The organism is Palleronia aestuarii (assembly GCF_003253995.1).
GTDB classification, from domain to species: domain Bacteria; phylum Pseudomonadota; class Alphaproteobacteria; order Rhodobacterales; family Rhodobacteraceae; genus Palleronia; species Palleronia aestuarii.
On the sequence record NZ_QKZL01000004.1, the window covers coordinates 225,235 to 280,622 of the forward strand.

Sequence of the window (55,388 nt, forward strand, 5' to 3'; positions counted from 1 at the left end):
GAACCGGAACGTCGAGAGGTTCGGGGCGGTAGATGCGGTCGAACACCTCCTCCTCCGCGGCCGACTGCGCGTCGAGCGGGCCCGTCGCCTGCGCGGCGTTCAGCGGATCGATATCGGCCACCACCTCCGGCGCCTGGTCGACCGGCGTGATCCGCACCTGCTGGATCTCGGTCAGGACCGCGTAGCCGCCATAGGCGATCGCCCCGATCAGACCCAGAAGGACGAGGAGGGAGCCGATCGCGCCCGGCTCGATCCGCGAGAGGAACCCGTCTCGCGGCGGGGCGTAGCCCAGCGCGGGCTCGGCCAGCGGGTCGCGCTCTGCGCGGTCGGTCTGCGGCTCGGCGCGCCGGACCGATGCGGCCTTCGACATGCCGTGGGCGGTCTCGAAATCGCTTTCCGCGCAGAACGCCCGGTAGGCCCAGTCGGGATCGAGGTCGAGATAGCGCGCATAGGAGCGGACATAGCCCGCGATGAAGCCGGGCGTCTCGAAGGCGGCGGGATCGGAATTCTCGATGGCCGCGATGTAAGTGGCGCGGATCTTCAGTTCGCGCTGCACGTCGAGAAGGGATTTTCCGAGCGTGGCGCGTTCGCCCCGCATCACATCACCAAGGCGCAGGTCGAAATCGTCGAAGCCGCGTGGCGTTTCGTCGCCGACCCGCGTTTCCCCCATGTGGAAACGACCCGTCATACCCTATGCCCCTTGATCCTGCTCCGCGCCCTTTTGGCAACGGTTCCGAACCTTCCAGATCGATTCCGCTACAGAACGCTTGTTCGCTTTTCCCGTAGCTTATGCATCCTAGGGCCGTTTGTGTAAACGAAGCGTTTACGCAATCTGTTGAGACCGATTTAGCGCACAATGCGACCAGAGCGTGTCGAGCGCACCGACGAGCGCGTCGATTTCCCGCGGCCCATGCACGGGAGACGGGGTGAAGCGAAGCCGTTCGGTGCCGCGCGGGACGGTGGGGAAATTGATCGGCTGCACGTAGATGCCGTGATCCTGCAGCAGAAGGTCCGACAGCGCCTTGCAATGCACCGGATCGCCGACATGGACAGGCACGATGTGGCTGCCGTGATCGATGAGCGGGAGACCCAGACCCTTTAGCCGCATCTTCAGGATCCGCGCCTGCGTTTGATGCGCATCCCGGCGCGCCTGATCACCCTTGAGGTGTGCCACGCTCGCCGCGGCGCCCGCGGCGACGGAGGGCGGCAGGGACGTGGTGAAGATGAAGCCCGGCGCATAGGACCGGACCGCGTCGCACATCCGCGCGCTCGCAGCGATGTAGCCGCCCATCACGCCATAGGCCTTGGCGAGCGTCCCGTTGATGATGTCGATCCGCCCCATCAACCCGTCGCGCTCGCAGACCCCGCCACCGCGGGGGCCGTACATGCCCACGGCGTGGACCTCGTCGATATAGGTCAGCGCACCGAACTCCTCCGCGAGGTCGCAGATCGCCTCGACGGGGCCGAAATCGCCGTCCATCGAATAGACGCTCTCGAACGCAATGAGCTTCGGAAGGGCGGGATCGTCGGCCGCCATCAATTCGCGAAGATGGTCCACGTCGTTGTGGCGGAAGACGCGCTTGGCCCCGCCGTTGCGGCGCACGCCCTCGATCATGGAGGCGTGGTTCAGCGCGTCGGAATAGATGACGAGGCCGGGAAAGAGTTTCGGGAGGGTCGAGAGCGTGGCGTCGTTGGCGATGTAGGCGGAGGTGAAGAGGAGCGCCGCCTCCTTGCCGTGAAGATCGGCGAGTTCCGCCTCCAGCCGCTTGTGATAGACGGTCGTGCCGGAGATGTTGCGCGTCCCGCCGGACCCGGCCCCGGTCGCGTCGAGCGCCTCGTGCATCGCGGAGAGTACCGCCGGGTGCTGCCCCATCCCGAGGTAATCGTTGCCGCACCAGACCGTCACCGGCCGCTCCGTCCCGTCCTCCCGGCGCCAGACCGCCTGCGGAAAGGCACCGCGTCGCCGCTCGATGTCGATGAAGGTCCGGTAGCGTCCCTCGTCGTGCAGCCTCTGCAGGGCGGCGTCGATGCTGGCGTCGTAGTTCACCCGGGCTCTCCTCTCGCAGCTTCCCCGGATTCATAATGGTTCCAGCGCCGAAAACACAGGGACGTTTTGTCCGCCCCCGCCGCCGGGCCGCTTTACGGCGCCGCCGGAGGGGCTAGTCTTCGCTCCGTAACAAGGCCGAAGGAGCCGTCCATGAGCCTCGATGCCGTCCTTTCCCGGATCGACGATGATCTGCCGCAATCGCTCGAGCGGCTCATGGCGTTTCTCGCCATCCCGTCGATCTCCACCGATCCCGCCTATGCGCCGGAGGTCCGGCGGGCGGCGGACTGGCTCGTGGAGGATTTGCGCGGCCTGGGCTTCACGGCCGAGGCGCGACCGACGCAGGGTCATCCGATGGTCGTGGCGCATGGCGGAGAGGGTGGCCGTCCGCTCCTCTTCTACGGACATTACGACGTGCAGCCGGTCGATCCGCTCGACCTCTGGGAGCGTGATCCGTTCGATCCGCAGATCGAGGATACGCCGGAGGGCCAGGTGATTCGCGGTCGCGGCGCCTGCGACGACAAGGGCCAGCTCATGACCTTCGTGGAGGCCTGCCGCGCTTGGGTGGCCGTTCACGGCGCGCTTCCGACCCGCCTTACTCTCCTCTTCGAGGGGGAGGAGGAATCGGGCTCGCCCTCCATGGTGCCGTTCCTGGAGGCCAATGCGGACGAACTTCGCGCGGAGCTCGCGCTCATCTGCGACACGTCCCTCTACGATACGGAAACGCCGGCGATCACCACCTCGCTGCGCGGCCTCCTGGGGCAGGAGGTGACGATCAGGGGCGCCGAGCGCGATCTCCATTCCGGCAGCTTCGGCGGGCTCGCGATGAACCCGATCCGGGTTCTCTCGGGCATCATCGCCGATCTTCACGACCAGGCGGGAAGGGTGACGATCCCGGGCTTCTACGACGGCATCCCGGAGACGCCCGCCGAGGTTCTCGCCCAGTGGGAACGGCTCGATTTCGACGCGACCGCGTTCCTCGGCGATGTCGGCCTGTCGACGCCCGCGGGAGAGACGGATCGCACCCCGCTCGAGCAGCTCTGGGCGCGGCCGACGGCGGAGGTGAACGGCATCCGGGGCGGCTATGCGGGGGCGGGCTTCAAGACCGTGCTGCCGGCGGAGGCGTCGGCCAAGATCAGCTTCCGCCTCGTGGACGGGCAGGATCCGCAGGCCATCCGGACGGCCTTCCGGCACTTCGTGGAGACGCGTCTACCGCCCGATTGCGAGGCCGTCTTCCACGATCACGGCGCCGCCCCGGCAAGCCGCATGGACATTTCCGATCCCGCGTTCGAGGCCGCGCGGCAGGCCTTGTCGCAGGAATGGCCGAAGCCTGCCGCCTATATCGGCGCCGGCGGGTCGATCCCGATCGCCGGGCAGATGCAGCAGACGCTCGGGATGGATTCGATGCTGATCGGCTTCGGGCGGTCGGACGACCAGATCCACTCGCCGAACGAGAAGTACCACCTGTCGTCCTTCCATCGCGGCATCCGCTCCTGGGCGCGGATCCTCGACGCCATCGCCTGAAGATCAGGTGCCGTAGCGCTCGGCGGTCAGGCCGTCGAGTTCGATCTCCGGATCGCGGCCCAGGACGCAATCGGCCACGACGCGCGCCGATCCCGCGGCCATCGTCCAGCCGAGCGTGCCGTGGCCAGTGTTGAGATAGAGGTTCGGATAGCTCGAGGGTCCCAGGACCGGCGTCCCGTCAGGCGTCATCGGTCGCAGACCGGTCCAGCCTTCCGCCTTGCTCAGATCCCCGCCCTTCGGGAAGAGATCGCCGATCACGTGGCGGACGGTGTCGGTGGCATGCGGGCCCAGCCGGTTCGAATAGCCCGCGATTTCCGCCGTGCCCGCGACCCGGATCCGGTCGCCCAGACGGGTGATCGCGACCTTGTGCGTCTCGTCCATGATCGTCGATTGCGGTGCGAACGCATCCTCCGTGACGGGCAGCGTCACCGAATAGCCCTTGATCGGATAGACCGGGACCCGGACCCCGATCTTCTTGAGAAGCCGCGCCCCGTAGGAGCCCAGCGCGCAGACATAGGTGTCGCCCGTGATGAGCCCCGCCATCTCCGTCTCCACGCCCGCGATCTCGCCGTTTTCCACCACGATGTCCGAGATCGCCTGTCCGTAGAGGAATTCCACGCCCATCTCCGCGCACTTCTCGGCGAGCGCGAGGGTGAACATGCGGCAATCGCCCGTGCGGTCCGCGGTCAGCCTCAGCCCGCCCACGAACTTGTCGCGCACCTCCGCGAGCGCGGGCTCCGCCGCGATGCAGGCGTCCTGATCCAGAACCTCGTACGGCGAGCCGTATTCCGCGAGGACCTCCTGATCGGCCTTCGAGCCCTTAAGCTGCTTCTGGGTCCGGAAGAGCTGCAACGTGCCCTGCGCCCGGCCGTCATAGTCGATCCCCGTTTCCTCAATGAGATCGGGCATCACGTCGCGCGAGTAGTTGGAGACCCGGACCATCCGCCCCTTGTTGACCCGGTAGGCGTCCGGCGTGCAGTTCTTCAGCATCTGCGCACCCCAGGCCCACATGGTGGGCGAGATCAGCGGCCAGATGAAGAGCGGACGGCGCTTCATGAAGAGCCAGCGCAGGGCTTTCTGCGGAACGCCCGGCGCGGCCCAGGGTGACGTCATGCCGTAGCTGAGCTCGCCCGCATTGGCATAGCTCGTCTCGAGACCCGGGCCCGGCTGGCGGTCGATCACCACGACCTCCGCCCCCGCGCGGGCGAGATACCATGCCGTCGTCACCCCGATGACGCCCGCCCCCATCACGATGACCTTCATGCCGTACCCTTTCACCCTGAGACCGGCGGCATCATGGTGAGGGAATGCGGTGGCCTCAAGCCCCACGCCCGTCGTCAAACGCGAGGGGCCTGCGGATGATGCAGAATTCGGCGCCGGCGCCTCTTCGGGCGCCGATCCGCAAGGCGGGCCCGAAAGTATCGCCAAACACAGGACCCCGCAGGGAGCGGTCCGGCCGACGCAACCGGGCGCGACCTCGTCCTAGGCCCCGTTTTGCTTCTTCCGGATGGCGGTATCTCGCAAGCTGCAAGGTGGGAAGAAAGGCACGCGATCGACGGGCGACTGGACGCGGCAGCTTGCGCTCGTGTAGCCCTCGGGCGCCTGAGCCACGCCGAGGAGACGCCGTGAAGATCATTATCGATACTGATCCGGGGCAGGACGATGCCGTGGCGATCCTTCTCGCGCTCGCCTCGCCGGAGATCGAGGTGCTGGGCCTCACCGCCGTCGCCGGCAACGTGCCGCTGGAACTTACGGCCAAAAACGCCCGCATCGTGCTCGAACTCGCGCGGCGGACGGACATCCCGGTCTTCGCGGGCTGCGACCGGCCGCTCCTGCGCCCGCTCGTCACGGCGGAGCACGTGCATGGCCGGACCGGGCTCGACGGGCCGGACCTGCCCGATCCCTCCATGGCGCTGCAGGATACGCATGCCGTCGATTTCCTCGTCGAGACGCTGCGACGCGAACCGCCGGGCAGCGTCACGCTCTGCGCCCTCGGGCCGCTCACGAACCTCGCCATGGCGCTAAGACGCGCCCCCGACATCGCGGAACGGATCGCGCGCATCGTCCTGATGGGCGGGGCCTATTTCGAGGTGGGCAACATCACTCCCGCCGCCGAGTTCAACATCTACGTCGATCCCGACGCCGCCGACATCGTCTTCCGCGCGGGCGTGCCGCTCACCGTCCTGCCGCTCGACGTCACGCACAAGGCGCTCGTCACCTCCGCGCGCAACGACGCGTTCCGCGCCCTCGGCACGCCGGTGGGCCGCGCCGTGGCGGAGATGACCGATTTCTTCGAACGCTTCGATAAGGAGAAATACGGATCCGACGGCGCGCCGCTCCACGATCCCTGCGTGACCGCCTGGCTGCTTGCGCCCGATCTCTTTACGGGACGCGAGATCAACGTGGAGATCGAGACCCGCTCCGATCTCACGCGCGGCATGACCGTCGCCGATTGGTGGCGGATCACCGATCGGCCGCGCAACGCGCTCTTCGTGGGCGGCGTGGATGCCGACGGCTTCTTCGCCCTGCTCACCGAACGGCTCGGGCGCCTCTGACCGCAATCCGGGTTCCGCCCCACCTTGGGTTGCGTTAAGACTTTCGCGTCCCCCGCCGCGGCTGGTCCGCGACCATTGGAGAGAGAGATGAGCGCCAAGCTCCGCATCGCGACGACCGAGGATTCCGAGCGGCTCCTGAAACTCGTCCTCGCCTGTCACGCCGAGACCGACCTGCCGCAGGACGAGGCCGCCATCGCCGAGGCGCTGAGGCCGCTCCTCGAGGGGGGGCCGAACGGCGTCGTCTACCTCATCGGTCCGCCCTCGAGCCCGGTGGGCTATCTCGCGATCTCTTTCGGCTACTCGATCTCCATCGGCGGGCTCGAGGGGCATATCGACGAGATCTACATCCGCCCGCCCGTGCGCAACCGCGGCATGGCGAGCGAGGCGCTGCATTCCCTGGCCGCGTCGCTGAGTTCGCACGGCGTCCGCGCGCTCCACTTCACGCAGCGGGGCGACGATTCCCCGCGCGTCTTCGGACGTCAGCATTTCCGGCCCTCGAAGCGCGGCGCGGTGCTCACGCGGATGCTCTGAGGGCTTCCATTCGCGCCCGGACGCCATAGGTGCGGGGTCAAGGAGGATCGTTCCATGTCCCTCGCCCTGCCCTTCGACAACAGCTACGCGCGGCTGCCCCCGCGCTTCTTCACGCCGCAGGCCCCGACGCCGGTGACGGCGCCGCGTCTGCTCGCGCTCAACCGCGACCTTGCCGCGGAACTCGGCCTCGACGCCGATGCGCTCGCCTCACCCGCGGGCGTGGAGATGCTCGCGGGCAACCGCATCCCCGACGGCGCGCTGCCCCTTTCGCAGGCCTATGCCGGGCACCAGTTCGGCGGCTGGAACCCGCAGCTCGGCGACGGCCGTGCCGTCCTTCTGGGAGAGATCGTGGCCGGGGGCAGGCGGGTCGACCTGCAGCTCAAGGGCTCGGGTCCCACGCCCTACAGCCGGATGGGCGATGGCCGCGCCTGGATGGGTCCGGTCCTGCGCGAATACCTCGTCTCCGAGGCGATGCACGCGATGGGCATTCCCACGACGCGCGCGCTCGCCGCCGTCGCGACCGGGGAGCGGGTGCTGCGCGAACGCCCCCTGCCCGGCGCCGTCCTCGCCCGCGTGGCGAGCTCGCATATCCGCGTGGGCACCTTCCAGTATTTTGCTGCGCGCCAGGACACCGACGCGGTGGAGGCGCTGGCCCATCACGTCATTGCCCGCCATTACCCCGAGGCGGAAGATGCCTTCGGCCTCCTCGACGCGGTGATCGGCGCGCAGGCCCGGCTTGTCGCCGAATGGATGGGCGTGGGCTTCATCCACGGCGTGATGAACACCGACAACATGTCGGTCGCGGGGGAGACCATCGATTACGGCCCCTGCGCGTTCATCGATGCCTATCACCCCGACCGGGTCTTCTCCTCGATCGACCAGTTCGGCCGCTACGCCTATGCGCGCCAGCCCGACATCGCGGTCTGGAACCTCGCGCAACTCGCCTCCTGCCTGCTGCCGCTCATGGGCGAGCGGGACGCGGCGATCGCGCGGGCGACGGAGATGGTGCACACCTTTCCCGCCCGGTTCGGCGACGAATGGCTCCGGGTGTTCCGCGCCAAGCTCGGGCTCGTCTCGACGGAGGACGGCGATGCCGACCTCGTCGGCGGCCTTCTCGACCGGATGGCCGCGACCGGCGCCGATTTCACGTTGACCTTCCGGGGGCTAGCGGACGGCTCCGCCCGCGCGGCCTTCGCCGAGCCCGCGGCGTACGACGGCTGGGCGGAGGTCTATGCCGCACGTCGCGATCGCGACACGGCGAGCGAGGAAGAACGGGCCGCGCTGATGGCCCGGACCAATCCGGGCGTCATCCCGCGCAACCACCGGATCGAGGGGGTGATCGCCGCCGCCGTCGCAGGCGACCTCGCGCCCTTCGAGGCGCTTCACGGCGCCCTCTCCCGCCCGTTCGAGGACCAGCCGGACTACGCCTTGCCGCCGGAGCCCAGTGAGGTGGTGGAGGCGACCTTCTGCGGCACCTGAACCCGCGCCGCCTCGCCGCGAGTGGGCTCACGTTCGCCGATGGTGCCGGAAATGGCGTGCGGGGCCGTCAGGCCCCGCTCCGCCGGATCACTCGGTGACGGTGACCCGTTCCATGAGATCGGGCTCCGCGACCGCGCCCGACGGGCCGTCGCCACGGGCCACGGTGTCGATCACGTCCATGCCCGAGGTCACCTCACCCACGACGGTGTACTGGCCGTCGAGATGCGGGGCGGGCGCGAACATGATGAAGAACTGCGAATTCGCGCTGTCGGGATCGGATGCGCGCGCCATGCCGACCGTGCCACGGTCGAAGGGCAGTTCGCTGAACTCCGCGGGCAGGTCCGGAAGGTCCGATCCGCCGGTCCCGGCCTGCGACAGGTCGCCCTCCGCCACGCCGAATTCCACGTCGCCCGTCTGCGCCATGAAGCCGTCGATCACCCGGTGGAAGACGACGCCGTCATAGGCGCCCTCCTCGGCGAGCGTGGTGATCCGCTCGACATGCTGCGGCGCCACGTCCTCGAAGAGGTCGATCACGACGGTGCCGCTCACCCCGCCGCCCATCTCGATCTCGAGGCCGGTGGCGAGGGCCGGTCCTGCGGCAAGGGTCGCCGCGGCGACAAGGAGGAGCTTACGCATCGGCGGCCACCTTCACGCTCTGCATCCGGTCGGGGTTCGCGGGCGGCTCGCCGCGGGTGATCTTGTCGACCAAATCCATTCCCTCGATCACGCGGCCGTAGACCGTGTACTGCCCGTTCAGGAAATGGTTGTCCGCGAAGTTGATGAAGAACTGCGAATTGGCGGAGTTCGGGCTCGACGAGCGTGCCGCGCCGATCGTGCCGCGATCATGCGGGAGCTTGGAGAATTCCGCCGGAAGATCGGGATGCTCCGATCCGCCCGTCCCGGCGAGGCGGATATTGAAATCCTTCTCCGCATTGCCGTTCGACACGTCGCCCGTCTGCGCCATGAAGCCGTCGATCACGCGGTGGAAGACGACGTTGTCGTAGGCCCCCGCGCGGGCGAGCGTCTTCATCCGCTCGACATGCTTCGGCGCCACGTCGGGCAGGAGCGCGATCGTCACGGGCCCGTCCTTCAGCTCGATGATGATCGTGTTCTCCGGATCCTTGATCTCGGCCATGCTGCGGTCCTTTCTGGAAAAAGTCGCCGCGAACATAGGTGCACGCCGCAAGGAGGAAAAGGGCTCATGCGGGTCTCAGGGCGGTTGCACGCCCGTCCGGATCGGGCGAAGAGGAAGCGTCACGCGGATGGGAGACGAAGATGGGCTGGAAATCGCTCGACGACATGGATCTCGACGGCAAGGTCGTGCTGACCCGTGTCGATCTCAACGTGCCGGTCGAGGCCGGCCGCGTCACCGACACGACGCGGATCGACCGCATCGTCCCGACGATCCGCGATATCCTCGACAAGGGCGGCAAGCCGGTCCTCCTCGCGCATTTCGGACGCCCGAAGGGCAAGCGCGTGCCGGAGATGTCGCTGGGCCAGATCACCGATGAACTGTCCAAGGCGCTGGGACGCCCCGTCACTTTCGCCGAGGATTGCGCGGGTGATGACGCGACATCGGCCATCGCGGCCATGGGCGCCGGCGATGTGGTCCTCCTCGAGAACACCCGCTTCCATGCGGGCGAGGAGAAGAACGATCCCGACTTCGCGACGGCGCTTGCCGCGCTGGGCGACGTCTATTGCAACGACGCCTTCTCCGCCGCGCACCGCGCGCATGGCTCGACCGAAGGGATTGCCCATCACCTGCCCTCCTGCGCGGGGCGGCTGATGGCCGAAGAACTCTCCGCGCTCGAAGCGGCCCTGACCTCGCCCGAACGCCCGGTCATGGCGGTAGTGGGCGGCGCCAAGGTCTCCACCAAACTGGACCTCCTCGGCAATCTGGTGCGCAAGGTGAACCACCTCGTGATCGGCGGCGGCATGGCCAACACCTTCCTCGCCGCGCAGGGGATCGACGTGGGCAAGTCGCTCGCGGAACACGAGATGACCGGGACCGCGAAGGATATCCTCGGGAAGGCCGACGAGGCGGGTTGCGAGATCATCCTGCCCGAGGACGTCGTCGTGGCGAGGAAGTTCGAGGCAGGTGCCGAGAACGAGACCGTCGCTGCGGATGCCTGCCCCGACGACGCGATGATCCTCGATGCGGGGCCTGCCACGGTCGAACGGATCGATCGCGCGATGTCGAACTGCCGGACGCTGATCTGGAACGGGCCGCTCGGCGCCTTCGAAATCGCGCCCTTCGACGCGGCGACGAACGCGGCGGCGCGGCGTGCGGCGGAGCTCACCCGGGACGGCAAACTCGTCTCCGTGGCAGGGGGCGGCGACACGGTCTCCGCTCTCAACCGCGCCGGTGCGGCGGAGGGGTTCAGCTACATCTCGTCGGCGGGCGGCGCCTTTCTCGAATGGATGGAGGGCAAGACCCTGCCGGGCGTCGCCGCGCTCGAAAGCTGAGGCCGTCGCGCGAATGCGTGCCATGTTAGCGCCCGAGCGTTGCGCCCGGCGGGGTCAGACCCTACTGGAAGACGCAAAGTCCATTCGCTGAGAGGAGATGACGATGAAGGTTTCGCGCAAGGTCCAGAAAATTCTCGCCAATTACGAAGGCGAGACGCCCGGTGTGAAGGGCAAGCTTTGCCAGATGCTGATGCACGGTCGCCTCGGCGGTACGGGCAAGATGATCATCCTGCCCGTCGATCAGGGCTTCGAGCACGGACCGGCCCGGTCCTTCGCGCCGAACCCGGCCGGCTACGATCCCCATTACCACTACCAGCTTGCGATCGATGCCGGGCTCAACGCCTATGCCGCGCCCTTGGGAATGCTGGAAGCGGGTGCAGACACCTTCGCGGGCGCGATCCCGACGATCCTGAAGCTCAACTCCGCCAACTCGCTGATGAGCGGGACGGCCGGCAAGAACCAGGCCGTGACGGGCTCCGTCGACGACGCGCTGCGCCTCGGCTGCTCCGCCATCGGCTTCACCATCTATCCCGGCTCCGACATGGCGCTCGACATGTTCGAGGAGATCGTGGAACTGCGCCGGGAAGCGGCGTCGGTCGGAATTCCCACGGTGATCTGGTCCTATCCCCGCGGCGAGGCGATCTCCAAGGACGGCGAAACGGCCATCGACATCGCCGCCTACGCCGCGCAGATCGCGGCGCTTCTGGGCGCGCATATCATCAAGATCAAGCTCTCCACCGACCATCTCGAGCTGCCCGAGGCCAAGAAGGTCTTCGAGGACCAGGGCATCGACGTCGCGAGCCAGGCGGCACGCGTCGCCGAATGCATGCGCTCGTCCTTCGACGGACGCCGCATCGTCGTCTTCTCGGGCGGCGCGAAGAAAGGTGAAGAAGGCATCTACGACGATGCCCGCGCGATCCGCGACGGCGGCGGCAACGGCTCGATCATCGGGCGCAACTCGTTCCAGCGGGAACGCTCCGAGGCGCTGGCGCTGTTCGACAAGCTCGTGAACATCTACAAGGGCAACGAATAAGCCGCAGCGGGCGGAGGGGCATTCCCAAATTCCTCCGCCCGTGTCATCCTCGTTCCAGGCGCCCGGTTCGAGGCGCGACGAGCGAGGCGGCAGATGACACGTCCCTACCGGCGCCCGGCCATCGGGCTTCTAACCTATTTCGCACTCACCTTCGTGCTGGGCCTCTATTTCACCTTCGCGAGCGTGCAGGGCGATTACGGGCTCTTCCGCCGGATCGAGATCGACGCGCAGGCCGACGCCCTTGCAGCCGAGCTTGCACGGGTCGAGGCCGAGGTCGCGGCGCTCGAGAACAAGACGCGGCGCCTTTCGGACGCCTATCTCGATCTCGATCTGCTCGACGAACAGGCACGGTCGGTTCTCGGCATGGTCCGCGCCGACGAGATCATTCTGCGCTGACCGCTCAGATCGCCCCGTTGAGGAGCTGATCCATCGTGATCGAGGGCTGCGCGCAGCCCGCCTCGCCCACGATGCGCGCGGGCACGCCCGCGACCGTCTTCATCGGCGGCACTTCCTCGAGCACCACCGATCCCGCCGCGATCCGTGCGCAATGGCCGACCTTGATCGCGCCGAGGATCTTCGCCCCCGCCCCGATCAGGACGCCGTCGCCGATCTTCGGATGACGGTCGTCGTCCTCCTTGCCCGTGCCGCCGAGCGTGACGGAATGGAGCATGGAGACGTTGTCCCCCACGGTCGCCGTCTCGCCGATGACGATGGAATGGGCATGATCGATCATGATCCCGCGCCCGATCCGGGCGGCCGGGTGGATGTCGATCCCGAAGACCTCGCTGATCCGCATCTGGAAGAAATAGGCGAGGTCGTAACGCCCCTGCTGCCAGAGCCAATGACCCACGCGATAGGCCTGGAGCGCTTGGTAGCCCTTGAAGTAGAGGAGCGGCTGCAGGAAGCGATGGCAGACCGGATCGCGCTCGTAGGTCGCGACGAGGTCGGCCCGCGCGGCTTCCCCGATCGCGGGATCGGCCGCATGCGCCTCGTCGGCGAGCTCCCGCACGATCTGCTCGGACATCTCGCCCGAGGCGAGCTTGAGCGAGATCCGGTAGCTCAACGCCCGCTCGAGGCTGTCGTGATGCAAGATCGACGCGTGGATCAGGCCGCAGAGGATGGGCTCGTCGGCCGCCGCCTGCTCGCCTTCATGACGGATCCGGTTCCAGACCGGATCGACCGTCGCGATTTTCTGGGCTGTCATGCTCACGGGATCGGATCCTCGTCTGGTACAGGTGACCCGTACATAGGTCGCCTATGCGATGGGGGAAATACCCATGGCGACGATCGACCCGGCCCGTTTCAGCCGAGGTCCAGTTCCCGGAACGGACCGGGCCCATAGCTTTCCGAAACCTGCGCCACCGCGGCCCTGAGCGGCCCCCCTGCTGACGCCGCGGCCAGCTCTGCCAGGCTGCAGGTCCAGGAGGATCGCGTCACCACCTCCTCCCGGAGCACTCGCTCGCCCTGGAGGATACGGACGAGATAAAGCTCGCGCTCCTCGGCGAGCGGAACGTCGAGACCCTGCCAGGCATCGCCGTCGCGCCGCGTTCGACGGATCCAGTCAAGCTCGATGGCACCCTCCCGGCGACGGGCCGTCAGGTGAACCGGCGCATAGGGCCGCAGGCCCACGCCCTCGAAGGCGCGATGGGCATGGACATAGGAGGGATCGCTCACGGGCCGCGTCGCCGGTCCGATCCGGTAATGGCGCGCGACGCCGCGCTGCGATACCGCCATGTCGAGCTGCCTCGGCGCGCCGTTGAGAAGGACGACGGTACTGCCCGCGGGCCAGCGCTCCGGCGTGACCGCATCGGTGCCCGCCTGCCCCCGAAGAAGCAGCCGCAGATCGTAGGTACGCGGCGCGACGAGCGTGGCCTCTCGGAATTGCAGGACTTCCCAGATGTCGTTCGTCCCGGACCCGATGGCGAGCGCGTTGGCGCCGGAGAGCAACGCCTCCTCGGAAACCGACGCGAGCGTCCCGCGCACGAGTTCGACGCGAAGCACCGCGCTGCGATCGTAGAGACCCGGTTCGGCGCGACGCAGGAAGGTCTTCGTATGACCGATGGTCGCGGCACGGGCGATCCGTGTCTGAAGCGCGTAGCCCGCGTCCTCGGACGAGGACAGGACGGAGACGGGCCCCGGCCAGGGGCGCGCCGCAATCGCGAGATAAGGGGCGTGCGGAACCTCGTCTCCGGTCAGAAGCGGCAGATCGAGAAAGACCGGCAGAACCGGGGACGGGGCGCGGTAGCGGCCGAGACGGACGATCCCGTCCGACGCCTCGCCGGGCTCGTAGAGTTCCGGCTCGATCCGCACCGCCTCGACCTGCAGGTAACCCGATTGCTCCACGTGATCGAGCCGGTAGCGCCCGTCTTTCAGTTCCACCACGTCGCCCGCCCCGAGCGCGCTTTGCGAAAGCGGCAATGCGAAGCGCGCCGTGTCGCGGGCGACGCGCGTTTCCGAAAGCCATCGCTCCGTGATCGCCCGTCCCTCCGCCTGGGTGAGAAGGATGGGAAGTTCCGATTGAGACACGCCGATGCTGCGCTCGTCGGGAAAGATCGCCTCTGCCGAACGCGTCTCGAAATCCGCATCCGCACCGATGAATGTAAGCTTGATCCGCCCTACCTGTTCGGCCTCCGGATTGCGCGTGGCCTGCAGCGCACCGCGCTCCGGATCGGTCGAGACGAGACCGCCCTGATCGAGCCGCCGCGTCACGCGCCCGTCGCGGCTACGGAAAAGAAGTGTCCCCTCCCGTTCCACGGCGTCGAAGCCGAATGCCAGCATCAGCGGCTGCAACGCCGCGCGGGCATCGCCGAGCTCCGCAACCCCGTATCCGCGGACCACCCCCCAGAGGGCATCCACGTCGATCTCCGTCACGCCCGAAGCCGCGCAGATCTCGCGCACGACGGAAGCCAGCGCGCGGGAGGCCGACCGACCCGTGATCCAGTGCCCCCGTCCGTAATTCTCCGCGTCCGACCAGAGCTCTGCGTTGCCCGGGAAATACGGATAGGGACGCGCATCCCACGCCCAGACATAGGCTTTATCCATGTCGAGCATGCGGCCGCCGTAGACGTCCGAGGCAGGATTGTTCTCCGCCTCCGCCCAGAACTCGTGGACCGCGCGCAGATACTGAAGCTGCATGAAATCGTCACGCCGCCCGTTCGAGAAGTAGGGGATCGCGGATTCCGAGCTTTTGGGGTCGAGGAACTTGTTGGGCTGGTTGGTCCCCTTGTCGATCGCGGCGCAACCGAGCTCGGTGAACCGGATGGGTTTCATCCGAGGCACCCACGCTGACGGAGCGCTTGATCTGACGCCTCCGATCCGATCGTGATGACGCTTCGACCACCACGAGGGCAGGTCCTTGTAACGGTAGACCCACGCCTCGTCATGCGTCCCGTCGGTGATCGCGTGGCGCGCCTGCAGCTTGCGGACCTCGGGAGTGGGATAATACCAGTTGAACCCCTCCCCCCCGAGGATGTTCGCCTTGAGATAATCGAGGTTGTAGATCGAGCCGTAGGGCGCGTCGGCATGATCCTCGTCATCGCGCCAGTCGGAGATCGGCATGTAATTGTCGATCCCGATGAAATCGATGTTCTCGTCCGCCCAGAGCGGATCGAGGTGGAAATAGACGTCCCCCGATCCGTCCTGCGGATGGTAACCGAAATATTCCGACCAGTCGGCGGCATAGCTGATCTTGCAATCGGGCCCGAGGATCGCCCGCAGCTCTCCGGCGAGCCGCCTTAGCTCCGCTACTGCGGGGAACCCGGCCGTACCCCGGATTTGCGTGAGACCCCGCATCTCCGATCCGATGCAGAAGGATTCGACCCCGCCGGCGAGACGGCAGAGAAAGGCATAGTGCAGGATGAAGCGGCGGTAGCGCCATTCGGGCGGGCCGGAATACCGAACTTCTCCCCCTGATATAGAGAAATCGCCCGGCGCGGCGGTTCCGAAGAACGCCGCCACGTCATCGTCCGCCCGTGCCGTGCCGTCGGCGGAGCCCTCGCGCCCCGGCGCGACATCGAGCGTGATCCGACCGCGCCAGGGCAAGGACGGTTGCGATCCTTCGGCACCGTAGGGGTCGGGAAGGCTATTGCCTGGAAGTTGTTCCATCAGGATGAAGGGATAGAACATCACCTCCTGGTCGGCCGCGTTCAGCGCACGGATCGCCTCGACCACGCTCGCGTCGGAAGGCGTTCCGCCATAGATGACCGAGCCGTCTCTAAGCGGGATCGTCCGGGCCGCGCTACGTCCGATGCCGCCCGCGCGCCAGCTCATCTCCACGCCGTCGATCTCGTTCTGCTCCACCTTCGGCTCGACGGTGCAGTGACCGCAACGCAGGTCATCGCCGAACCACGACACGATGAGCGAGGCCGCACCGCATCGCGGCAGTTCCCCGACGAGCGCATCGAGCGAGGCGGCGAAATCGGTCGCGCCCGAAGGCGTGTTGACGTTGCTGTAGTGCGACACGCCCGGCCCGTGATCGAGGCGCACGGGCGTCGTCGCGAGTGCGTATTCACCGGTCCCCGGCATCATCGCGACCGCCCGCACCTGTCGGCTCATGTCGGTGAGGTGACCGTTGGCGCGTTCCTGCTCCGGGCGGATCACCTCGAACGTCAATTGCGGCACGCGGTTGCCGTAGGGCCCGAGGGCGAGGTTCTCGATCACGACATAGGCGAGCCCGCGATAGGCGGGAACGTTGCCCACTCCTTCGATCGCCTCCACGAGGGGATCGGGTAGCTGGTCCTCGCCACCATGGTAGACCGACATCGAGATCGCGTCGCCGGCAATCTCTTGGCCATCGGCCCAGATACGACCGACCCGCGCGATCCGTCCCTCGCAGAGGGCCAGGGCAAGAGACACGGAATAGGAATATTCCGAAACCTCCGGGGATGACGGCGCGCCCTTGCCACCAGCGGACGTGGTATTCAAATCCTCGACGAAGTTCGACGACCAGATCACCTGCCCGCCGATCCGCATCCGTCCGAATATGCGCGAAACCGGCGTTCCCTCGCCCGCGCTCGTCAGGCGGAAACGGTCGACGCGGCCGGTCTCGACGGGTTCGCTACCCGCCCCGAGTACGCTCGCATCGACCACGCGGCCGAGCGTCGCACCCACGGCCTTCCCGATCACGGCGGAGCTCAACCCGAGGACGCTGCTGCCGAGTGCTCCTCCGGCCGCCGCTCCGGCGGCGGAAAGTACCAAGGTCGCCATCAAATACTCCCTTCGGGAAAGTCGAACCGCGCCACGATCCGTCGCACCCACGGAGCGCTCAATGCCGTCTCGACGACGTGATGCCCGCTGAAGGCGTGAATGAATGTGGGCTCGTCACCGCCCTGCCCGACGATGCCTAGATGCTTCGCGACCGCACGTTCACGCATCCGGAAAAGAAGGACCTGCCCTTCCATGACGGGTCCTTGCGCCGCTTCGATCAGAACGTGCCGTGCGCCCCTCAGGAGCCGCTCTTCGCCCTGCGCCTCGGACCAATCGGCGGTATAGGGCGGGATTGAGATGGTTTCAGCCCCGCCAAGCTCGCGCCAGACACCACGGACGAGACCGAGGCAATCGGTGCCCGCTCCGCGGCAGGACGCCTGATGTACATAAGGCGTACCGATCCAGAGCCGGGCGATCTCGACGACACGGCTAGCCATCGCCAGAGCCCCCGATGGTTCGCGAGTTCGGGTAGGCCATCAGCCAGTCTTCGCCGGGAAGATGCGGAAAGCCGCGGAAATTGACCATATTGCTGAATTTCTCGCGGCAGGTCTCCTCCCGGCGGTCGCACCCTGCCTCGATCCGGACACGGTCGCCTGCGGCAATGCCGCCCCGAAGAGATTCCCAGATCTCGATCCGGCGCGCGCTCCCGGTCCCGCGATCGTTCTTCACGAGCGCGACATCTCCCTTGGACGCGCCGCTCAGAACTACCAACCGCCCCCGCTCGAACCAGCGGGGCGCATAGCCGTCGAGGGGGCCCAGCGCGATGATCTTCTCCGCTTGGATCGCGACGATGGCCGCCTCTGTCGAATAGGCAGGCCGCGAGAGATCGACGCGACAGCGCTCGTCGCCCAGTATGGTGGAACACACGGATTGATAGGTCAGACCCTGCGGAGCGTTGAGCGTCTCGGTCAGACCTCGCAATTCCGCCTTGAAGGCACCACCCGCTCGTTCGATCTCCCCGAGCGTGCCGCGAAATTGCAGCGCGCGCATCCGTGGATCGGCCCAGTTCACGAGCCAGGAGGAAACGCGGGCGCCATCGAACCGGCCAGCCGCGATGTCTTCTTCTCGGATGCCCGTATCGCTGATGACGCCGAGCGCTTCGCTATTGTCGACAGAGAGGCCCGTCGTCTGGCTGAAAGCACGAGCGCTCAGCCCGTCGGACGCCGCGAAGGTGCGCCCGCCAAAACGCAGATCGGAATCATGATCGGTAAAGCCGAACCGCGTCCCGTCGCGCCGGATCAATTCCCAGCATCGGCAAAGCGTCGTGGTACCGCTCGAAAGATGCGCCTCGAATGTTGCGTCGATCGCCATCAGACTCGGACCTCGACGATCGGTACGTTGGGGATCTCGCCCGCATCGAATGTCGCGATAGAGGTTCGCAAGTAATCGGTGTCGAACCGTACCGGCACGTCGAACTCGAATCCTGCCGCAATCACGGTCCCGTCAGGGGGCACCTCCGCGAGCGTTACGAGTCCGGTCGCCTCATCGACTGCGAAGTCGGTGTTCTCGACCAATTCCGTCCCGTTCTTCTGCACACGGACACTGCCCGGGACGGGCTTGCGGATAGGCCGCCAGTACGAGGCGGGTCCCGTTCCATAGAGTTTACGAAGCTGAAAGGTCGCACTTTCGCCATCCGCCGTGCCGAGAAACTGGTCATCGGCTGCCGGCATGGCACGCAGGGCGCAGGATTTGAAATCCGACCAATCCTTCCAGCGGAACGCGTGAAGCTGTCCGCGGCGCGCCTCGAAAAAAGCGATGAGCGCCTCCACATCGGCGACCGAGCGCAATCCGATCCCTGCGTCGTAGCGTCGCCGCGAATGGGCCCAGGGGCTGTTGCGCTCCTCGAAACCGTTTGCCAGCGTCACAATTTCCGTCCGCCGCTCGGGTCCGCCCAGAGAGCCGTGGCTCACGGCGACGGGAAACCTGACCTCGTGAAATGCCATGGATGTCCCTCCTCGGATTGGGCTCAGCGGTTGCGTTGACCGCGCGAGAGCGCGCGGCTCATCTGTGCGGCGATCTGGCTCTGGGAGCGCTGGAACCCGCTAACGTCAGGCGTCTGTATGTTCATCGTGACGTTGACCGCTCGCGCGCCCCCGCCGCTACGGACGCCGAGCTGGCCATCGGCCCCGCGCGCAAGCGGCATGATCGCCTCCGGACCGGCCTCGCCCATCAAGCCAGTCGCGCCACGCATGGGAAAGGCGGTCGGCCCCGAGACGATGCCACCTTGCGCAAAAGGCAAAACGCGACCTTGGCTGAAGGGCGCGCCGTTCTCGAAGGGCAAAAGCCCCTTCATGAGATTGCCCACGCCGCCGGCGAAAAGGCCGCTGACATCCTTCGAAAGGGGCTTCATGGCGGCGTCGTAAGTAGAGCCGACGATTGAGCGCGCGACACCCTTGAGGGCATCGCTCGCCTTCATCCCGTCGAAGATCAGGCCCTCAAAGCTCTTCTTCAGGCTGCCGCTCAATCCCTTGGACAGCGCACCGACCTGACGATTGGTCTCCTTGGCGCTCTGCTGCATGGCGCGCATCTCGGCCTCAAGGGCACCGATCACGACGCGGGTGCCGCCCGCGGTCCGCCCGAAGGATTCGAGATCGTCGTCGAGGCCCTCGAAGCCGGGATCGTCACTCATCTCGTATCTCCATCGTGTCGGGGAACGCGGCGCTGAGTTCGGCGAGGCGTGCCCGTCCCATGGGGGACGATGCTCCACCCGCACCAAGCATTACCGAAAGCTCGACGGGGCTCAGCGCCCAGAATTCCGTCGGTCGAAGCCCGAGCCCCTGGATCCCCGTCCGCATCAGCGCGGGCCAATCGAACCCGCTCATGCCGGTAGCGCGAAGGCCCGCGCGAGGAGGACGCCGGCGATCCGCGCCGCCTCGACCGGCCCGCCGCCGATCTCGACGGTGAGAAGGTCCGCCGCGCGACCCCGCCAGCCGCCGCCACGCAATCCCGCGACGAGAAGCGCCACGACATCGCGGGTGGAGAACCGCCCGGTCTCGAACCGCTCAACGAGCTCAACAAGGGTTCCCGTCTCGAGCTCGGCTTCGAGTTCGGCCAGAGCACCAAGAGTGAGTTTCGCGGTATGCGGCTCCCCGTCCAGGAGAAGTGTTACCTCGCTCGCCCACGGATTGCCCATCAGAACGCCTCGAAGGAGAGCGCCCCCGCGGAGGACATGCTGAGCTCGTAGGTCGCCTCGCCATTGTAAGCACCGGAATACTCGATGGAGCTGATCTGAAAGGCACCCTGCACACGGCCGAAATCGGGGATGATGATCTGGAAGTCGGGGATATCACCGTCGAAGAAAAGCTGCCTCGCTCGCGCGTCGGTTCGGGCATCCTTGAAGATGCCAGAGCCCGAGAGGGACGCGCTGCGCACGCCCGCGCCGGCGAGAAGTTCGCGCCAGCCGCCTTCGCTTTCGAGGCTGGTGATGTCGACGCTCTCGGCGTTGAAGGAAAGCCGCGTCGCGCGGAGTCCCGCGACGGTCTCGAAGGTTCCGTTACCGTCGATGTCGAGCTTGATCAAAAGGTCCTTGCCGTTTTGGGCAGCCATGTCCGTTACTCCGCGTTTGTCGATTGCTGGTCTTCCACCTGGGCCCGGAAGCGCAGATCGATGCGCCGCTGATCCGCCGACCCGATGCGCCGCGCCCGCGCGCTCCGGAACCAGAGGCCGACGACGCGTCCCCGTCCGAGCGTCATCTCGTTTCCCAGAAGCGCGTCCGAAATCGCCCCGGCGGCTTCCTTCGCGATCTTGAAGCCTGACGCCTCGGTGATCACCGTCACCGTGAAATCATGCCAGGCCCCGCCACCATCCTTGTCCGAACGGTCGCGGACATCCTCATCGCCGAGTGTGACGTAGGTGATCGGAATCGCTCCAGCCGGCACCCGGTCGTAGATCGCAGCGCCGACGAGGTCCGAGAGTCGCGCATCCGCCGCGAGCGTCTCGTAGACCGCCGTCTGCAGCGACGCCGAGAGCGCATAGGTCACGCCGCAACCTCCTCGTCGCAGAAGCAGATGAGGAAGTGCGCCAGAGGCGCGGCCTCGGTCACGGCGCGGATGTGGAAAACCCGCGCCCCGTCGCGAAAACGCTGGCCAGGCACGGGACGTTGAGGCGACGATTGCGGCGCGCCCCGCACCATGATGCGGTAGGACATTTGCGACACGGTGGCGACAGGCGCCGCCATCTGCCGTCCGGCCCGCGGTGCGACATCGGCCCAAAGGACACCCAGGGCTTCCCAGGTCTCGCTGAAACCTCCGGCCCCGTCAGGCAACCGATCCGCGCGCTCAAGGATTAGGGGACGCGTCAACCTCACGTTCTTCATACTAGAAACCTCCAAACATGCGCGGTTGGCGATAGGTGGACAGGATCGCGGAGACACCGGGAGGCAGCGCACCAGACGCCACGCGATCCTCGTATTGCGCGGCCGCGAGGCTGAGGACGGCGAGGCCCAGATCGGAGGGCACTTCACGCCAGTTCGCCCCGTATCCGGCACGGAAGCCGATCTCGGCATGCCCGCCGATAGGGATCTGGGGAAGCATGAAACCTCGTGCCACGATCGCAGGCCGGTGCGTGTCCCGTACGAGCGTGTAGCGATTGGGGGCTATCACCTCTCTCGTCCCGTCGAGATTGACGATTGCAAGCTCGTTGACATCGATGACCGGTGCGCGCGGCAAGGTTTGTCGGCTCAGGTCTCGCCAGGCGCCGAGCGTCCAGAGGAAATTGCGTATGAGGATCGCCTTTGCGCATTGCCCCTCGATCTGGGTCATCGCGGCGCGCAACGCGCTTTCGAGGACGGCGTTCTGAATGGTATCGTCGGAGAAACCTGACCCGAGGCGCAAATGGGTCCGGAACTGCGGAAGTGGCAGCTCTGACGCTGGGATGCCCGTCTGCTCGACCAAAAACATGTCAAAATCTCCTCAGCGACCGGTTTCGCCGTGCAAGTTCAGGCTGGACGCGCGCCTCCGCACCGTTCTTTTGGAGGGAAGCAGCTGGATGATCCGGGACGCGCGCCCAAAGACCCCGCACCCGCCCACCGGACGCGTACGGAGCCATCTCGGGGATCAGCTCGTGGAGAACTTAAGAAGCTTGATCGCCGCGAAATCGCTGACGTCGCCGCCGACCCGTTTCGTCGCATAGAATAGAACATGCGGCTTGGCGCTGAACGGATCGCGCAGGATCCGCAGATCGGGGCGTTCGGCGACGGTGTAACCGGACGCGAAATCGCCGAAAGCGATCGCGGTCGAGCCGGCTGCGACGTCGGGCATGTCCTCCGCGATGAGCACGGGATATCCAAGGAGCCGTGCAGGCTCCGCGGCCGCCAGGCCGTCCGACCAGAGGAACCGCCCGTCATTGTCCTTTAACTTGCGGACGAGTCCGGCCGTCTTCGAATTCATCACGAACGTCGCGTTTGCGCGGTATCGCGCGCCCAGCGCATAGACGAGATCGACCAGAGCATCAGGATTGGCGAACCCTGCTTCGGACCCGCTCGCGACATAGCCGATGCTGCCCCATTCCCAATCGGCGTCATCGACGACTGCATGATCGAGAAGGCCCCGGGGTTTGTCGATCCCGTCCCCGCGCAAAAAGGCATGTGCTTCAGCCCTTGCAAACTTGTCGGCGATCCGACCGGCGAGCCAGTTCTCGATGTCGAAGGCGGCATCGTCGAGGAGCCGCTGGGACGCCTTGGGAAGTGCGGAAAGTTCGTGAAGCGGGATCGTGATCCGGTCGATCTGGGGGGTGCCCGTCTCCCCCACGGGCGTCATCTCGGTCGCCCATCCCGCGCCGAGATCGGTCGTGTCGATCAGTACGTCGAACGACGTCGCCTCGACGTTCACCACGTTCACAATCTTTCGGATCGAGGCGGTAGAGTGGAGAACGGAGCGGACGAGTTCGCTTGTCTGCGGGTCTACCAGATAGCCGCCATCACCCGCGATCGAAGTATTCAGCGCCTTGCCCTCCAGCTCGAGCCCGCGCAGGCCTTCGTCATCACCCAAACGGATATAAGCCTGAAACGCCTTCTGGTGAGGCGCCTCGACGTCGGCACTCGTCGCGAGCGTGGGGCGTCGGGCGCTGCGTGATTTGCGATCCAGCATGGTCAGTTTCTCTTCCTGTTGTTGCATCTTCATCTGCATCTCGGTCCGGAAACCCCTGAGATCGCTGACGAAGCCAGCCATCGCAGCTCTCATTTCGCTAGCGGCATCGGGCATGGAATCTCCCTCCGCCCGAGCCTTGCTCTCGGTCGTGCTCATCCGATTTTCCTCATGATTCTGTTGCGCGTACCGGGCATCAGCGGCCCGTCAGCTCCTGTGACGCGGTCCGGAAGAGGTCCGCCAACTCACGCATGGGATCGAACGGACCTTCAGCGCGCTTCGATCCGACCCGTGCTTCGGGAAGCATCGGGAACGTCACGAGGGACACTTCCCAGAGCTCCAGCTCCGACAGAAGGCGTCGGCCCCTGCCATCCTTGCCCGCCCGCTTGGTCCGGTATCCGATGGAGAGCCCGTCGATCGCCCCCGCCTGGACGAGGGCCGCTGCCTCGCGGCCCCGCTCGATTTCGGTGAGGATACGGCCCTTGACGTACAGACCGCGCCCATCCTCGCGTACCTCGTCCCAGACACCGATCGGCTGCGTCGGATCGTGCTGCCATAGCATCTTCACTCGGCCGCCCCGCGACGCGAGCGCCCCGAGCGAAACGGCGTAAGCCCCCGCCTCGACCACGTCCCCGCCATGATCGGGCGTTCCGAAGAGCGATGCGTACCCCTCGATCACGGACCCGTCCGTGACGGTAACCTCGCCTCCCAGGGCGCAGTACTTCGTTTCCAGTTCCGTCATCGACACACTCCTCATTCCGCCGCGGGCAAGCCGAGCAGGGATCTCTTTTCCGCATCCGTCAGGAAGCTGGCCTCGCCGATCCGCCGCCATTGCGCCTCACGCTCGACGGCGAGGGCGGGGATCTGATCGAGATCGACACGCAACTCGACCGCCTCCCCCGAGAAGGCCGAAAGCCAGTGCGCGATGGAGGCGGAGACGCGCGAGGCCATCGGCAGGACGGTCAGGCGGTAGAAGGCGCGGCTCGCCTCCACGTAATTGGCATAAGTCGCATCACCGGGGATCCCGATCAGCATCGGGGGCACGCCGAAGGCGAGCGCGATCTCCCGCGCCGCGGCCTCCTTCGTCTGCTGGAACTCCATGTCGGAGGGCGAGAACCCCATCGGCTTCCAGTCGAGCCCCCCTTCGAGGAGCATCGGCCGCCCGGCGTTCCGCGCACCCTGATGGTGCATCTCCATTTCCGAGAGGAGGCGGTCGTACTGCTCGGGCGTAAGCATCCCGTCGCCATTCTGATAGACGATCGCCCCGGAGGGTCGCGCGGCGTTGTCGAGAAGCGCCTTGGACCAACGCGATGCGGAATTATGCACGTCCATCGCACTCGCCGCCGCCTGCATGGGGGAGAGGCCGTAATGATCATCTTGGGGATGGAAGCTTTTCACGTGACAAACGGGCGAAAGGCCATCGATGACCTGAAAGCGGTGCTTGCGCCCGCCGACATTGTATTCGTAGGCAGCCGGCCATCCATCGGAACCGGGCACGACGGACATCCGGTCGCTGCGCAATACATGCAGCTCGGTCGGCAACCCGCCATCACCGACCGCCTCGACATATCCGTCACCGGACAGAAGCAACTGGCCGAATAGGGATTCAAGCAGCTCGGCCCGGCCCTGCGCGCCGTTCGGTCGGCTCATCAAGGACAGGACCGGATGAACGTCGAAACGCTCACCGTCGGCGTAGAGCACGAGCGGAAGAGCCGCCGCGGCCTCCGCGATGACCTTGACGCAGCGAAATCCGATGGGGTTGCCCTGGAAGCCCGCCCGCGTCAGCGAGGACGTATCCCGTGCGGTCCAGGCCACGCGGCCCACGCTGCCATAGGCGATCCCCGGCATCGTCAGTGGGCCGGTAGCGCTAGCCTTGGCCTCGGCGGGCTCCGTCTTGCCGCGCTTGAGGAAATCGAACATGCCCGCTCCTTCATGTCGTTCGACAAACCTCCATCGATCACGCACCGGGGCGTGTCGTCGGAAGTCCATCAATCTCTTGGTTGCCCGTGTGCTTGGCGGAGAGGCGCGACGCCCCTCCGCGCGATCACCCGCCCGGTGTCAGAGGCTGCGGAAGCCAGGCGTGCCGGACTTCTTCAGCATAAGGTCGGTCAGGGCCCAGACCAGGGCATCGACCCGATCGGGGCTGCCCGCGCCCTGATATCCGTGTACGGCCATGAGGCACATCTGCGTCTCCAGTTCACTCAGTCCGCCGACATGCGAGATGCGCCCCTGTTCGTAGAGTGCGGCCACCGGCTCGGCTCTGAGGACTTTGCCCCGGGAGGCATTAACTGGCCGGTAACTGACCGTACGGTCGACCTGCCGGACGATCGATTCCACGAGCTCTCCGCCCTGGTTGACCTCGGCAATCATCCGGTCCGCCCCATGCCGGTGATAGGCGGCAACCGCCGCTTCGGCCCACTGTTTCGGGGAGACGCCGACGACGCTGGCATCCTCGAGCACGACGGCCTTGTCACCTCCCCGTTCGAGCCCCGCCACGACGATCCCGCAGGCATCCGCCCGAGAGCCGCCCGTCACGGGGGGATCGACAGCGACGACGATCCGGTGGAGGTCCGGCACCGCCTTGATCCGGCAGTTGTCGAGCCCCTCCCGCGTCCAGAGCGCCCCCTCGACATCCTCGAGCAAACGGCCTTCGAGTTCCTGGATCCCGAGCCGGGTCTGGCCGTAGCGTGACATGACCTCCTCGAGGAAGGACGAGGCGAGGTTCGCCCGGTTCGCGGACGTCGTTGCATGGGTCATCACGGTCGAATCCGCCGCAAGCAGACGTTTCAGGATCGGGACGTTGCGCGGGGTCGTGGTCACGCATTGTCGCGGATGCTCGCCCAGGCGGAGACAGAATTGAAGCATGTCCCATGCTTCCTCCGCCTTCTTCCACTTCGCGAGTTCATCGACCCAGGCCGCGTCGAATTGCGGCCCGCGCAGTGCCTCGGGCTCGTGAGCGGAGAACGCCTGCGCCACCGCGCCGTTCGGCCAGACGAGCCGTTTCCGGCCCGCTTCCCAGGTCGGACGACGATCGGGGGGCGAACAGGCGAGTATCCCTGATTCCCCGAAGATCATTACCTCGCGCACCTGGTCGAGTGTTTCGCCAACGAGAGCCATCCGCTGCGATACGCCCTTGTCGAGCGGACGGGATCCCTCGACCATCGACCGGACCCATTCGGAGCCGGCACGGGTCTTCCCGGCCCCGCGTCCGCCCATGATGACCCAGGAGCGCCAGTTCCCAGGCGGGGGCAGTTGATGCTCCATGGCCCAGAACTCGAAGAGGAAGGGCAGCGCGAGGAGCGCGCCTTCGGACAGCTCATTGAGGAATCTGTCCTGCGTCACGCGCGGCGCGGATGCGATCAAGTCGGCCCCCGACCTCACTGCGGACGGCGTCGAAATCGAGCGCGTATTCGTTGACGATTCCGAGTTGACGTTTGCGGAACTCATCGAGCCGCCTCCTTTCGTCGAAAACTGTCTGAACGGATTTCTGGACATTGGCCAAGACACGCTTGAGCTCCGCCTCAGGCAGGTCTGTCTTGTCCTTGTAGTAGAGGCGTACTGCCTCGAGATCGTCGAGCATCTCGGCGCAATGCGCCTCGGCCTTGGCCAAGATGGCCTCGGCCGTCCTTTCCTCGTCGGAAAGTTTGGTGACCGTCATGCCTGGCTCCCACCCCTGTTGGCCTCCGGTCGAGCAGTGCGATCGGATGGCCGGATTGGCGCCCGGGCCGTGTCCTATCGTGTCATCCAGCGGGGGAAGACCTACGTGAGCGACACGGTTCTGTCAAATTTTAGGATATAAATATCAGTATGTTACGGGATCTCGCCGTTAAGATCCCGTTAACGGTAGCGCTACTGGCCCGCGTTCTGGGCCTCGATCTCGCGCCAGCGCGCGACATTGGCGTTGTGCTCCGCGAGAGTCGTGGCGAACGCGTGTCCGCCGCTGCCATCGGCCACGAAGTAGAGAAATTCCGTGCTCGCGGGATCGAGCGCGGCTTCGATACTGGCGAGACCGGGATTGGCGATCGGCGTCGGCGGCAATCCGTCGATCGCATAGGTGTTGTAGGGCGTCACCCGTTGCAGCTCGCTCTGGCGCAGGCCACGACCGAGCGGCCCCTCGCCGTTCGTGAGCCCGTAGATCACCGTCGGATCGGTCTGCAGACGCATCGATTGCTCTAGGCGGTTGATGAAGACGCTCGCGACCTGATCGCGCTCCTCCGGGACGCCCGTTTCCTTCTCGACGATCGACGCCATGATGAGGGCCTCCTCCGGCGTGTCGTAGGGCAATCCGTCGACGCGCGCCTCCCATGCGGCGGCAAGCCGTTCGGACTGCCGCGCCTCCATCCGCGAGAGAAGCTCCGTTCGTTCTGAGCCGGGCGCCACTTCGTAGCTGTCCGGCGCGAGGGTGCCCTCGGGGGGAACGGAGCCAATGTCGCCGGAGAGGAAATCCGCGGCCTTCAGCGCCTCCGTCACCTGCCAGCTCGTGACCCCTTCGGCCACGGCGATGCGAAACCGCGTCTCGGGGCGCGTGCGCATCTCCCCGTAGAGCGGATCGGCCGTCTCCGTCGCGGGATCGAAGGCCGCATCGACGGCAAAGCGGTTCGTCGCGGGGTCGAGTTCGCGGATCTCCATCCGCTGGCCGGTCACGCCGATGCGGTAGACGATCTCCGTGCCGCAGGTCGATTGCCCGTCGCCCGTGACGATCGCCACGATCTCTTCCATGGAACTGTTCTCGGGGACGAGAAAACTGCCGGCCTTCAGCGCGGAGGTGCGGTCGGTGTAATCGGCCCCGATCCGAAGGATCTGCGGCGTACCCACAGCGCCTTGCGCGGCGAGGTCCTGGGAGACGCGCCGCATGTTCGAGCCCGGCTCGACCTGAACGCAGATGGCTTCGGCGAGCGGGCCCGGCGCGCGGTAGGCCTTCACGCCCCAGGCGATCAGGCCACCGAGGCAGATGAGTGCCACGACGAGCAGGGACAGCGCGTTCGAGGCGATGTGCTTCCACATCAGGCGGCGACTTTCCGCAGAATCAGGGCGGCGTTCGTCCCGCCGAAGCCGAAGGAATTCGACAGCACGACATCGATCTTCCGCTCGACCTTGGCCTTCGGCGCTAGGTCGATGACGGCATCCTCCGGCGGCGTCTCGAGGTTCAGCGTCGGCGGCGCCACCTGATCGCGGATCGCGAGAATGCCGAAGATCGCCTCGATCGCACCGGCCGCTCCCAGAAGGTGGCCGGTCGAGGATTTCGTCGAGGACATCGTCGTCTGGCCCGCCGCATCGCCCAACAGGCGCTGCACCGCGCCCATCTCGATCGTATCGGCCATCGTGCTCGTGCCGTGCGCGTTGATGTAGTCGATCTCGGAAGCCGCGATCCCGGCCCGCGCGACGGCCGCGCGCATCGCCCGCTCCGCGCCCTCGTGATCGGGTGGCGGTGCGGTGATGTGGTGCGCGTCGCCCGAAAGGCCGTAGCCGATCACCTCGGCATAGATCTTGGCGCCGCGCGCCTTCGCACGCTCGTATTCCTCGAGCACGACGACGCCCGACCCCTCGCCCATGACGAAGCCGTCGCGATCCGCGTCCCAGGGCCGGCTGGCCTTCTCCGGATCGTCCTTGTGCGCCGTGCTGAGCGCTTTGCAGGCATTGAACCCAGCGACGCCGATCTCCGAGATCGGGCTCTCGGCCCCGCCCGCGATCATCACGTCCGCGTCGCCCCACTGGATGAGGCGGCTCGCATCGCCGATCGCATGTGCGCCGGTGGAACAGGCGGTGACAGGCGCGTGGTTCGGCCCCTTGAAGCCGTGCCGGATGCTGACCTGTCCGCTGACGAGGTTGATGAGCGCGCCGGGAATGAAGAAGGGCGAGACGCGCCGCGGACCGCGCTCCTTGAGGAGCACCGCGGTCTCCGCGATCGATTGCAGCCCGCCGATGCCGGAGCCGATCATCACGCCGATCCGCTCCCGCTCGGACACCGGCTCGTCGCCGAGCCCGGCATCCGCGATCGCCATGTCGGCGGCGGCCATGCCGTAGAGGATGAAGTCGTCGACCTTCCTCTGCTCCTTGGGCTCCATCCAGCGATCGGCGTCGAACGCGTCCTCCGCCCCGTCGCGCGGGACCTCGCAGGCATAGGTGGTCGCGAGATGCGAGGCGTCGAAGCGACGGATCGGTCCGGCACCGGATTCTCCGGCAAGCAGGCGTCGCCAGGTCGGCTCCACACCCGAGGCGAGGGGCGAGACCATCCCCAATCCCGTCACAACCACTCTCCGCATCAGGGCCCCCGCCGTCGCCTCGTTCCTATGGGCGCGTCATACACGCCACGGGCGATACTTGGAAGTGCCACGGGAGGTTCCGACTGGAGGGTAAATTCCTTAATGTTTCTCTCATAGTCCTTCCACATGGGACTGCGTATCGAAGATCTCTGCCGCATCGGACTGACGGCACTCCTTGCAAGCCTGCTGCTGACACCCGCACGGGCCGAGGTCGCGTGCGAAACGATCGGGTGGCTCTCGGCGCTCAGCAACGCGACGGCATCCCGGGCGCGCCCGGGCGCCAGCCCGGAGGACGAACGGATCGATCTCGCCCTCATCCTCAGCGAGATCGGGACGCGCCGCGTGCGATCCGACATAGCTGCGGAGTTCCGCGACGAACCGGGCCGCGAGATCCAAGAATTCGTCGGCCTCGTGACGGATCGCTTTCGCGCGGGCGACCGGATATCCGACGAGCGGTCGCAGAGAATGGCGGAACGGGTCGGTGAGATCGTCCGGAGCATGCCGTGTTCCTCCGGCGACGATTTCACCACCGCGTTCAGCGCCGTTCCCCCCAAGACGTCGCAACTCGATTCCACGCTCGCGCAGAATTTCGCGCCGCGCCACGACGCGCGTGAGGGCTTCGATCTGGTGCGCGTCGCACTGGCCGGGATGGTGACCCTCGGCCTCGCCGCCGCAGGCTGGTTCGCCTTCTATTCGAGCGAAAGGCAGCAACGCCGCTCGCGCCGACATGCCTGCGATATTCCCGCGCGGCTCTCGATCGGCAACCACATGGCGCTCGCGAGGGTCCTCGACCTCTCGGAGCTCGGCTGCAGGACGAATCTCCCCGAGCATCTGGAGATCGGAGACGCCGTGCGGATCGACATGCTCAATCGCAGCATCACCGCGCATGTCGTCTGGTCGGCCAACGGGGCCGCCGGCCTCGAATTCGACAAGGGGATCGGGATAGACGGCCTGGCGCAGTTGCTCGCCGACGGCAAGCGCAACAATCGCGCGGAACGTCGGATGCGGCGCAAGGCGAAGGCCGCGGGATTGTCGTGACCCCGAACGCAACGCGGCGCCGGACCAGCGATGGACCGACGCCGCGAGACGTTAGAAGCGGGGATGGATCAGACGGCGTCCTTGATGAACTTCACCGCATCGCCGAAGGTCTGGATCGTCTCGGCCGCGTCGTCCGGAATCTCGATGCCGAACTCCTCCTCGAAGGCCATGACAAGCTCGACCGTATCAAGGCTGTCGGCGCCGAGATCGTCGATGAAGGACGCGTTCTCGGTCACCTTCTCTTCCTCGACGCCCAGGTGCTCAACGACGATCTTCCTGACACGCGTTTCGATGTCGCTTTCGCTCATGGTTCTTCCTTGCTCTATCTGGGGCACGCCCAATTGGTGTCTGACCGTCAGGCCATCGGGTGAGGTGCCGTCCTCTGGGGGCGGCCCGGTCGGCGGGATCGAGACCCCCCCGAAAAGGTGCGCCGCCTATAGCATATCGAAAATCAAAGGCAAACGCTTTCCAAGGTTCGGCGGAACGAGGTTCGGGCCGCCTAGATCATGGCCATTCCGCCGTTGATATGAAGGGTCGAGCCGGTAACGTAGGCCGCCTCGCGGGACGCAAGGTAAAGAACGCCCGCGGCGATCTCGTCCGCTTCGCCCATCCGCCCCGCGGGGATCGCCGCGAGAAGCGCCTCGCTCTGCCCCGCATCGAGCTTTTGCGTCATCGCGGTGGCGATGAAACCCGGCGCCACGCAATTGACGGTGATGCCGCGCGACGCAACCTCCGCGGCGAGCGACTTCGAAAAGCCAACGAGCCCCGCCTTGGCCGCCGCGTAGTTCGCCTGCCCCGGATTGCCGGTCGCCCCGACGATGGAGGAGATGTTGACGATCCGGCCCCAGCGCGACTTCATCATGCCGCGCAGCGCCGCGCGGCTCAGTTTCATCGCCGCGGTGAGGTTGACGTCGAGAACCGCGTCCCAATCCGCGTCCGACATCCTGAGCATCAACGTATCGCGGGTGATGCCCGCGTTGTTGACGAGGATGTCGAGCCCGCCCATCGCCTCCGTCGCGCGTTTCGGCAGCGCGGCCAGCGCCTCGGCATCCCCGAGATCGCAGGGCAGGACATGCGCCCGCTCGCCGAGCTCGTCCGCCAGCTCCTGAAGCGGTGCCTCCCGGGTGCCCGAAAGGCCCACGTTCGCACCGGCGCCATAGAGCGTACGGGCGATCTCTCCGCCGATCCCGCCCGACGCGCCCGTCACCAGCGCCGATTTTCCCGTCAGGTCGAACATACTGTATCTCCTTGATCGTCAGGCGAGCGCGGCCGGCACGTCGGCCGCAGTGCCGATGGCGCGCGTCGCGATGGACCTGTCGATGCGCTTGATCATGCCCGACAGCGCCTTGCCCGGTCCGACCTCCCAGATCGCGTCGATCCCGTTGGACGCCATCCAGAGCACGCTCTCGCGCCAGCGCACGCGGCCCGTCACCTGCTCCACGAGGCGGGTCCGGATCGCATCCGGATCGCGCTCCGGCGTGGCGGTGACATTGCTCACCACGGGGATGGTCGGGGCGGAAATGCGCGTGTCCTCGAGCGCCGCGCGCATCGCGTCGGCCGCAGGCGCCATCAGCGCGCAGTGAAACGGTGCGGAGACGGGCAGCATCAGCGCCCGCTTCGCCCCGGCGGACCGGGCGAGTTCGACGGCACGCTCCACCGCGCCGCGATGGCCGGAGACGACCACCTGCGCGGGATCGTTGTCGTTCGCAGCTTCGCAGATCTCGTTCTCGGCCGCGCGTCCGGCGACCTCCTCGGCCGCGGCGAGATCGAGGCCGAGAAGCGCCGCCATCGCGCCCTCGCCCACGGGCACGGCCTCCTGCATGGCCCGCCCCCTGAGCCGTAGGAGCCGGGCGGCATCGGCGATTGTGATGGCCCCGGTCGCGGCGAGCGCGGAATATTCCCCGAGCGAATGGCCCGCCACCGCATCCGCAGCGCCCACGGAGAACCCCTCCGCCTCGAGCGCGCGCAGGGCGGCGAGCGAGGTCGCCATCAGCGCGGGCTGCGCATTGGCCGTCAGGGTGAGCGCATCGGCCTCGCCTTCCCAGATGACGTCGCTCAGGCGCTCGCCCAAGGCCTCGTCGACTTCCTCGAACACCGCGCGCGCGGCCGGATAGGCCTCGGCCAGATCACGGCCCATGCCGATGCTCTGCGCGCCCTGACCGGGAAATACCAATGCCAGTCCCATCGCGTTCTCCTCACATCCCCGAACGGCTCATAGACAATGACCGGCCCCTTCGCAATCTCTGCGCCCTGCCGCACAGGCCCCGTGCCGCGGGCGCGATTGCCTCGATGGCCTTTGCCCGCGATACCGCCCGAAAGCCATTTCGGAGCCGGCCATGCCCACGACAGATACGCGCGAAAGCTACGGGACGCTCACCAAGCTCTTTCACTGGACAACCGCGCTCCTCATCCTCGCACTCATCCCCCTTGGCCTCGTCGCCGAGAACCTGCCGCAGGAGACGGGGGCGGAGATCGCGCGGAAGGCGCAGCTCTTCTCCGTGCACAAGACGCTCGGTATCGCGACCTTCGCGGTGGCGCTCCTGCGAATCCTCTGGGCCCTCGTCCGCCCCAAGCCCGCGCCCCTCCATCCCGAGCGCCGGGCGGAGACGCTCCTGGCCGAGACGGCGCACTGGACGCTCTATGCCGCGCTCGTCGTCGTGCCCCTCTCGGGCTGGATCCATCATGCGGCGAGCGCTGGGTTCGCCCCCATCCTCTGGCCGTTCGGGCAGGGATTGCCGTTCGTGCCGCGCTCCGACCTCGTCTTCGCGGTGGCGGGGACGACGCACTGGGTCTTCACCAAGGTTCTCATCGCGGCGCTGCTCCTCCATGTCGCGGGCGCGTTGAAGCACGCCTTTATCGACCGGGACGGCACGCTCCGGCGCATGTGGTTCGGCCCGTTCCGTGCCGCCCCGGACGGGCGAGCCCCGCATCGTACCGGCTTCGCGCTTCCCGCGGCGGCGGCGATCTACGTCGCGGGCGGCGTGGCGGTCTACACGCTCACCGCGCCCGTCGCATCCCCGCCGGAGCCCGCCGCACCCGCGAGCGCGGAGACCGCCGGATGGCGCGTCGAGGAAGGTCGGATCGGCATCGACGTTTCCCAGTTCGGGACGAGCGTGGAGGGCAGCTTCGCCGCATGGAGCGCCGATATCGACTTCGATCCCGAAACCGGCACGGGCGACGTGCGGGTGGAGGTGGCGATCGACAGCCTTACTCTCGGCTCGGTCACCGAACAGGCGCTCGGCCCCGACTACTTCGCCGCCGAAACCCACCCGACCTCGATCTTCGAGGCCACGATCTCGCCGGCGGAGGAAGGCTACCTCGCCGAGGGCACCCTGAGCCTTGCCGGAGAGACCGTGCCCGTCCGCTTGCCCTTCACGCTCGGGATCGCGGACGGTACGGCGGAGATGCGGGGCGAGACGATCCTCGACCGGCGTGATTTCGGGATCGGCGATGCAACGACGGACCCGGATACGCTCGGCTTCGACGTCACCGTCGTCATCGCACTTACCGCGACGCGGCAGGAGTGACGGCACTCAGCGCGGCAGCCCGTCGCCCCCTGCGATCCAGGGGACGTGCTCCTCCCAAAAAGCGTGCTTCTCGGGTTGAGCGCGCGCGGGATCGTCGAGGCTCGCCGCATAGAGATGCACCTCGCCCGGATATTCCGCGCTCTCGTAGCTGAGCGGCGATCCGCAGGTCCCGCAGAACCGGCGCGTGACGCCAGGAGACGAGGCGTACGCCGCAGGCTCCGCTCCCGTCCAGGCAAAGCCGTCCCGCGGGACGGCGACGAAGGTTGCGATCCCGGAGCCGGTGGCCCGCCGGCACGATTCGCAGTGACAATGCGCCTGCCAGACCGCCTTGCCCGCCGCTTCCCATGTCACGGCACCGCAAAGACAATGGCCGCGCCACCGCGACGCGTCCGCCCCGTCCTCCTTCTCCACCCTATCCCGGCCGTTCATCGCATCGCCCTCCCGACGAGCCCCGTCGGAGAGGAAACGAAAAGGGCGCGGGGAGTTCCTCCCGCGCCCTCGTCCCGACCGGCGATGCTCCGCCGGTCCGCGATCCGCCTCCGGATCAGCCTTCGCCGTCCTGGACCTCGCCCGCCTCGATGGAGATCATCACCTCGACCTCGTCGCTGACGGCGGGCGCGAAGGCGCCAAGGTTGTAGTCGCTCCTGAGAAGCGTCGTCGTCGCGTCGAACCCCGCCCAGGGACGGCCTTCCATCGGGTGCTGGCCCGCCTGCGTCAGCGTCGTGTCGAGCACGACCTCCTTCGTGACCCCGTTCAGCGTCAGATCGCCGGTGATCTCGGCGGTGTCCTCGCCCGTCACGTCGATGGAGGTCGAGGTGAAGGTCACCATGTCGTCCTCGCCCGCGGCGAAGAAATCGTCCGACATGAAATGCTCGAAGCGCGGCTCCCAGCCGGTGATCATCGACCGGACAGGGAAGCTGACCTCGACCGACGAATTGGCCGGATCCTCCTGATCGAACTCGATCGACCCGTCGAAGCCCGAATACATCCCGTGGTTCGTGGAAAAGCCCAGGTGGTCGACGGTGAAGACGATCTGGCTGTGGCCGGGATCGAGCTCGTAGCTCACGGGTTCGGCGAGCGCGGCGCCCGCGAGCAGGGCGGTCGTGGCGGTCGCGGCGATGAGGGTCTTCATGGGGTGTCTCTCCGTTCGAGATTGCAATCTGGCGGGATACTCGACGTCCTCGCCGGCCAACTCAATTCCGCCTCCCCGAACACTTCGTGATCGCCTGCGAACAGATCGGCGCGGGGTTGCGTCACGGCGCGCGAAGGGGTAAGTGCCGCGGGCTTCCGCAAAGATTGGATCGGCGCAGACTCTCGCGATCGGGCGGCGGAGGCCTCATTCGCCCGGTCTATGAAATGCGCCCCGAGAAGGACTGGACCGCCCATGCCGCTCTACGAGCATGTCTTCATCTCCCGTCAGGACCTGTCGAATACGCAGGCCGAGGGGCTCATCGAACATTTCGGCACGATCCTGGCCGACAACGACGGCACGCTCGTCGAGTCGGAATACTGGGGCGTCAAGACGATGGCCTACAAGATCAACAAGAACCGCAAGGGGCATTACGCCTATCTCCGCACCAACGCGCCCGCGACGGCCGTGCAGGAGATGGAGCGCCTGATGCGTCTGCACGACGACGTGATGCGCGTGATGACGATCAAGGTCGACAGCCACGAGGAAGGCCCGTCGATCCAGATGCAGAAGCGCGACGAGCGCGAAGAGCGCCGCGCGCGCCGCTGAGCAGAGAAGGAGATTAGATCATGGCCGCCAAACCGTTTTTCCGCCGCCGCAAGGTCTGCCCCTTCTCGGGCGACAACGCACCCCGCATCGACTACAAGGACACGCGCCTGCTGCAGCGCTACATTTCCGAGCGCGGCAAGATCGTGCCCTCGCGCATCACCGCCGTCTCCTCGAAGAAGCAGCGTGAGCTCGCGCGTGCCATCAAGCGCGCCCGCTTCCTCGCCCTTCTGCCCTACGCCGTGAAATAAGGAGAGAGACCATGGACGTCATCCTTCTCGAACGCGTGGCCAAGCTCGGCCAGATGGGCGAAGTCGTCTCCGTCAAGGAAGGCTACGCGCGCAACTACCTGCTGCCGCAGAAAAAGGCGCTCTGGGCGTCGAAGGCCAACGTCGCGGCCTTCGAGGACCAAAAGTCGCAGCTCGAGGCGCGCAACCTCGAGACCCGGAAAGAGGCCGAATCCCTCGCCGAGAAACTCGACGGGCAGCAATTCGTGGTGATCCGCTCCGCCTCCGACGGCGGCGCGCTCTACGGCTCGGTCTCCACTCGCGACGCGGCCGACGCCGCGTCGGAGGCCGGCTTCGACATCGACCGCCGGCAGGTCGCCCTCGCCGCGCCGATCAAGGAGCTTGGCCTGCACGACGTCATCGTGACGCTGCATCCCGAAGTCGAGGTCACGATCGCGCTCAACGTCGCGCGCTCCGCCGAGGAGGCTGAGCTGCAGGCGCAGGGCAAGTCGATCCAGGAGCTCGCAGCGGAGGAAGAGGCCGCAGCGGAGTTCGAAATCCAAGAGCTCTTCGACGATATCGGCGGTGCCCAGCTTGACGAGCTGGAGACCGAGGACGAGCAGCGCACGGCGCAACCTGCCACGCAGGAGAAATCGACGCTCGACGAGAAGCTCGGACGCGACGACGCGTAAGCGTTCAAAGCCTGCTGAAATTTTACGGGGCGTCCGGAAAGGGCGCCCCGTTTCCGTTACGTAATTGTCACGCCGCCCAACAATGCGCTGCGGCGCTTTGTCTCCTCCGGCGATGGGCTTACTCCCGAAGATGGCACGTCAGAAGGACGCGCCATTCGAAAAGGGGGACAGACCATGACCATTTCCAGGCTCCGGCTTGCCGGATACGGATCATTCCTGGCTTGCACCGCGATCGCCGCACCGGCCATCGCCCAAGACGATGCCGCGCGGATCGCGGCGCTCGAACAGCGCGTCGCGGAACTCGAGGCGGGGAATGCCGGGCCGCTGACATTCGGCGAGGACTCGACAACGCAGATCGAGATCTACGGCTACGTGAAGGCCGACCTGATCTTCGATCTCGATACCGAACTCGGGGAAACCATCTTCCCGCTCTCCACGATCGACGTAAACAACCTGACAGGCGAGGAATTCACCGCGACTGCGAACCAGACGCGCCTCGGCCTGCGCACGACGACGGCTACGCCCTACGGGGATGTCGAGACCCAGATCGAGACCGACTTCTACGGCGGCGGTGGCGGAGAGCTGCGGCTGCGTCACGCCACCGTGACCTGGAACGGATGGCGAGCCGGCCAGTACTGGACGACCTTCATGCCGATCGATTCCTACCCGGTGACGCTCGATTTCCAGGGTGTGGCAGGGATCCCGTTCCTGCGTCCGACGCAACTGCGTTATACCCACGAGTTCGGCGGGAACTTCGTCACCGAGGTCGCCATCGAGGAAGCGCCGTTCGACAGCGACGGCCCGGCCTTCATCGGCACGGTCGCCTACGACACCGATCCGCTTCTCGTGCGCCTGTCCGGCGTCTACGGCAAGATCGACGACGATGAGGGCGAGGCCGACGCCTACGGCTTCAACCTCTCGACCACCGCGAGCCTGTGGCAGGGCGCCGAACTCATGGCGGCCTATACTCACGGCGAGGGAATCGCGTCCTACATGGTTTTCGTCGGCCCCGAGCTCGACGGCGATGACGACGCGATCGAGGTCAACGCGGCCTATGCCGGGCTGACGCAGGAAGTGAACGACCAGCTGACCCTCTCGGCGATCTACGGCTGGCGGGAGAACGGGTCTGCGCCGGGCGGCGTCGGGACCGAGCGGGTGAAGACCATTCACCTCAACGCGCTCTACTCGCCGGTCGAGAACACCACGCTCGGGATCGAGTACCTCCGCGGCACGCGCGATACGTTCACCGAAGGCTCCGCCGACGTGGACCGTATCCAGGCATCCGTGCAGGTGGCGTTCTAGGGCGTAGGCTCCTCGCCCTCAAATACAGAAGGGCCGCTTCCTCCCAGAGCGGCCCTTCCCCCGACCTCGGCCGGGTTTTCATCTTGCCGACCATCTAAACCGTCGCGGCTCACTAAGCTAGAAAATTATGCGGTTTAGAAACATTTGTTAATACGGCACTTCAATTCCCGAGGCTCTGCACGACCCTGACGCGTGCGCGGGGGAACTGGCAGTCGAATACACAACCTTTTAATTCCTCCGAACCGCAAGACCGGGGGCCGGATTGCCGCGTTCGAACCCACGCACGCTTTGTCGACGTGGCGCAGCGGAGCCCGGATACCATCTTTCGTCGCCGGGTCGGCGCTACACAAAAAAACCGCGCGGATTGCACCGCGCGGTTCGGGACTTGCTCTGCCGGTGGCTCAGGCCGCGGCGGTCTCTTCGTCCTCGAGCGCCTCGACGGCGGCCTGGAGGTCTTCCTTGGACGCCTCCTTCTCCGTGATGTCGGCAAGCTCGAAGATGTAGTCGACCACCTTGTCCTCGAAGATCGGCGCCTGGAGTTGCTGGCGCATCTGCGGGTTCTGCTGCACGAATTCGAAGAATTGGCGCTCTTGGCCGGGATATTGCCGCGCCTGGTTCATCACCGCCTGCGTCATCTCCGCGTCGGTTACCTGGATCTCGTTCTTCCGGCCCAGCTCGGCGAGCAGAAGACCGAGCCGCACGCGCCGCTCCGCGAGCTTCTTGTGCTCGTCGGTCGGCTCGATCGTCGGGTGATCGTGGCCCTGCACGTCGGGGTTCTCCTCGTGCCAGAGCTGGTGGGCGATCTGGTTCGCCTCCGCATCGACGAGCGACGGCGGCAACTCGAAGCTGACCTTCTCGTCGAGTTGGTCGAGAAGCTTGCGCTTCATGACCGACCGCGACGCCTGCCCGTATTCCGCGCCGAGCCGCTCCCGGATCTGACCCTTCAGCGCCTCGAGATCCTCGGATCCGAACTGCTTGGCAAGATCGTCGTCGATCTCCGCCGCCTTCGGGGCCTTCACCTCCTTCACGGTGACGGCGAAGACCGCGTCTTTGCCCGCGAGATGCGGCGCCTGGTATTCCGCTGGGAAGGAGACGTTCACGTCCTTTTCCTCGCCCGCGGTCACGCCGGTCAGCTGCTCTTCGAAGCCCGGAATGAAGGAGGAGGAGCCGAGCACCAGCGGATAATCGTCGGCCGCGCCGCCCTCGAATTCCTCGCCGTCGATGGAGCCCTTGAAGTCGATGACGACCTGGTCGCCCTCCTCGGCCGCGCCCTCCTTCGTGTCGAAGCTCTGCGCGTTCTTGGCGAGCCCTTCGAGCGCCTCGTCGACGGCCGCGTCATCGGCGGTGACGACCAGCTTCTCGAGCTTGATCTCCTTGGCGTCGAACTCCGGCACGTCGGGAAGCGCCTCGTAGGACAGGTCGACCTCGACATCCTGGCCGGGCTTCCAGTCCTCGTTGGCCATCTTCACGTCGGGCTGCATCGCGGGGCGGTCGCCGGTCTTCTCGAAATGATCGGTCATCGCGCCGTCAACGGCTTCCTGCATCGCCTCGCCCATCAGGCGCTGGCCGAATTGTTTCTTCAGGAGCGCCATCGGCACCTTGCCCTTGCGGAAGCCCTTCATCTCGACCCCGGGCTGCGCCTCCGCGAGCTTCTCGTCCACCTTCGCGTCGAGCTCCGCCGCGGTGACGGTGATGTGGTAGCTGCGCTTGAGGCCGTCGTTCAGGGTCTCGTTGACCTGCATTGTGCCGTGATCCTTCTCATCATCTCCGTGGTGCGGGTGAAGGGACTCGAACCCCCACGCCTCGCGGCGCTTGGACCTAAACCAAGTGCGTCTACCAGTTCCGCCACACCCGCATGACCGGGCGCGTCACTGGACCCGCCCGGAAAATTCGCGCCCTCCTAGCAGAGCGCCCGTGCCTTTGCGAGCGGAAATCGCCGTCCGAGGCCGGCGGGACAGGCCGTTCAGCCCGAGCGCGCGCGGCGCGCCATCTCCAGCGCGTCGCCGGGCCAGGAGAGGAGCCCCCCGCCCGTGGGCACGGGAACGCCGGTCGTGGCCGGCGCGGAGATCGGCCAGCCTCGGGCCACCCGCACCGCGAGATAGGCGAAGGCCTGCGCCTCGAGCATGTCGCCGTCGAGCCCCACCGCCTCCACGGCGGCGACGGGACAGTCGAGACGCCGCGCGAGCGCCGCCATCATCACCGGGTTGTGCCGCCCGCCCCCGGTGACAAGGATCCGCTCGGGCGGCGTCGGCAGGTGGTCCATCCCCAGCGCCACCGACAGCGCCACGGCTTCGGTCAGCGTGGCGGCCGCGTCCGCGTCGGACAGATCCGCGACCGCGCCGCCGAGCCAGGCGAACTCGTCGCGATCGAGCGATTTCGGCGGCAGCCGCCCGAAGAAGTTCGACCGCGCGAGGCGGGAGAGCACCTCGTCGTCCGCGCGGCCCTCGGCGGCGAGCGCACCACCCGCATCGAGGTCGCGGCCCCGCCGCTGCCGCATCAGGTCGTTCAGGGGCGCGTTCGCGGGCCCCGTGTCGAAGGCCGCGCAGGCATCCGGCGCAGCGGGCGAGGCGACCCGTGGGTCGACCCAGGAGATGTTGCCGACGCCGCCGAGGTTGAGAAAGGCCAGGGGCGCGTCGGCCCCCACGTAGCGGGCGCAGGCATGGTGGAAGAAGGGCGCGAGCGGCGCCCCCTGCCCGCCCGCCGCGACGTCGGCGCTGCGGAAATCCCACGCGACGGGGCAGTCGAGCGCGTGCGCGAGGCGCCGGCCGTCGCCGATCTGGCAGGTGCCGCGTCCGCCCGGATCGTGCGCCGTCGTTTGGCCGTGGAAGCCCACGAGATCGGCCCCGGTCATCCCGCTCAGGATCTCCAGATGCGCCCGCTCCACGATCTCCGCGGCGGCGGCGAGACCCTCCCATCGACCAAGGGCCGCGTGGAGGATCGCGCGCTCCTCCGCCTCGTAGGGCCGGTAGGCATGGCCGCCGAAGCCGAAGATCGCCGCCCCGTCGGTCACGACGAACGCCGCGTCCACCCCGTCGAGCGACGTGCCCGACATCGTGCCGAGCGCCCGGACGGGTCCCGATTTCAGCGCGTCAAGGAACATGGGTTTCCCTCCAGTGGCGGCGCCGGTATAGCAAAACCTCATTCCGAGCATGGACGCGCACCCGATGACCTTCCAGCCCAAATCCGATTTCCTCGCGGTGATGATCGAACGCGGCTTCGTCGCCGACTGCACCGATTACGCGGGCCTCGACGCGGCGCTCTCGGAAGGCGTCGTTCCCACCTATATCGGATACGACGCGACGGCGAAGTCGCTTCATGTCGGCCACCTGCTGAACGTGATGATGCTGCGCTGGCTGCAGAAGACCGGCGGCAAGCCGATCACGCTCATGGGCGGCGGCACGACGAAGGTGGGCGATCCGTCCTTCCGCGCCGACGAACGCCCGCTCCTCGGGCCCGAGCAGATCGCCGAGAACATCGCCGGCATGAAGGGCGTCTTCGCGAAGTACCTCCGCTACGGCGAGGGTCCCACGGACGCGCTGATGCTCGACAACGCCGAGTGGCTCGACGGGCTCAACTACCTCGAGTTCCTGCGCGATGTGGGGCGGCACTTCTCCGTCAACCGGATGCTGTCCTTCGAGAGCGTGAAGTCGCGCCTCGACCGGGAGCAATCGCTGTCCTTCCTCGAGTTCAACTACATGATCCTGCAGGCCTACGATTTCGTGGAGCTCAACCGCCGGCACGGCTGTCGGCTGCAGATGGGCGGCTCCGACCAGTGGGGCAACATCGTCAACGGCACCGATCTCGCCCGTCGCACCGACGGGGCGGAACTCTTCGGGCTGACCTCGCCGCTCCTGACCACGTCCGACGGGCGCAAGATGGGCAAGAGCCAGTCCGGCGCCGTCTGGCTCAACGCGGACATGCTCTCGCCCTACGAGTTCTGGCAGTTCTGGCGTAACACGACCGATGCGGATGTCGGCCGCTTCGCCAAGCTCTACACCGAATTGCCCGTCGAGGAATGCGACCGGCTGGGCAGCCTTGGCGGCGCGGAGATCAATGAGGCCAAGGTCGTGCTCGCGGGCGAGGTCACCACGCTCTGTCATGGCCGCGAGGCGGCGGAGGCCGCGGAGGCCACGGCGCGCGAGGTCTTCGAGCGCGGTGGCGTCGGAGACGACCTGCCGACGCTCGCCCTGCCCCGTGCCGAGGCGGCGGACGGCGTGTCGATCGTGCAGCTCATCGTGCGCGCGGGTCTCGCCAAGTCCGGCAAGGAGGCGCGGCGCCTGATCGCGGAGGGGGGCGCGCGGATCGACGACGCGCCGCTGACCGATGCGGGCCTGATGCTCGATACGGGCGCCCTCGCCTCACCCGTCAAGCTCAGCGCGGGGCGAAAACGTCACGCGCTCGTCACTCTGGAGGACTGAATGCCGACGATCCTCGACCGCATCAAGGATTACAAGCTCGAGGAGATCGCCACGCGGAAGTCGCAGATGTCGCAATCTCAGATCGAGAATGCCGCACGCGACGCGCCCCCGGTCCGGCCTTTCGCCGACCGGCTCGTCGCCGCCACCTACGAGGGCTACGGCCTGATTGCGGAGGTGAAGAAGGCGAGCCCGTCGAAGGGGCTCATCCGCGAGGATTTCGATCCCGCCGCGCTCGCCGCCGCCTACGAGGAGGGCGGCGCCGCCTGTCTTTCGGTGCTGACCGACGCGCCGTCCTTCCAGGGGCACGAGGATTTCCTCGTGGCGGCGCGGGCGGCGACCGGATTGCCGGTCCTGCGCAAGGATTTCATCTACGATCCCTGGCAGGTGGCGGAGGCGCGCAGCATCGGTGCCGATTGCATCCTCGTCATCATGGCCGCCGTCGACGACGTCCGCGCCGCGGAGATCGAGGCCGCCGCGCGGGACTGGCGGATGGACGTGCTGATCGAGATCCACGACGAGGCGGAGCTCGACCGTGCCATGCGCCTCTCCTCCCGTCTCGTGGGCATCAACAACCGCGACCTGCATACATTCGAGACCTCGCTCGAGACGACGAAGCGTCTGTCGCGGCGGGTGGGTGCCGACCGCGTCATCGTCGCGGAATCCGGCCTCTCCACGCCCGAAGACCTGGCGGAACTCGCGCGTTACGGGGCGCGCGCCTTCCTCGTGGGCGAGGCCTTGATGCGGGAGGACGACGTGACGGCCGCCACGCGCCGCCTGCTCGCCGATCCGCATACGTCCGGCCTGCGCTGATGCCGCTCACCCATTTCGATGCCGAAGGCCATGCCCACATGGTCGACGTCTCGGAGAAGGCCACGACCGCGCGGCAGGCCCGCGCCGAGGGCTGGGTCCGGATGGCGCCCGAGACGCTCGCCCTCGTGACCGAGGGCCGGGCGAAAAAGGGCGACGTGCTGGGCGTGGCGCGGCTCGCCGGGATCATGGGGGCGAAGCGGACCGCCGATCTCATCCCGCTCTGCCATCCGCTGCCGGTGACGAAGGTGGCGCTCGATCTCGCCCCCGACGCGAGCCTGCCCGGCATCCGCGTGGAGGCGATCGTCAAGACGAGCGGACAGACGGGCGTGGAGATGGAGGCCCTGACCGCCGTGTCCACGGCCTGTCTCACGATCTACGACATGGTCAAGGCGGTGCAGAAGGACATGGAGATCGGCGGCATCCGCCTGCTGTCCAAGGAGGGTGGGAAATCCGGGCGTTACGAGGCGCCGCGGTGATCTCCACCGACGAGGCGCTCGCGCGGATCTTCGCGCTGCTCGCGCCGCTCGACGCCGAACGGGTGCCGATCCGCCGGGCGGCCGGCCGCGTTCTCGCCCGCCCGATATCGCCTCTGCGCGACCAGCCACCCTTCCCAGCCTCCGCGATGGACGGATACGCGATCGCGGGCGATCCGGAGCCGGGGGCGCGGTTCCGCGTTATCGGCACCTCGGCGGCCGGACGCCGCCACGACGGCCCCGTGGGACCCGAGGAGGCGGTGCGGATCTTCACCGGCGCGCCGGTCCCCGAGGGCGCCACGCGGGTGGTCATTCAGGAGGATGTCACGCGCGACGGGGACACGATCACGATCGGCGGCAATGTCGGGACCGGCACGAACGTGCGTCCCGCCGGTCTCGACTTCACGCGCACCGACAGCTTCGCGCCCGCGCGACGGTTGCGCCCGGAGGACGTGGCGCTCCTGGCCGCGATGGGACATGCCGAAATCCCCGTCATCCGCCGGCCCGTCGTGGCCCTGATCGCGACGGGCGACGAGCTCGTCATGCCCGGAGAGGTTCCGGGGCCCGACCAGATCGTGGCGTCGAACAATCTCGGGCTCGCCGCGCTCGTCGACGCCGCTGGCGGCACGGCGCGCCTCCTGCCCATCGCCCGCGACACGGAGGCATCGCTTGCCACCGCCATCGATCTCGCGCAGGGCGCCGATCTCGTCGTCACGATCGGCGGCGCGTCGGTGGGGGCGCACGACATCGTCGGCGCCGTGGCCGAGGGACGCGGGATGGAGCGGGCGTTCTACAAGGTCGCGATGCGGCCGGGAAAGCCGCTCATGGCGGGCCGCCTCGACGGGATGCCGATGATCGGCCTGCCCGGCAATCCGGTCTCCTCGATGGTCTGCGGGCACGTCTTCCTCCTGCCCGCCCTGCGCGTGATGCTGGGCCTCGGCGAACACGCCGCGCCGCGACGGAAAGTTCCGTTGGCCGAAGGCATCGGCGCGAACGGGGACCGCGAGCATTACATGCGTGCGGAACTCGGCCCCGACGGCGCCAGGATCGCGACGTCGCAGGACAGCGCGCTGCTCTCCGTTCTCTCCGCCGCGGACGCGCTCGTCGTCCGTCCTCCGAACGATCCGCCCCGGGAGGCGGGAGAGCTCGTGGAGATCGTTCCCCTCGGCCTATCTGGTTGACACAAAACAGGAACGTGGATAGAACCAAGAACGAACAAAGAGATCCTGCGGATAAGGGCCGGAAAAGATGCTGACGCGCAAGCAATTGCAATTGCTGAACTTCATCAACAAGCGCGTTCAGCGTGACGGCGTCCCCCCCTCCTTCGACGAGATGAAGGAGGCCCTGGATCTGCGCTCCAAGTCGGGCATCCACCGCCTCATCACCGCGCTGGAAGAACGCGGGTTCATCCGCCGCCTTGCCCATCGCGCCCGCGCCATCGAGATCGTTAAGCTGCCGGAACTGATGGAGACATCGGCCGCCGCCTCGGCGCGTCAGGACGATGCCGCGACCGCGCCGGGTCGCAGCGACGGCGACGTGCGCCACGTGCCCCTGATGGGCCGCATCGCCGCCGGTGTCCCGATCGAGGCGATTTCCGACGCCTCGTCCAGTCTCGCGGTTCCGGGCGCGATGCTCGCGGCTGCGGGCCACCATTACGCGCTGGAGGTTCGCGGCGATTCGATGATCGACGCAGGGATCAACGACGGCGACATGGTCGTCATCCGGGAAACCTCCGCGGCCGATAACGGCGACATCGTCGTGGCGCTCGTCGAGGGGAGCGAGGCCACGCTGAAGCGGTTCCGCCGCCATGCGGGGTCCATCGCGCTCGAGGCGGCGAACCCGGATTACGAGACGCGGATCTATCGCGACGACCAGGTCGACGTGCAGGGCCGGTTGGTCGGGCTCATCCGAACCTACTGAAATCGGTTAGGGACCACGCGCGGACCAGCCCGTCCGGAGCTTGGAAGCAGCGATGGTCAGGCAAATCCCGGGTCGAACCAAGGATACGGCGCTGTGCAGCCTCGTGCGCCGGGTAGCGTCGCCTAGCGGAAGGCATATGTCAGCCGGGCTCAAAGTTTCTTGGGAATTCATGTAACTTATTTGGTTCGCAGGGACCGTTGAACGGTCGACGTCATCCGGTCCGCTTCGGCGAATAACCGGGTTTGCAACTGTGCGTCGTCCATGTCGGAAGGCCGATCACGGAACTTTTCATTTTCGCAATGGGCAGAATCCAATCTATCGGTCCGTGCCAATGCATCGTCGGTCCGTCCATCAGCACCCCATATCGAACGGATCGTGTCCTGAACCTCGACCGTTGAGATTTGTCAGGGAGAAAAACTCCGCACCTCCCGTACGCCTTTCCATCGGCTGGCCAGAGTTCGTGGACCGCGCAAGTCGGGCGCTTCGCGGCGGCGGGGCAGATGGGCGTTCCAGGGCCGGTCGCCCGCCACCTCCCGCGCCGTCACGACCGATACGCCGGACGTACGATCGTAGAGCGCGAGCGCTCCGGTCCGCGACAGGCTGTCTTCGTCGAGAAGCGTGCAGTCCGCATCCGCCCAGCCCTCCCGCACGACGACGACCCGCCCGTGGGTGCAGGCGGCCCTTGCGCGTTCGGCGACCCCCCGCCCCGAGAGGACGATCACCTCGAGATCGCCGATCCGGGTGAACTTCTCGCCCGTCGGTCCGTCGAGGCCCGGACGTTCGGCCGCGCGTTCCTGGACCGGATCGTCGCCGTCATTCTCGAGCCAGGCCGTCGCGGCAAAGCCGTCGCCCCGCGACTTGCTCAGCGCGCGGCCATCGGGCCCCATCACGCCGATGAGCCCTCCCGACGGCGCGATCAGGATGTCGGGCCGCTCGACCCCGGCCCAGAGCCCGAAGGCCAATGCCACAGGCGCGATGCCGACGAGACGCCCCCGCCCCTGCCACAGGATCACAAAGATCGCACCGAGCGCGATCAGGGGCAGGACAGAGGCCCCCGGCGATGGCACCCTCGTGAGCGCCCCGTCGAGGCCGGAGACGAACTCCGCGACGCCGAGGATCCACCGGATCGCGGGCGCCATGATCTCGAGACCCACCCAGGCGAGCCCGAACGGCGCCAGCAGCGCGCTCACCACCGCGGCAGGCATCACGACGAGACCCATGAGCGGGACGGAGATGACGTTGGCAAGAAGGCCGTATTGTCCGATCTGGTTGAAATGCGCGGCTGCGAAGGGCGCGGTCGCGGCACCGGCCACGGCCGAAGAGATCACGACGGAGAGCGCGGGTCGCGTCCAGTTCGGCAGGCGCCGCGGACCCTGGTGGCGCATTGCGCGAAAGACCGCCACGAGTGCTACGGTCGCGGCGAAGGACATCTGGAACCCCGGCCCGGTCAGGGCCTCGGGTCTCAGGACGAGAACGACGATCGCCGCGACGGCGACCGCGCGGAGCGTGAGGGCGCGGCGGTTCAGGATCACCGCCCCGAGCACGACGGCGGCCATGATGAAGGCGCGCTGCGTCGCGACCGATCCACCCGACAGGGAGAGGTAGAAGGCCCCCGCGCAGAGCGCGCCCGCCGCGGCATAGGACTTGATCGGCCGGTTCAGCGCGAGCGCAGGCACGAGCGACAGCCCGCCCCGCAGCGCCATGAAGACGAAACCCGTCAGAAGACCCATATGGAGGCCGGAGATCGCCAGGAGATGCGCGAGATTCGAGATGCGCAGGGCCTCGATCGTCTCCTGCCCCATTCCGGAGCGGTCGCCCGTGGTGATCGCCGCCGCGAAGGCGCCGGGCTCTCCGGGCAGGATCTCCTGCACGTAAGCCGAGATCGCCATCCGCATCCGTTCCACGGGCAGCGCCGCGCCGGCGGGCTCGAGGAGGAGCGCAGGCGTCCGGGCATAGCCCACGGCCCCCAACCGCTCGAACCAGGCCATGCGCTGGAAGTCGAAGCCGCCGGGCTCCACTGGGCCTTCGGGGGGACCGAGAAAAGCGGTCACGAGGATCGTCATCCCCGGTTTCGGGTCGAGCCAGCTCTGGTCGCCGTGAAGCGAGACGCGCACCCGCTCTGGCGTCTCGGAGGGCGGGGTACGTTCGAGCACGACCCGGTCGAGCGTGAGGCGCGGCATCTCCGACGAGGAGCGGTCGATCTCGATCACCCGCCCTTCCACCGGGCCGTAATAGCGCCAGCCGAGCACCGGGGCGGAAACGCTCGCGTTGCGGATACCCGCGAGGCCCAGGCCGATCATGACGAGGAGGAGAGCGAGATAGGGCGGCCAGCGCCAGAGCCCCGCGATCGCGCCCGCGATCCCGGCCGCCGTGGCGAGGCCGAGCGCCCACCAGACGCCTGCCGACGGCTCCGTCGGCAACGAAAAGTAGAGCCCGATGCCGATCGCGAGGCAGACCGGGATCCACGGCATGAGCGCGCCCCGCTGCGCGTCGAGGGCGAGCCAAACGCTCAGCCGGGCGACGGCCGCGTCCCGCACACTTGTTCTCCCCGCATCGATTGCTTAGACCGCGCTGAGCATCCACCAGGTATGGTTTCCGAATGGTAAACGCCGATCCGACCGCCGATCCGAGGCCCGTCGTGACCCGCTTCGCGCCGTCGCCCACGGGGTTCCTGCATATCGGCGGCGCGCGCACGGCGCTCTTCAACTGGCTTTACGCCCGCGGACGCGGCGGACGCTTCCTGCTCAGGATCGAGGATACCGACCGCGCGCGTTCCTCGCCCGAGGCGACGGCGGCGATCCTGAAGGGGCTTTCCTGGCTCGGCCTCGACTGGGACGGGGACGCGGTGAGTCAGGCGGCGCAGGCGCCGCGCCATGCCGAGATCGCCCACGAGATGCTGGCAGCCGGTACCGCCTACAAGTGCTTCGCCACGCAGGAGGAGATCCAGGCCTTCCGCGACGCCGCGAAGGCGGAGGGGCGCTCCACGCTCTACCGCTCGCCGTGGCGCGACGCCGACCCGGAAACCCATCCCGACGCGCCATTCGTGATCCGCGTGAAGGCCCCCCTAGAGGGCGAAACGGTGATCCGCGACGCCGTGCAGGGCGACGTGACGATCCGCAACGACCAGCTCGACGACATGGTGGTGCTGCGCTCCGACGGAACGCCCGTCTACATGCTCGCGGTCGTGGTCGACGACCACGACATGGGCGTAACCCACGTGATCCGGGGCGACGACCACCTTAACAACGCCGCCCGCCAGCTTCTCGTCTACCGCGCGATGGGATGGGAGGAGCCGGTCTGGGCGCATATCCCGCTCATCCACGGCGAGGACGGCAAGAAGCTCTCCAAACGACACGGCGCGCTCGGCGTCGAGGATTACGTGGCGATGGGCTATCCGGCGCCGGCTATGCGGAACTATCTCGCCCGGCTCGGCTGGAGCCATGGCGACGACGAGTTCTTCTCGACCGAAGACGCGCTCGGCTGGTTCGATCTGACCGGGATCGGCCGCGCGCCGGCACGGCTCGACTTCAAGAAGCTCGCCAACTTGTCCGGCCAGCATATCGCCGCGATGGAAACGCCCGCCCTTCTCTCCGGTCTCGCCGCCTGGCGGGAGGCGTCCGGCGAACCGCCTTTCAATGCGGAAACGTCGAGCATTCTCGAGCGCGCATTGCCGCTCGCGCGGGAGCGGGCCAAGACCTATCCCGACCTCCTCGACAAGTCCGCCTTCGCGCTTGCGCAGCGTCCGATCAACCCCGACGAGAAGGCCGCCAAGGCGCTCGATGACGAGGGTCGATCGCTGGTCAGGGGTTTGACGCCGCACCTGCAAAATGTTAATTGGCAGAGGACGGAACTGGAAACGGCAGCGACCGCGTTCGCCACGAAGAAGGATGTGGGGCTCGGCAAGATCGCTTCGCCCCTCAGGTCCGCCCTCGCCGGGCGTACGGCGACACCGAGTGTGTTCGACATGATGGTCGTGCTGGGACGAGAGGAGACCCTCGCCCGTCTTCGCGATGCAGCGTCATCCGGAACCGATATCCGCGACGCGACATTCTGATCGAGGTCGGCCCGTGGCCGACGCTCCCGAAAGCAAGGGGAAACTAAGTATGGCCGACGACCAGAAACCTCCGCAGGTTGCGACGCTGAGCTATGGCGACAAGCAGATCGAACTGCCGATCCATTCGCCCACGGCCGGTCCCGATGTCATCGACATCCGCAAGCTCTATGCGCAGGGTGACGTCTTCACCTACGATCCGGGGTTCACCTCGACCGCGGCCTGCGACAGCACGATCACCTTCATCGACGGGAACGAGGGCGTGTTGCTGCACCGCGGCTATCCGATCGAGCAGCTCGCCTCCAAATCCCACTTCCTCGAAGTCTGCTATCTTCTGCTTTACGGCGAGTTGCCGAATGCGGCGCAGCTCGAGGATTTCGAACATCGCGTGACGCAGCACACGATGCTCCACGAGCAGATGATGAACTTCTTCCGCGGCTTCCGCCGCGATGCGCACCCGATGGCCGTCATGGTCGGCGTCGTCGGCGCGATGTCTGCCTTCTACCACGATTCGACCGACATCTCCGATCCCTGGCAGCGCGAGGTCGCGTCGATCCGCCTGATCGCGAAAATGCCGACGATTGCGGCCTGGGCCTACAAGTACTCAGTCGGCCAGCCCTTCGTGTATCCGCGCAACGATCTCGACTATGCGTCGAACTTCCTCCGGATGTGCTTCTCCGTTCCTGCGGAGGATTACGTGGTGAACCCGATCCTGAGCCGGGCGATGGACCGAATCTTCACGCTCCACGCCGATCACGAGCAGAACGCCTCGACCTCGACCGTGCGGCTGGCCTCCTCCTCGGGCGCCAATCCCTTCGCGTGCATCGCGGCGGGCATCGCCTGTCTCTGGGGGCCCGCGCATGGCGGCGCGAACCAGGCCTGTCTCGAGATGCTGCGGGAGATCGGCACGCCCGACAAGATCCCGGAATACATCGCGCGTGCGAAGGACAAGGACGACCCGTTCCGTTTGATGGGCTTCGGGCACCGCGTCTACAAGAACCACGACCCGCGTGCGACGGTGATGAAGCAATCGGCCGACGAGGTTCTCGAGCTTCTGGGGATCGAGGACAACCCGACGCTCCAGACCGCCAAGGAGCTCGAGCGCATCGCGCTGGAGGACGATTACTTCCGCGACAAGAAGCTGTTCCCGAACGTCGATTTCTATTCCGGGATCATCCTCGACGCGATGGGATTCCCGCAGGCGATGTTCACGCCGATCTTCGCCGTGGCGCGGACGGTGGGCTGGATCTCGCAGTGGAAGGAACAGATCAGCGATCCGCAGCTGAAGATCGGCCGCCCGCGCCAGCTCTATCTCGGGGAGACGGAGCGCGACTACGTCAACGTCGAGAATCGCTGAACCGCAGATCAGCGCAGAATCAAAAGGCCCGCCAATTCGGCGGGCCTTCTTCGTTCAGACGGTCTCCCGTTCCTCGAGGAAGGGATAATCCGTATACCCCTCGGCATCGCCGCCATAGAATGTGTCCTGATCACCCTCGTTCAGCTTTGCACCGACGCGAAGGCGCTCCGGCAGGTCGGGATTGGCGATGAAGGGCCGTCCGAACGCCACCGCGTCGGCATGGCCCGATCCGATGACGCTGCGAGCCGCTTCGCCGTCATAGCCGCCGTTGGAGATGACGAAGCCCTCGTAATGGCTCCGCAATCTCTCGATCATGCCGTGCGCATCGCTGTCGTTCTCCGCGCCCGGAAACTGTTCCATGACGTGGAGATAGGCGAGGTTCTTGCCGCTCACCATCTCGTAGACCTGGGTGAAGAGGGTTTCCGGGTCGCTGTCGCCGATATCGTTGGCCTGGCCGAGCGGGGAAAGGCGGATGCCGATGCGCCCGCGCGGCAGGACGGTCGCCACCGCGTCGATGATCTCCGAGACCAGACGCATCCGGTTCGCCACGTCACCGCCATAGGCGTCGTCGCGCCGGTTGGTCTTGTCCTGCAGGAACTGGTCGAGAAGATAGCCGTTCGCGGCATGGATCTCGACGCCGTCGAATCCCGCCTCCTGCGCCATCTCCGCCCCGCGGCGGAACTGCTCGACGACGGCGTGGATCTGGTCCAGCGTCATCGCCTCGGGCTCGGAGCAATCCTCGAACCCGTTCTCCGTGAATGTCTGCGTCTCGGCGCGCACCGCGGACGGAGCCAGCGGCTTCGATCCATCGGGCAGGAGCGAGACGTGGCTGATCCGGCCGACATGCCAGAGCTGCAGGAAGATTCGACCGCCCTTGGCATGAACGGCATCGGTGATCTTGCGCCATGCCGCGACGTGGGAGGGATCGTGGATCCCGGGCGTGTCGAGATAGCCCTTGCCCATCGGATCGACCTGCGTCGCCTCGGAGATGATGAGACCGGCCGTCGCGCGCTGGCTGTAGTAGATTTGCGCCATGTCGGCGGGCGTGCCGTCGCAATGAGCCCGGTTCCGCGTGAGAGGTGCCATCAGAACCCTGTTCGGAAGGTCCAGGTCCCCCATCCGCACGGGCGAGAAGAGCTGATCTTGCTCGGTCATGAAACGAGTCCTTTCGGGTGTTAACATTTGCTTCGGCCTATAACGTGGTCGGCGACACTGCAGGTCCGCGCCCGTCTCTCGGCCTGCGCACAGAGGCTCTTCGCAAATCCATAGAAAGGTCACCTACATGAAGATCTCCATCCGCTCGGTCCTCGACTACACGATAGACGGCATCGCCGACCTTCTCGTGCAGGTGGAGGCCGCGGAAATGCCGCATCAGGCGGTGCGCAATGCCCGCTTCGACCCCGGGGTGACGGAGCACTTCTCCCGGATCTCGGCGGAGGACGGGATCGGAACACGGGTCTGGCTCAGAAGCGCAGAGCGTCTCAACTGCACCTACACCGCCGAGGTCGAGGTCTCGCGACGCCGGGAGGACATCACGACGATGGCACAGGATCCCGTGCACAAGCTTCCCCACGAGGCGGTCCGCTACCTCATGGCATCGCGATACTGCCCGTCCGACGAGTTCCAGTCCTTCGTCGGGGCGGAGTTCGGCTCCCTGTCGGGCGGGGCCTGCATCAAGGCGATGTCCGACTGGATCGAGGATTGCCTGTCCTACGTACCGGGATCGAGCCATGCGGGGACAACGGCACTCGATACCTTCGTGCAGCGGCGCGGGATCTGCCGCGACTATGCGCATCTCCTGATCAGTCTCGCGCGCGCCTCCGCGATCCCCGCGCGGATGGTGAGCGCCTACGGACCCGAAGTGACACCGATGGATTTCCACGCGGTGGTCGAAGTCTGGCTCGACGGCGGCTGGCGCCTCGTCGATCCGTCCGGGATGTCGGCGCCCGACCGGCTCGCGATCATCGGCGTCGGGCGGGACGCGGCCGACATCGCCTTCCTGACGAGCTACGGGTTCGTCACCCTGCAGGAACAGGTGGTGGACGTCACGGAGACCGCGTGACGCCTCAGCGTCCTTCGTAGCGCGGCGGCCGCTTCTCGAGGAAGGCCATGACGCCTTCCTGAAAATCCCGTGTCTTGCCGCAGAGGCCCTGCAACTCCGCCTCGATCTGGAGTTGCGCCTCGAGGCTCCGGTCGAAGCTGCCGCGGACCGCGCGCTTGAGATGGGCATACGCGGCGGAGGGGCCGGCGGCGAGGGCGCGCGCCCGCTCCCGCCAGTGGGTATCGAAAGCCTCCTCCGGAACCGCCTCCCAGATCATCCCCCATTCGGCAGCCCGCCGGGCCGGAACGGGCTCGGCGAACAGGGCCGCCCCCATCGCGCGTGCGAAACCGATCTGGCGCGGCAACCAGTAGGTTCCGCCCGCATCCGGGATGAGGCCGATCCGGGTAAAGGCCTGCAGAAAGCTCGCCGCCTCGCTCGCGATGACCACGTCGCAGGCAAGCGCGAGGTTTGCCCCCGCTCCGGCCGCCGCTCCGTTCACGGCAGCGATCGTCGGGACGGGGCATTCATGGATCGCGTTCAGCATCGGCATGTATTCGTCACGCAGGACACGTTCGAGGTCCATGTCCGCGAGATTGGCCCCATCGCCCAGATCCTGCCCCGAACAGAAGGCATCCCCCGCCCCGGTAAGGACGATCACCCGCGCCTCGGTGGCGGATTTTCGCAAGGCATGGGTGAGTTCCGCCCGCATCCGCGTGGTGAGCGCGTTGCGCTTGTCCGGACGTTTCAGGGTGAGGATCGCGACCGCATCTTCCCGCGTCAGCTCGATCGTCTCGTATGCCATCGGCCTGTCCTCCCTCTGCAGGTTATCGCCGGATGCCGCGGAGGGAAGCCTGACGCGGGATCACTCTCGCAAAAGCTGCGACAGCCGCGCCTTTTCGTCTTCGTCGAGGGGTTCGGGCTCCGCCGTGCGCCGGCTGCGACGGATATGGATTACCGCGACCCCAATCCCCGCGAGGAGCATGGCGGGCCCGGCGAGCCAGAGGATCAGGTTGCTCCCGTCGGCGCGCGGCGACAGCAGGACATACTCGCCGTAGCGATCCACGAGGTACTCGACCGCCTCCGCATTGCTGTCGCCCGCCATGAGACGTTCGCGCACGGCAAGGCGAAGGTCGCGGGCGAGGTCGGCATTCGATTCGTCGATGTTCTCGTTTCGACAGACGAGGCAGCGGAGGTTCTGCGAAATGTCCCGCGCCCGTGCCTCGAGTGCGGGATCGTCGAGCATCTCGTCGGGCTGCACCGCCAGCGCGGGCGCAGCGAGGGCAAGCGTCAGGGCGAATGTCGCAGCAATGCGCCTCATTCCGCGGGGACCGCCCCCCGCGGGCTTCGCGCCGCTCCGGCCGCGACGCGGTGGCGGCGATCCGTGAGGCTCAGCGTGCCGCCCAGCGCCATGATGATGCAGCCCGCCCAGATCCAGTTCGCGAAGGGTTTGATGTAGGTGCGGACCACCCAACCGCCATCGGGCTGTGGATCTCCGATGACGAGATAGAGATCGCGCAGGAACCCGTTGTCGATCGCGGCCTCCGTCGTGGGCATCCGGGCGACCGGGTAGAACCGCTTCTCGGGATGCAGCACCGCGACTTCCTTTCCGCCACGGGTCACGCGCATCACCGCCATCGTGGTCTCGTAGTTCGGGCCGCGCCCCTGATCTACATCCGCGAGCGTGACGGCATAGGTGCCGACCTCGAAGGTCTCTCCGACACGCGCGGTGCGAATGTCCTCGACCTGCCACGCCGTCAGCGCGCAGACCCCGAAAAGCGTCACGCCGAATCCCGCATGGGCGACCGATTTGCCCCAATCGGCGCGCGGCAGGTTGCGCAATCGCCGCGCCCGGCCCGCGAGATCACCACGACCCGCACGGGTCGCAAGGTCGATGAGAGTGCCGAGAACGAGCCAGGATGCGAGGACCGCGCCCAGGGGGGCAAGCATCGAACCGCCGGTCTGGACGACCCAGACGAGTGCGCCCATCGCGATCGAGAGCGCGAGCGCGCCCTTCAAAGGCGCCATCACCCGCCCCATTCTCGCCCGCTTCCATGGCATCAGCGCACCGATGGGAAGGATCGCGGCCAGCGCGACCATGAACGGCGTGAACGCCGCGTCGAAGAACGGTGCGCCGACGGAGAGCTTGCGGTCCCAGATCATCTCGGACACGAGCGGCCAGACCGTGCCGATGAACACGACGAAGCAGGCCACGGACAGAAGCACGTTGTTGGCAACGAGCGCCGATTCCCGGCTCGCGATGGAGAAGACGCCCTTCGCCTGGAGCGATGCCGCGCGCAGGGCGTAGAGCGTGAGCGCGCCACCCATGAAGAGGCCGGTTATGAGAAGCAGGAAGACCCCTCGCTCGGGGTCGTTCGCGAAGGCGTGGACGCTCGTCAGGACGCCGGAGCGGACGATGAACGCGCCGATGAGCGAGAAGCCGAAGGCCAGGATCGCGAGCAGTATCGTCCAGCTCTTGAGCGATTCCCGTTTTTCCACCACGGCGGCCGAATGCAGGAGCGCGGCGGAGATCAGCCAAGGCATGAAGGACGCGTTCTCGACCGGATCCCAGAACCAGAACCCGCCCCAGCCGAGTTCGTAATAGGCCCACCAGGAC

The 55,388-nt window shown here is 66.9% G+C and carries 57 protein-coding genes and 1 tRNA gene (2 of these 58 only partly in view); 21 read left to right on the plus strand and 37 right to left on the minus strand.

Annotated elements, in window-relative coordinates; all coding sequences use genetic code 11:
* On the minus strand, window positions 1–688 hold the 5' portion of the coding sequence (locus LX81_RS06970; RefSeq protein ID WP_111536578.1) for a helix-turn-helix domain-containing protein. Its footprint begins 596 nt before the window's first position; only the first 688 of its 1,284 coding nucleotides appear in the window; its start codon is at window positions 686–688; the stop codon falls past the left edge of the window.
* Window positions 689–823: 135 nt separating this feature from the next.
* Entirely contained in the window at window positions 824–2,047 is a 1,224-nt protein-coding gene (gene hemA, locus LX81_RS06975) for a 5-aminolevulinate synthase (RefSeq protein WP_111536579.1), read from the minus strand.
* A gap of 150 nt (window positions 2,048–2,197) precedes the next feature.
* On the opposite strand from hemA, the gene LX81_RS06980 reads away from it, so the two are divergent.
* A complete protein-coding gene (locus LX81_RS06980; protein ID WP_111536580.1) occupies window positions 2,198–3,568 on the plus strand; it encodes a M20/M25/M40 family metallo-hydrolase in 1,371 nt (456 codons plus the stop codon).
* Window positions 3,569–3,571: 3 nt separating this feature from the next.
* Here the strand turns inward: LX81_RS06980 and LX81_RS06985 are convergent, their stop codons facing one another.
* Window positions 3,572–4,897 (minus strand): D-amino acid dehydrogenase, encoded by a 1,326-nt coding sequence (locus tag LX81_RS06985; protein WP_373280274.1) that lies wholly within the window; start codon window positions 4,895–4,897, stop codon window positions 3,572–3,574.
* Window positions 4,898–5,193: 296 nt separating this feature from the next.
* Here LX81_RS06985 and LX81_RS06990 point away from each other — a divergent pair, with 296 nt between their 5' ends.
* From LX81_RS06990 to LX81_RS07000, 3 genes are all read left to right on the plus strand, one after another.
* The gene (locus LX81_RS06990; protein ID WP_111536582.1) at window positions 5,194–6,123 is read left to right on the plus strand and encodes a nucleoside hydrolase; all 930 of its coding nucleotides are present in this window, start codon (window positions 5,194–5,196) and stop codon (window positions 6,121–6,123) included.
* An 87-nt stretch (window positions 6,124–6,210) separates the two neighbouring features.
* A complete protein-coding gene (locus LX81_RS06995) occupies window positions 6,211–6,654 on the plus strand; it encodes a GNAT family N-acetyltransferase (protein WP_111536583.1) in 444 nt (147 codons plus the stop codon).
* A 54-nt stretch (window positions 6,655–6,708) separates the two neighbouring features.
* A complete protein-coding gene (locus tag LX81_RS07000) occupies window positions 6,709–8,133 on the plus strand; it encodes a protein adenylyltransferase SelO (protein ID WP_111536584.1) in 1,425 nt (474 codons plus the stop codon).
* An 87-nt stretch (window positions 8,134–8,220) separates the two neighbouring features.
* Here the strand turns inward: LX81_RS07000 and LX81_RS07005 are convergent, their stop codons facing one another.
* Window positions 8,221–8,769: a peptidylprolyl isomerase gene (locus LX81_RS07005; RefSeq protein WP_111536585.1), complete on the minus strand. Its 549-nt coding sequence runs from the start codon at window positions 8,767–8,769 to the stop codon at window positions 8,221–8,223.
* Window positions 8,762–9,268 carry a peptidylprolyl isomerase gene (locus LX81_RS07010; RefSeq protein ID WP_111536586.1) on the minus strand — a complete coding sequence of 169 codons (507 nt, stop codon included), beginning with the start codon at window positions 9,266–9,268 and terminating at the stop codon, window positions 8,762–8,764. Before LX81_RS07010 ends, LX81_RS07005 begins: the two co-directional genes overlap by 8 nt.
* 140 nt (window positions 9,269–9,408) lie before the next feature.
* On the opposite strand from LX81_RS07010, the gene LX81_RS07015 reads away from it, so the two are divergent.
* From LX81_RS07015 to LX81_RS07025, 3 genes are all read left to right on the plus strand, one after another.
* Entirely contained in the window at window positions 9,409–10,599 is a 1,191-nt protein-coding gene (locus LX81_RS07015; RefSeq protein ID WP_111536587.1) for a phosphoglycerate kinase, read from the plus strand.
* Window positions 10,600–10,702: 103 nt separating this feature from the next.
* Window positions 10,703–11,632 (plus strand): class I fructose-bisphosphate aldolase, encoded by a 930-nt coding sequence (locus tag LX81_RS07020; protein WP_111536588.1) that lies wholly within the window; start codon window positions 10,703–10,705, stop codon window positions 11,630–11,632.
* Between the two features lie 93 nt (window positions 11,633–11,725).
* Entirely contained in the window at window positions 11,726–12,028 is a 303-nt protein-coding gene (locus LX81_RS07025; protein WP_111536589.1) for an FtsB family cell division protein, read from the plus strand.
* Between the two features lie 4 nt (window positions 12,029–12,032).
* On the opposite strand, the gene cysE is transcribed toward LX81_RS07025, so the two are convergent.
* The 19 genes from cysE to fabF form a co-directional block, all read right to left on the minus strand.
* Window positions 12,033–12,836: a serine O-acetyltransferase gene (cysE, locus tag LX81_RS07030; protein WP_111536590.1), complete on the minus strand. Its 804-nt coding sequence runs from the start codon at window positions 12,834–12,836 to the stop codon at window positions 12,033–12,035.
* A gap of 98 nt (window positions 12,837–12,934) precedes the next feature.
* Window positions 12,935–16,837, minus strand: a complete 3,903-nt coding sequence (locus LX81_RS07035) for a baseplate multidomain protein megatron (RefSeq protein ID WP_111536591.1) — start codon at window positions 16,835–16,837, stop codon at window positions 12,935–12,937.
* On the minus strand, window positions 16,837–17,274 hold the full coding sequence (locus tag LX81_RS07040) for an NlpC/P60 family protein (protein ID WP_111536592.1): 438 nt from the start codon (window positions 17,272–17,274) through the stop codon (window positions 16,837–16,839). Before LX81_RS07040 ends, LX81_RS07035 begins: the two co-directional genes overlap by 1 nt.
* Entirely contained in the window at window positions 17,267–18,148 is an 882-nt protein-coding gene (locus tag LX81_RS07045) for a phage/gene transfer agent baseplate hub protein (RefSeq protein WP_111536593.1), read from the minus strand. Before LX81_RS07045 ends, LX81_RS07040 begins: the two co-directional genes overlap by 8 nt.
* Window positions 18,148–18,780 carry a DUF2460 domain-containing protein gene (locus LX81_RS07050; protein WP_111536594.1) on the minus strand — a complete coding sequence of 211 codons (633 nt, stop codon included), beginning with the start codon at window positions 18,778–18,780 and terminating at the stop codon, window positions 18,148–18,150. The genes LX81_RS07045 and LX81_RS07050 overlap by 1 nt, the downstream gene beginning before the upstream one ends.
* Before the next feature lie 23 nt (window positions 18,781–18,803).
* Complete coding sequence (locus LX81_RS07055) at window positions 18,804–19,466, minus strand: RcGTA-type gene transfer agent tail tape measure protein (RefSeq protein ID WP_111536595.1); 663 nt, start codon at window positions 19,464–19,466, stop codon at window positions 18,804–18,806.
* A complete protein-coding gene (locus LX81_RS07060; RefSeq protein WP_111536596.1) occupies window positions 19,459–19,659 on the minus strand; it encodes a rcc01693 family protein in 201 nt (66 codons plus the stop codon). Before LX81_RS07060 ends, LX81_RS07055 begins: the two co-directional genes overlap by 8 nt.
* Entirely contained in the window at window positions 19,656–19,970 is a 315-nt protein-coding gene (locus LX81_RS07065) for a GTA-gp10 family protein (protein WP_111536597.1), read from the minus strand. The genes LX81_RS07060 and LX81_RS07065 overlap by 4 nt, the downstream gene beginning before the upstream one ends.
* Entirely contained in the window at window positions 19,970–20,383 is a 414-nt protein-coding gene (locus LX81_RS07070) for a phage major tail protein, TP901-1 family (protein ID WP_111536598.1), read from the minus strand. Before LX81_RS07070 ends, LX81_RS07065 begins: the two co-directional genes overlap by 1 nt.
* Before the next feature lie 5 nt (window positions 20,384–20,388).
* Window positions 20,389–20,817 (minus strand): DUF3168 domain-containing protein, encoded by a 429-nt coding sequence (locus LX81_RS07075; protein WP_111536599.1) that lies wholly within the window; start codon window positions 20,815–20,817, stop codon window positions 20,389–20,391.
* Entirely contained in the window at window positions 20,814–21,152 is a 339-nt protein-coding gene (locus tag LX81_RS07080; protein WP_111536600.1) for a head-tail adaptor protein, read from the minus strand. The genes LX81_RS07075 and LX81_RS07080 overlap by 4 nt, the downstream gene beginning before the upstream one ends.
* A gap of 1 nt (window position 21,153) precedes the next feature.
* A complete protein-coding gene (locus tag LX81_RS07085) occupies window positions 21,154–21,735 on the minus strand; it encodes a head-tail connector protein (RefSeq protein ID WP_111536601.1) in 582 nt (193 codons plus the stop codon).
* A gap of 156 nt (window positions 21,736–21,891) precedes the next feature.
* Window positions 21,892–23,079 (minus strand): phage major capsid protein, encoded by a 1,188-nt coding sequence (locus tag LX81_RS07090; protein WP_111536602.1) that lies wholly within the window; start codon window positions 23,077–23,079, stop codon window positions 21,892–21,894.
* 37 nt (window positions 23,080–23,116) lie between these two features.
* Window positions 23,117–23,662 (minus strand): HK97 family phage prohead protease, encoded by a 546-nt coding sequence (locus LX81_RS07095; RefSeq protein WP_111536603.1) that lies wholly within the window; start codon window positions 23,660–23,662, stop codon window positions 23,117–23,119.
* Between the two features lie 11 nt (window positions 23,663–23,673).
* Window positions 23,674–24,840, minus strand: a complete 1,167-nt coding sequence (locus LX81_RS07100) for a phage portal protein (RefSeq protein WP_111536604.1) — start codon at window positions 24,838–24,840, stop codon at window positions 23,674–23,676.
* Window positions 24,841–24,978: 138 nt separating this feature from the next.
* Window positions 24,979–26,301 (minus strand): DNA-packaging protein, encoded by a 1,323-nt coding sequence (locus tag LX81_RS07105; RefSeq protein WP_234822516.1) that lies wholly within the window; start codon window positions 26,299–26,301, stop codon window positions 24,979–24,981.
* Window positions 26,237–26,578, minus strand: a complete 342-nt coding sequence (locus LX81_RS22725; RefSeq protein ID WP_234822517.1) for a hypothetical protein — start codon at window positions 26,576–26,578, stop codon at window positions 26,237–26,239. The genes LX81_RS07105 and LX81_RS22725 overlap by 65 nt, the downstream gene beginning before the upstream one ends.
* Window positions 26,579–26,769: 191 nt before the next feature.
* Window positions 26,770–27,924 (minus strand): endolytic transglycosylase MltG, encoded by a 1,155-nt coding sequence (gene mltG / locus LX81_RS07115; RefSeq protein ID WP_111536607.1) that lies wholly within the window; start codon window positions 27,922–27,924, stop codon window positions 26,770–26,772.
* Window positions 27,924–29,183: a beta-ketoacyl-ACP synthase II gene (gene fabF / locus LX81_RS07120; RefSeq protein WP_111536608.1), complete on the minus strand. Its 1,260-nt coding sequence runs from the start codon at window positions 29,181–29,183 to the stop codon at window positions 27,924–27,926. The genes mltG and fabF overlap by 1 nt, the downstream gene beginning before the upstream one ends.
* A 126-nt stretch (window positions 29,184–29,309) precedes the next feature.
* Between fabF and LX81_RS07125 the strand changes: the two genes are divergently transcribed.
* Window positions 29,310–30,221: a PilZ domain-containing protein gene (locus LX81_RS07125; RefSeq protein ID WP_111536609.1), complete on the plus strand. Its 912-nt coding sequence runs from the start codon at window positions 29,310–29,312 to the stop codon at window positions 30,219–30,221.
* Window positions 30,222–30,289: 68 nt separating this feature from the next.
* Here the strand turns inward: LX81_RS07125 and LX81_RS07130 are convergent, their stop codons facing one another.
* The 3 genes from LX81_RS07130 to fabD form a co-directional block, all read right to left on the minus strand.
* On the minus strand, window positions 30,290–30,529 hold the full coding sequence (locus LX81_RS07130; protein ID WP_111536610.1) for an acyl carrier protein: 240 nt from the start codon (window positions 30,527–30,529) through the stop codon (window positions 30,290–30,292).
* 191 nt (window positions 30,530–30,720) lie between these two features.
* On the minus strand, window positions 30,721–31,458 hold the full coding sequence (gene fabG / locus LX81_RS07135) for a 3-oxoacyl-[acyl-carrier-protein] reductase (RefSeq protein WP_111536611.1): 738 nt from the start codon (window positions 31,456–31,458) through the stop codon (window positions 30,721–30,723).
* 18 nt (window positions 31,459–31,476) lie between these two features.
* Entirely contained in the window at window positions 31,477–32,406 is a 930-nt protein-coding gene (fabD, locus tag LX81_RS07140) for an ACP S-malonyltransferase (protein WP_111536612.1), read from the minus strand.
* Window positions 32,407–32,557: 151 nt separating this feature from the next.
* Between fabD and LX81_RS07145 the strand changes: the two genes are divergently transcribed.
* Window positions 32,558–33,748: a cytochrome b/b6 domain-containing protein gene (locus LX81_RS07145; RefSeq protein WP_111536613.1), complete on the plus strand. Its 1,191-nt coding sequence runs from the start codon at window positions 32,558–32,560 to the stop codon at window positions 33,746–33,748.
* A 6-nt stretch (window positions 33,749–33,754) separates the two neighbouring features.
* On the opposite strand, the gene LX81_RS07150 is transcribed toward LX81_RS07145, so the two are convergent.
* Both LX81_RS07150 and LX81_RS07155 read right to left on the minus strand, forming a co-directional pair.
* On the minus strand, window positions 33,755–34,177 hold the full coding sequence (locus LX81_RS07150) for a GFA family protein (protein WP_111536614.1): 423 nt from the start codon (window positions 34,175–34,177) through the stop codon (window positions 33,755–33,757).
* Window positions 34,178–34,292: 115 nt separating this feature from the next.
* Entirely contained in the window at window positions 34,293–34,880 is a 588-nt protein-coding gene (locus tag LX81_RS07155; RefSeq protein ID WP_111536615.1) for a YceI family protein, read from the minus strand.
* A gap of 252 nt (window positions 34,881–35,132) precedes the next feature.
* On the opposite strand from LX81_RS07155, the gene rpsF reads away from it, so the two are divergent.
* From rpsF to LX81_RS07175, 4 genes are all read left to right on the plus strand, one after another.
* Entirely contained in the window at window positions 35,133–35,486 is a 354-nt protein-coding gene (gene rpsF / locus LX81_RS07160) for a 30S ribosomal protein S6 (protein ID WP_111536616.1), read from the plus strand.
* A 20-nt stretch (window positions 35,487–35,506) separates the two neighbouring features.
* Window positions 35,507–35,734 carry a 30S ribosomal protein S18 gene (rpsR, locus tag LX81_RS07165; RefSeq protein ID WP_111536617.1) on the plus strand — a complete coding sequence of 76 codons (228 nt, stop codon included), beginning with the start codon at window positions 35,507–35,509 and terminating at the stop codon, window positions 35,732–35,734.
* A gap of 11 nt (window positions 35,735–35,745) precedes the next feature.
* Window positions 35,746–36,402, plus strand: coding sequence for a 50S ribosomal protein L9 (gene rplI, locus LX81_RS07170; protein WP_111536618.1), 657 nt, complete (start codon window positions 35,746–35,748; stop codon window positions 36,400–36,402).
* Between the two features lie 174 nt (window positions 36,403–36,576).
* Entirely contained in the window at window positions 36,577–37,704 is a 1,128-nt protein-coding gene (locus LX81_RS07175) for a DcaP family trimeric outer membrane transporter (protein WP_111536619.1), read from the plus strand.
* Window positions 37,705–38,105: 401 nt separating this feature from the next.
* Here LX81_RS07175 and tig read toward each other — a convergent pair whose 3' ends face one another.
* The 3 genes from tig to LX81_RS07190 all read right to left on the minus strand — a co-directional run bounded on the left by tig (window position 38,106) and on the right by LX81_RS07190 (window position 40,804).
* Window positions 38,106–39,446, minus strand: a complete 1,341-nt coding sequence (gene tig, locus LX81_RS07180; RefSeq protein WP_111536620.1) for a trigger factor — start codon at window positions 39,444–39,446, stop codon at window positions 38,106–38,108.
* Between the two features lie 28 nt (window positions 39,447–39,474).
* Window positions 39,475–39,559, minus strand: a tRNA-Leu gene (locus LX81_RS07185).
* 108 nt (window positions 39,560–39,667) lie between these two features.
* Window positions 39,668–40,804: an anhydro-N-acetylmuramic acid kinase gene (locus tag LX81_RS07190; protein ID WP_111536621.1), complete on the minus strand. Its 1,137-nt coding sequence runs from the start codon at window positions 40,802–40,804 to the stop codon at window positions 39,668–39,670.
* A gap of 64 nt (window positions 40,805–40,868) precedes the next feature.
* On the opposite strand from LX81_RS07190, the gene tyrS reads away from it, so the two are divergent.
* From tyrS to lexA, 5 genes are all read left to right on the plus strand, one after another.
* Entirely contained in the window at window positions 40,869–42,122 is a 1,254-nt protein-coding gene (gene tyrS / locus LX81_RS07195; protein WP_111536715.1) for a tyrosine--tRNA ligase, read from the plus strand.
* On the plus strand, window positions 42,123–42,932 hold the full coding sequence (gene trpC / locus LX81_RS07200) for an indole-3-glycerol phosphate synthase TrpC (RefSeq protein WP_111536622.1): 810 nt from the start codon (window positions 42,123–42,125) through the stop codon (window positions 42,930–42,932).
* Window positions 42,932–43,408 carry a cyclic pyranopterin monophosphate synthase MoaC gene (moaC, locus tag LX81_RS07205; protein ID WP_170133865.1) on the plus strand — a complete coding sequence of 159 codons (477 nt, stop codon included), beginning with the start codon at window positions 42,932–42,934 and terminating at the stop codon, window positions 43,406–43,408. Before trpC ends, moaC begins: the two co-directional genes overlap by 1 nt.
* Window positions 43,405–44,586, plus strand: a complete 1,182-nt coding sequence (locus tag LX81_RS07210; RefSeq protein WP_111536623.1) for a molybdopterin molybdotransferase MoeA — start codon at window positions 43,405–43,407, stop codon at window positions 44,584–44,586. The genes moaC and LX81_RS07210 overlap by 4 nt, the downstream gene beginning before the upstream one ends.
* A gap of 67 nt (window positions 44,587–44,653) precedes the next feature.
* The gene (gene lexA, locus LX81_RS07215) at window positions 44,654–45,325 is read left to right on the plus strand and encodes a transcriptional repressor LexA (RefSeq protein ID WP_111536624.1); all 672 of its coding nucleotides are present in this window, start codon (window positions 44,654–44,656) and stop codon (window positions 45,323–45,325) included.
* Between the two features lie 404 nt (window positions 45,326–45,729).
* Here lexA and LX81_RS07220 read toward each other — a convergent pair whose 3' ends face one another.
* Window positions 45,730–47,862 carry a ComEC/Rec2 family competence protein gene (locus LX81_RS07220; protein WP_308418329.1) on the minus strand — a complete coding sequence of 711 codons (2,133 nt, stop codon included), beginning with the start codon at window positions 47,860–47,862 and terminating at the stop codon, window positions 45,730–45,732.
* Window positions 47,863–47,924: 62 nt separating this feature from the next.
* Between LX81_RS07220 and gltX the strand changes: the two genes are divergently transcribed.
* Together gltX and gltA are read left to right on the plus strand one after the other, a co-directional pair.
* Window positions 47,925–49,379 carry a glutamate--tRNA ligase gene (gene gltX / locus LX81_RS07225; protein ID WP_111536625.1) on the plus strand — a complete coding sequence of 485 codons (1,455 nt, stop codon included), beginning with the start codon at window positions 47,925–47,927 and terminating at the stop codon, window positions 49,377–49,379.
* A gap of 49 nt (window positions 49,380–49,428) precedes the next feature.
* Entirely contained in the window at window positions 49,429–50,733 is a 1,305-nt protein-coding gene (gltA, locus tag LX81_RS07230) for a citrate synthase (protein ID WP_111536626.1), read from the plus strand.
* Between the two features lie 54 nt (window positions 50,734–50,787).
* Here gltA and LX81_RS07235 read toward each other — a convergent pair whose 3' ends face one another.
* Complete coding sequence (locus LX81_RS07235; RefSeq protein ID WP_111536627.1) at window positions 50,788–51,888, minus strand: alkene reductase; 1,101 nt, start codon at window positions 51,886–51,888, stop codon at window positions 50,788–50,790.
* Window positions 51,889–52,015: 127 nt separating this feature from the next.
* On the opposite strand from LX81_RS07235, the gene LX81_RS07240 reads away from it, so the two are divergent.
* Window positions 52,016–52,795, plus strand: coding sequence for a transglutaminase-like domain-containing protein (locus tag LX81_RS07240; protein ID WP_111536628.1), 780 nt, complete (start codon window positions 52,016–52,018; stop codon window positions 52,793–52,795).
* Window positions 52,796–52,799: 4 nt separating this feature from the next.
* Here the strand turns inward: LX81_RS07240 and LX81_RS07245 are convergent, their stop codons facing one another.
* The 3 genes in view from LX81_RS07245 to LX81_RS07255 are tightly spaced (at most 60 nt apart) and all read right to left on the minus strand, a layout consistent with a single transcriptional unit that may run on beyond the window.
* Complete coding sequence (locus LX81_RS07245) at window positions 52,800–53,576, minus strand: enoyl-CoA hydratase-related protein (protein ID WP_111536629.1); 777 nt, start codon at window positions 53,574–53,576, stop codon at window positions 52,800–52,802.
* A gap of 60 nt (window positions 53,577–53,636) precedes the next feature.
* The gene (locus LX81_RS07250) at window positions 53,637–54,092 is read right to left on the minus strand and encodes a cytochrome c-type biogenesis protein (protein WP_111536630.1); all 456 of its coding nucleotides are present in this window, start codon (window positions 54,090–54,092) and stop codon (window positions 53,637–53,639) included.
* A protein-coding gene (locus tag LX81_RS07255) for a heme lyase CcmF/NrfE family subunit (protein ID WP_111536631.1) crosses the window boundary here: on the minus strand, window positions 54,089–55,388 show its 3' portion. 674 nt of this gene lie beyond the right edge of the window; the window shows 1,300 of its 1,974 coding nt (coding positions 675–1,974); its start codon lies beyond the right edge, outside the window; its stop codon occupies window positions 54,089–54,091. The genes LX81_RS07250 and LX81_RS07255 overlap by 4 nt, the downstream gene beginning before the upstream one ends.

Excerpts from the sequence above, each read along its gene's own strand:
- LX81_RS07240 (WP_111536628.1), top strand. The coding sequence starts at position 52,016 with ATGAAGATCTCCATCCGCTCGGTCCTCGACTACACGATAGACGGCATC.
- tyrS (WP_111536715.1), top strand. The coding sequence starts at position 40,869 with ATGACCTTCCAGCCCAAATCCGATTTCCTCGCGGTGATGATCGAACGC.
- LX81_RS07095 (WP_111536603.1), bottom strand. The coding sequence starts at position 23,662 with ATGACGGAACTGGAAACGAAGTACTGCGCCCTGGGAGGCGAGGTTACC.
- fabD (WP_111536612.1), bottom strand. The coding sequence starts at position 32,406 with ATGGGACTGGCATTGGTATTTCCCGGTCAGGGCGCGCAGAGCATCGGC.
- mltG (WP_111536607.1), bottom strand. The coding sequence starts at position 27,924 with ATGTGGAAGCACATCGCCTCGAACGCGCTGTCCCTGCTCGTCGTGGCA.
- fabG (WP_111536611.1), bottom strand. The coding sequence starts at position 31,458 with ATGTTCGACCTGACGGGAAAATCGGCGCTGGTGACGGGCGCGTCGGGC.
- gltX (WP_111536625.1), top strand. The coding sequence starts at position 47,925 with ATGGTAAACGCCGATCCGACCGCCGATCCGAGGCCCGTCGTGACCCGC.
- LX81_RS07155 (WP_111536615.1), bottom strand. The coding sequence starts at position 34,880 with ATGAAGACCCTCATCGCCGCGACCGCCACGACCGCCCTGCTCGCGGGC.
- fabF (WP_111536608.1), bottom strand. The coding sequence starts at position 29,183 with ATGCGGAGAGTGGTTGTGACGGGATTGGGGATGGTCTCGCCCCTCGCC.
- LX81_RS07035 (WP_111536591.1), bottom strand. The coding sequence starts at position 16,837 with ATGGCGACCTTGGTACTTTCCGCCGCCGGAGCGGCGGCCGGAGGAGCA.
- lexA (WP_111536624.1), top strand. The coding sequence starts at position 44,654 with ATGCTGACGCGCAAGCAATTGCAATTGCTGAACTTCATCAACAAGCGC.
- LX81_RS07250 (WP_111536630.1), bottom strand. The coding sequence starts at position 54,092 with ATGAGGCGCATTGCTGCGACATTCGCCCTGACGCTTGCCCTCGCTGCG.
- LX81_RS07055 (WP_111536595.1), bottom strand. The coding sequence starts at position 19,466 with ATGAGTGACGATCCCGGCTTCGAGGGCCTCGACGACGATCTCGAATCC.
- trpC (WP_111536622.1), top strand. The coding sequence starts at position 42,123 with ATGCCGACGATCCTCGACCGCATCAAGGATTACAAGCTCGAGGAGATC.
- LX81_RS07145 (WP_111536613.1), top strand. The coding sequence starts at position 32,558 with ATGCCCACGACAGATACGCGCGAAAGCTACGGGACGCTCACCAAGCTC.
- LX81_RS07020 (WP_111536588.1), top strand. The coding sequence starts at position 10,703 with ATGAAGGTTTCGCGCAAGGTCCAGAAAATTCTCGCCAATTACGAAGGC.
- LX81_RS06980 (WP_111536580.1), top strand. The coding sequence starts at position 2,198 with ATGAGCCTCGATGCCGTCCTTTCCCGGATCGACGATGATCTGCCGCAA.
- rpsF (WP_111536616.1), top strand. The coding sequence starts at position 35,133 with ATGCCGCTCTACGAGCATGTCTTCATCTCCCGTCAGGACCTGTCGAAT.
- LX81_RS06995 (WP_111536583.1), top strand. The coding sequence starts at position 6,211 with ATGAGCGCCAAGCTCCGCATCGCGACGACCGAGGATTCCGAGCGGCTC.
- LX81_RS07065 (WP_111536597.1), bottom strand. The coding sequence starts at position 19,970 with ATGGGCAATCCGTGGGCGAGCGAGGTAACACTTCTCCTGGACGGGGAG.
- moaC (WP_170133865.1), top strand. The coding sequence starts at position 42,932 with ATGCCGCTCACCCATTTCGATGCCGAAGGCCATGCCCACATGGTCGAC.
- LX81_RS07235 (WP_111536627.1), bottom strand. The coding sequence starts at position 51,888 with ATGACCGAGCAAGATCAGCTCTTCTCGCCCGTGCGGATGGGGGACCTG.
- LX81_RS07080 (WP_111536600.1), bottom strand. The coding sequence starts at position 21,152 with ATGAAGAACGTGAGGTTGACGCGTCCCCTAATCCTTGAGCGCGCGGAT.
- LX81_RS07245 (WP_111536629.1), bottom strand. The coding sequence starts at position 53,576 with ATGGCATACGAGACGATCGAGCTGACGCGGGAAGATGCGGTCGCGATC.
- LX81_RS07190 (WP_111536621.1), bottom strand. The coding sequence starts at position 40,804 with ATGTTCCTTGACGCGCTGAAATCGGGACCCGTCCGGGCGCTCGGCACG.
- LX81_RS07085 (WP_111536601.1), bottom strand. The coding sequence starts at position 21,735 with ATGTTTTTGGTCGAGCAGACGGGCATCCCAGCGTCAGAGCTGCCACTT.
- LX81_RS07130 (WP_111536610.1), bottom strand. The coding sequence starts at position 30,529 with ATGAGCGAAAGCGACATCGAAACGCGTGTCAGGAAGATCGTCGTTGAG.
- LX81_RS07150 (WP_111536614.1), bottom strand. The coding sequence starts at position 34,177 with ATGAACGGCCGGGATAGGGTGGAGAAGGAGGACGGGGCGGACGCGTCG.
- LX81_RS07005 (WP_111536585.1), bottom strand. The coding sequence starts at position 8,769 with ATGCGTAAGCTCCTCCTTGTCGCCGCGGCGACCCTTGCCGCAGGACCG.
- tig (WP_111536620.1), bottom strand. The coding sequence starts at position 39,446 with ATGCAGGTCAACGAGACCCTGAACGACGGCCTCAAGCGCAGCTACCAC.
- LX81_RS07090 (WP_111536602.1), bottom strand. The coding sequence starts at position 23,079 with ATGAGCACGACCGAGAGCAAGGCTCGGGCGGAGGGAGATTCCATGCCC.
- LX81_RS07010 (WP_111536586.1), bottom strand. The coding sequence starts at position 9,268 with ATGGCCGAGATCAAGGATCCGGAGAACACGATCATCATCGAGCTGAAG.
- LX81_RS07040 (WP_111536592.1), bottom strand. The coding sequence starts at position 17,274 with ATGGCTAGCCGTGTCGTCGAGATCGCCCGGCTCTGGATCGGTACGCCT.
- LX81_RS07100 (WP_111536604.1), bottom strand. The coding sequence starts at position 24,840 with ATGTTCGATTTCCTCAAGCGCGGCAAGACGGAGCCCGCCGAGGCCAAG.
- LX81_RS07000 (WP_111536584.1), top strand. The coding sequence starts at position 6,709 with ATGTCCCTCGCCCTGCCCTTCGACAACAGCTACGCGCGGCTGCCCCCG.
- cysE (WP_111536590.1), bottom strand. The coding sequence starts at position 12,836 with ATGACAGCCCAGAAAATCGCGACGGTCGATCCGGTCTGGAACCGGATC.
- LX81_RS07060 (WP_111536596.1), bottom strand. The coding sequence starts at position 19,659 with ATGAGCGGGTTCGATTGGCCCGCGCTGATGCGGACGGGGATCCAGGGG.
- LX81_RS07045 (WP_111536593.1), bottom strand. The coding sequence starts at position 18,148 with ATGGCGATCGACGCAACATTCGAGGCGCATCTTTCGAGCGGTACCACG.
- rplI (WP_111536618.1), top strand. The coding sequence starts at position 35,746 with ATGGACGTCATCCTTCTCGAACGCGTGGCCAAGCTCGGCCAGATGGGC.
- LX81_RS07015 (WP_111536587.1), top strand. The coding sequence starts at position 9,409 with ATGGGCTGGAAATCGCTCGACGACATGGATCTCGACGGCAAGGTCGTG.
- LX81_RS22725 (WP_234822517.1), bottom strand. The coding sequence starts at position 26,578 with ATGACGGTCACCAAACTTTCCGACGAGGAAAGGACGGCCGAGGCCATC.
- LX81_RS07125 (WP_111536609.1), top strand. The coding sequence starts at position 29,310 with ATGGGACTGCGTATCGAAGATCTCTGCCGCATCGGACTGACGGCACTC.
- LX81_RS07175 (WP_111536619.1), top strand. The coding sequence starts at position 36,577 with ATGACCATTTCCAGGCTCCGGCTTGCCGGATACGGATCATTCCTGGCT.
- LX81_RS07070 (WP_111536598.1), bottom strand. The coding sequence starts at position 20,383 with ATGGCTGCCCAAAACGGCAAGGACCTTTTGATCAAGCTCGACATCGAC.
- LX81_RS07050 (WP_111536594.1), bottom strand. The coding sequence starts at position 18,780 with ATGGCATTTCACGAGGTCAGGTTTCCCGTCGCCGTGAGCCACGGCTCT.
- gltA (WP_111536626.1), top strand. The coding sequence starts at position 49,429 with ATGGCCGACGACCAGAAACCTCCGCAGGTTGCGACGCTGAGCTATGGC.
- rpsR (WP_111536617.1), top strand. The coding sequence starts at position 35,507 with ATGGCCGCCAAACCGTTTTTCCGCCGCCGCAAGGTCTGCCCCTTCTCG.
- LX81_RS07025 (WP_111536589.1), top strand. The coding sequence starts at position 11,726 with ATGACACGTCCCTACCGGCGCCCGGCCATCGGGCTTCTAACCTATTTC.